The 55,268-nt window shown below is 61.9% G+C and carries 57 protein-coding genes and 2 tRNA genes (2 of these 59 running past the window's edge); 29 read left to right on the forward strand and 30 right to left on the reverse strand.

Going from position 1 to position 55,268, the window contains the following annotated elements:
- Positions 1–369 carry the beginning of a diguanylate cyclase domain-containing protein gene (locus ACR9Y2_RS10085; RefSeq protein WP_435041044.1) on the reverse strand. The gene continues 621 nt to the left of window position 1, outside the view, so only the first 369 of its 990 coding nucleotides appear in the window; it begins with the start codon at positions 367–369; the stop codon falls past the left edge of the window.
- 197 nt (positions 370–566) lie between these two features.
- Here ACR9Y2_RS10085 and infA point away from each other — a divergent pair, with 197 nt between their 5' ends.
- The 5 genes from infA to ACR9Y2_RS10110 all read left to right on the forward strand — a co-directional run bounded on the left by infA (position 567) and on the right by ACR9Y2_RS10110 (position 4,813).
- Complete coding sequence (gene infA / locus ACR9Y2_RS10090) at positions 567–785, forward strand: translation initiation factor IF-1 (protein ID WP_194447005.1); 219 nt, start codon at positions 567–569, stop codon at positions 783–785.
- A 95-nt stretch (positions 786–880) separates the two neighbouring features.
- Positions 881–2,005 carry a non-hydrolyzing UDP-N-acetylglucosamine 2-epimerase gene (wecB, locus tag ACR9Y2_RS10095; protein WP_435041045.1) on the forward strand — a complete coding sequence of 375 codons (1,125 nt, stop codon included), beginning with the start codon at positions 881–883 and terminating at the stop codon, positions 2,003–2,005.
- Between the two features lie 104 nt (positions 2,006–2,109).
- Positions 2,110–3,156, forward strand: coding sequence for an AAA family ATPase (locus tag ACR9Y2_RS10100; protein ID WP_435041047.1), 1,047 nt, complete (start codon positions 2,110–2,112; stop codon positions 3,154–3,156).
- Between the two features lie 171 nt (positions 3,157–3,327).
- Positions 3,328–3,395, forward strand: a tRNA-Asp gene (locus tag ACR9Y2_RS10105).
- A 302-nt stretch (positions 3,396–3,697) separates the two neighbouring features.
- Complete coding sequence (locus tag ACR9Y2_RS10110) at positions 3,698–4,813, forward strand: slipin family protein (RefSeq protein WP_435041048.1); 1,116 nt, start codon at positions 3,698–3,700, stop codon at positions 4,811–4,813.
- Positions 4,814–4,840: 27 nt separating this feature from the next.
- Here the strand turns inward: ACR9Y2_RS10110 and ACR9Y2_RS10115 are convergent, their stop codons facing one another.
- The 11 genes from ACR9Y2_RS10115 to ACR9Y2_RS10165 all read right to left on the reverse strand — a co-directional run bounded on the left by ACR9Y2_RS10115 (position 4,841) and on the right by ACR9Y2_RS10165 (position 15,711).
- Positions 4,841–8,701 (reverse strand): response regulator, encoded by a 3,861-nt coding sequence (locus ACR9Y2_RS10115; protein ID WP_435041049.1) that lies wholly within the window; start codon positions 8,699–8,701, stop codon positions 4,841–4,843.
- A 255-nt stretch (positions 8,702–8,956) separates the two neighbouring features.
- Positions 8,957–9,295 (reverse strand): hypothetical protein, encoded by a 339-nt coding sequence (locus tag ACR9Y2_RS10120; RefSeq protein WP_435041050.1) that lies wholly within the window; start codon positions 9,293–9,295, stop codon positions 8,957–8,959.
- Positions 9,292–9,906, reverse strand: a complete 615-nt coding sequence (locus ACR9Y2_RS10125) for a ribonuclease HII (RefSeq protein WP_435041051.1) — start codon at positions 9,904–9,906, stop codon at positions 9,292–9,294. The genes ACR9Y2_RS10120 and ACR9Y2_RS10125 overlap by 4 nt, the downstream gene beginning before the upstream one ends.
- 17 nt (positions 9,907–9,923) lie before the next feature.
- Positions 9,924–10,280, reverse strand: a complete 357-nt coding sequence (gene rplS / locus ACR9Y2_RS10130; RefSeq protein ID WP_435044846.1) for a 50S ribosomal protein L19 — start codon at positions 10,278–10,280, stop codon at positions 9,924–9,926.
- A 16-nt stretch (positions 10,281–10,296) separates the two neighbouring features.
- Positions 10,297–11,043 carry a tRNA (guanosine(37)-N1)-methyltransferase TrmD gene (gene trmD, locus ACR9Y2_RS10135; RefSeq protein WP_435041052.1) on the reverse strand — a complete coding sequence of 249 codons (747 nt, stop codon included), beginning with the start codon at positions 11,041–11,043 and terminating at the stop codon, positions 10,297–10,299.
- The gene (gene rimM / locus ACR9Y2_RS10140; RefSeq protein WP_435041053.1) at positions 11,040–11,636 is read right to left on the reverse strand and encodes a ribosome maturation factor RimM; all 597 of its coding nucleotides are present in this window, start codon (positions 11,634–11,636) and stop codon (positions 11,040–11,042) included. Before rimM ends, trmD begins: the two co-directional genes overlap by 4 nt.
- Before the next feature lie 11 nt (positions 11,637–11,647).
- The gene (locus tag ACR9Y2_RS10145; protein ID WP_194447000.1) at positions 11,648–11,878 is read right to left on the reverse strand and encodes a KH domain-containing protein; all 231 of its coding nucleotides are present in this window, start codon (positions 11,876–11,878) and stop codon (positions 11,648–11,650) included.
- A gap of 97 nt (positions 11,879–11,975) precedes the next feature.
- On the reverse strand, positions 11,976–12,233 hold the full coding sequence (gene rpsP / locus ACR9Y2_RS10150) for a 30S ribosomal protein S16 (protein WP_228486242.1): 258 nt from the start codon (positions 12,231–12,233) through the stop codon (positions 11,976–11,978).
- A 42-nt stretch (positions 12,234–12,275) separates the two neighbouring features.
- Positions 12,276–13,628 (reverse strand): signal recognition particle protein, encoded by a 1,353-nt coding sequence (ffh, locus tag ACR9Y2_RS10155; RefSeq protein WP_435044847.1) that lies wholly within the window; start codon positions 13,626–13,628, stop codon positions 12,276–12,278.
- Between the two features lie 161 nt (positions 13,629–13,789).
- Entirely contained in the window at positions 13,790–14,674 is an 885-nt protein-coding gene (gene galU / locus ACR9Y2_RS10160) for a UTP--glucose-1-phosphate uridylyltransferase GalU (RefSeq protein ID WP_435041054.1), read from the reverse strand.
- Positions 14,671–15,711, reverse strand: a complete 1,041-nt coding sequence (locus ACR9Y2_RS10165) for a mevalonate kinase family protein (RefSeq protein WP_435041055.1) — start codon at positions 15,709–15,711, stop codon at positions 14,671–14,673. The genes galU and ACR9Y2_RS10165 overlap by 4 nt, the downstream gene beginning before the upstream one ends.
- A gap of 177 nt (positions 15,712–15,888) precedes the next feature.
- Here ACR9Y2_RS10165 and ACR9Y2_RS10170 point away from each other — a divergent pair, with 177 nt between their 5' ends.
- From ACR9Y2_RS10170 to ACR9Y2_RS10185, 4 genes are read left to right on the forward strand one after another with little or no spacing between them, the layout of a single operon-like run.
- Positions 15,889–16,353, forward strand: coding sequence for a hypothetical protein (locus tag ACR9Y2_RS10170; protein ID WP_435041056.1), 465 nt, complete (start codon positions 15,889–15,891; stop codon positions 16,351–16,353).
- A gap of 18 nt (positions 16,354–16,371) precedes the next feature.
- Positions 16,372–16,962 (forward strand): RNA polymerase sigma factor, encoded by a 591-nt coding sequence (locus ACR9Y2_RS10175; protein ID WP_435041057.1) that lies wholly within the window; start codon positions 16,372–16,374, stop codon positions 16,960–16,962.
- A complete protein-coding gene (locus tag ACR9Y2_RS10180; protein ID WP_435041058.1) occupies positions 16,959–17,357 on the forward strand; it encodes a hypothetical protein in 399 nt (132 codons plus the stop codon). Before ACR9Y2_RS10175 ends, ACR9Y2_RS10180 begins: the two co-directional genes overlap by 4 nt.
- 36 nt (positions 17,358–17,393) lie before the next feature.
- Complete coding sequence (locus ACR9Y2_RS10185; RefSeq protein WP_435041060.1) at positions 17,394–18,557, forward strand: iron-containing alcohol dehydrogenase; 1,164 nt, start codon at positions 17,394–17,396, stop codon at positions 18,555–18,557.
- On the opposite strand, the gene ACR9Y2_RS10190 is transcribed toward ACR9Y2_RS10185, so the two are convergent.
- Positions 18,554–18,970 (reverse strand): YybH family protein, encoded by a 417-nt coding sequence (locus ACR9Y2_RS10190; protein ID WP_435041061.1) that lies wholly within the window; start codon positions 18,968–18,970, stop codon positions 18,554–18,556. The genes ACR9Y2_RS10185 and ACR9Y2_RS10190 overlap by 4 nt on opposite strands.
- Positions 18,971–18,976: 6 nt before the next feature.
- The gene (queA, locus tag ACR9Y2_RS10195) at positions 18,977–19,996 is read right to left on the reverse strand and encodes a tRNA preQ1(34) S-adenosylmethionine ribosyltransferase-isomerase QueA (RefSeq protein WP_435041062.1); all 1,020 of its coding nucleotides are present in this window, start codon (positions 19,994–19,996) and stop codon (positions 18,977–18,979) included.
- Positions 19,997–20,054: 58 nt separating this feature from the next.
- Between queA and tsaD the strand changes: the two genes are divergently transcribed.
- From tsaD to ACR9Y2_RS10245, 10 genes are all read left to right on the forward strand, one after another.
- Positions 20,055–21,137: a tRNA (adenosine(37)-N6)-threonylcarbamoyltransferase complex transferase subunit TsaD gene (gene tsaD / locus ACR9Y2_RS10200; RefSeq protein ID WP_435044848.1), complete on the forward strand. Its 1,083-nt coding sequence runs from the start codon at positions 20,055–20,057 to the stop codon at positions 21,135–21,137.
- A gap of 48 nt (positions 21,138–21,185) precedes the next feature.
- Positions 21,186–23,120, forward strand: coding sequence for an alpha/beta hydrolase domain-containing protein (locus ACR9Y2_RS10205; protein WP_435041063.1), 1,935 nt, complete (start codon positions 21,186–21,188; stop codon positions 23,118–23,120).
- 29 nt (positions 23,121–23,149) lie between these two features.
- Positions 23,150–23,977, forward strand: a complete 828-nt coding sequence (locus ACR9Y2_RS10210) for an Mrp/NBP35 family ATP-binding protein (protein WP_435041064.1) — start codon at positions 23,150–23,152, stop codon at positions 23,975–23,977.
- Between the two features lie 127 nt (positions 23,978–24,104).
- Positions 24,105–24,941, forward strand: a complete 837-nt coding sequence (locus tag ACR9Y2_RS10215; protein WP_435041065.1) for a creatininase family protein — start codon at positions 24,105–24,107, stop codon at positions 24,939–24,941.
- Positions 24,884–25,981, forward strand: a complete 1,098-nt coding sequence (locus ACR9Y2_RS10220) for a pyridoxal phosphate-dependent aminotransferase (protein ID WP_435041066.1) — start codon at positions 24,884–24,886, stop codon at positions 25,979–25,981. Before ACR9Y2_RS10215 ends, ACR9Y2_RS10220 begins: the two co-directional genes overlap by 58 nt.
- Positions 25,982–26,113: 132 nt before the next feature.
- Positions 26,114–26,461: a hypothetical protein gene (locus ACR9Y2_RS10225; RefSeq protein ID WP_435041067.1), complete on the forward strand. Its 348-nt coding sequence runs from the start codon at positions 26,114–26,116 to the stop codon at positions 26,459–26,461.
- Between the two features lie 139 nt (positions 26,462–26,600).
- Positions 26,601–27,020 carry a hypothetical protein gene (locus ACR9Y2_RS10230; protein WP_435041068.1) on the forward strand — a complete coding sequence of 140 codons (420 nt, stop codon included), beginning with the start codon at positions 26,601–26,603 and terminating at the stop codon, positions 27,018–27,020.
- 196 nt (positions 27,021–27,216) lie between these two features.
- Positions 27,217–27,903 (forward strand): succinate dehydrogenase cytochrome b subunit, encoded by a 687-nt coding sequence (locus ACR9Y2_RS10235; protein WP_435041069.1) that lies wholly within the window; start codon positions 27,217–27,219, stop codon positions 27,901–27,903.
- Positions 27,904–27,924: 21 nt separating this feature from the next.
- On the forward strand, positions 27,925–29,838 hold the full coding sequence (locus ACR9Y2_RS10240) for a fumarate reductase/succinate dehydrogenase flavoprotein subunit (RefSeq protein WP_435044849.1): 1,914 nt from the start codon (positions 27,925–27,927) through the stop codon (positions 29,836–29,838).
- Positions 29,839–29,850: 12 nt separating this feature from the next.
- Positions 29,851–30,624, forward strand: coding sequence for a succinate dehydrogenase/fumarate reductase iron-sulfur subunit (locus tag ACR9Y2_RS10245; RefSeq protein ID WP_435041070.1), 774 nt, complete (start codon positions 29,851–29,853; stop codon positions 30,622–30,624).
- On the opposite strand, the gene ACR9Y2_RS10250 is transcribed toward ACR9Y2_RS10245, so the two are convergent.
- On the reverse strand, positions 30,621–31,262 hold the full coding sequence (locus tag ACR9Y2_RS10250; RefSeq protein WP_435041071.1) for a class I SAM-dependent methyltransferase: 642 nt from the start codon (positions 31,260–31,262) through the stop codon (positions 30,621–30,623). The genes ACR9Y2_RS10245 and ACR9Y2_RS10250 overlap by 4 nt on opposite strands.
- 21 nt (positions 31,263–31,283) lie before the next feature.
- Here ACR9Y2_RS10250 and ACR9Y2_RS10255 point away from each other — a divergent pair, with 21 nt between their 5' ends.
- Positions 31,284–32,174 carry a COX15/CtaA family protein gene (locus ACR9Y2_RS10255; RefSeq protein ID WP_435041072.1) on the forward strand — a complete coding sequence of 297 codons (891 nt, stop codon included), beginning with the start codon at positions 31,284–31,286 and terminating at the stop codon, positions 32,172–32,174.
- On the opposite strand, the gene ACR9Y2_RS10260 is transcribed toward ACR9Y2_RS10255, so the two are convergent.
- The 13 genes from ACR9Y2_RS10260 to lpdA form a co-directional block, all read right to left on the reverse strand.
- On the reverse strand, positions 32,171–32,866 hold the full coding sequence (locus ACR9Y2_RS10260; protein ID WP_435041073.1) for a LytR/AlgR family response regulator transcription factor: 696 nt from the start codon (positions 32,864–32,866) through the stop codon (positions 32,171–32,173). The two genes, ACR9Y2_RS10255 and ACR9Y2_RS10260, sit on opposite strands and share 4 nt — an antisense overlap.
- The gene (locus ACR9Y2_RS10265) at positions 32,863–34,470 is read right to left on the reverse strand and encodes a sensor histidine kinase (RefSeq protein ID WP_435041074.1); all 1,608 of its coding nucleotides are present in this window, start codon (positions 34,468–34,470) and stop codon (positions 32,863–32,865) included. Before ACR9Y2_RS10265 ends, ACR9Y2_RS10260 begins: the two co-directional genes overlap by 4 nt.
- Positions 34,471–34,492: 22 nt before the next feature.
- Positions 34,493–34,837: a hypothetical protein gene (locus ACR9Y2_RS10270; protein WP_435041075.1), complete on the reverse strand. Its 345-nt coding sequence runs from the start codon at positions 34,835–34,837 to the stop codon at positions 34,493–34,495.
- Positions 34,838–34,847: 10 nt separating this feature from the next.
- Positions 34,848–35,402 carry a hypothetical protein gene (locus ACR9Y2_RS10275; protein ID WP_435041077.1) on the reverse strand — a complete coding sequence of 185 codons (555 nt, stop codon included), beginning with the start codon at positions 35,400–35,402 and terminating at the stop codon, positions 34,848–34,850.
- A gap of 96 nt (positions 35,403–35,498) precedes the next feature.
- Positions 35,499–36,002, reverse strand: a complete 504-nt coding sequence (locus tag ACR9Y2_RS10280) for a GNAT family N-acetyltransferase (protein WP_435041078.1) — start codon at positions 36,000–36,002, stop codon at positions 35,499–35,501.
- The gene (locus ACR9Y2_RS10285) at positions 35,999–36,490 is read right to left on the reverse strand and encodes a DUF1572 family protein (protein ID WP_435041080.1); all 492 of its coding nucleotides are present in this window, start codon (positions 36,488–36,490) and stop codon (positions 35,999–36,001) included. Before ACR9Y2_RS10285 ends, ACR9Y2_RS10280 begins: the two co-directional genes overlap by 4 nt.
- Positions 36,491–36,492: 2 nt before the next feature.
- Positions 36,493–37,035 (reverse strand): DinB family protein, encoded by a 543-nt coding sequence (locus tag ACR9Y2_RS10290; protein WP_435041081.1) that lies wholly within the window; start codon positions 37,033–37,035, stop codon positions 36,493–36,495.
- Positions 37,036–37,071: 36 nt separating this feature from the next.
- Positions 37,072–39,690 carry an ADOP family duplicated permease gene (locus ACR9Y2_RS10295; protein ID WP_435041083.1) on the reverse strand — a complete coding sequence of 873 codons (2,619 nt, stop codon included), beginning with the start codon at positions 39,688–39,690 and terminating at the stop codon, positions 37,072–37,074.
- Positions 39,691–39,700: 10 nt separating this feature from the next.
- Positions 39,701–40,030: a PadR family transcriptional regulator gene (locus ACR9Y2_RS10300; RefSeq protein ID WP_435041084.1), complete on the reverse strand. Its 330-nt coding sequence runs from the start codon at positions 40,028–40,030 to the stop codon at positions 39,701–39,703.
- Between the two features lie 73 nt (positions 40,031–40,103).
- Positions 40,104–41,315 carry a hypothetical protein gene (locus tag ACR9Y2_RS10305; protein ID WP_435041085.1) on the reverse strand — a complete coding sequence of 404 codons (1,212 nt, stop codon included), beginning with the start codon at positions 41,313–41,315 and terminating at the stop codon, positions 40,104–40,106.
- A gap of 78 nt (positions 41,316–41,393) precedes the next feature.
- Positions 41,394–42,737 (reverse strand): 2-oxoglutarate dehydrogenase, E2 component, dihydrolipoamide succinyltransferase, encoded by a 1,344-nt coding sequence (gene sucB / locus ACR9Y2_RS10310; RefSeq protein WP_435041086.1) that lies wholly within the window; start codon positions 42,735–42,737, stop codon positions 41,394–41,396.
- Between the two features lie 25 nt (positions 42,738–42,762).
- Positions 42,763–43,413, reverse strand: coding sequence for a lipoyl(octanoyl) transferase LipB (gene lipB, locus ACR9Y2_RS10315; protein WP_435041087.1), 651 nt, complete (start codon positions 43,411–43,413; stop codon positions 42,763–42,765).
- A 5-nt stretch (positions 43,414–43,418) separates the two neighbouring features.
- Positions 43,419–44,813 (reverse strand): dihydrolipoyl dehydrogenase, encoded by a 1,395-nt coding sequence (lpdA, locus tag ACR9Y2_RS10320; protein WP_435041088.1) that lies wholly within the window; start codon positions 44,811–44,813, stop codon positions 43,419–43,421.
- 43 nt (positions 44,814–44,856) lie between these two features.
- Here lpdA and ACR9Y2_RS10325 point away from each other — a divergent pair, with 43 nt between their 5' ends.
- Both ACR9Y2_RS10325 and ACR9Y2_RS10330 read left to right on the forward strand, forming a co-directional pair.
- Entirely contained in the window at positions 44,857–46,200 is a 1,344-nt protein-coding gene (locus tag ACR9Y2_RS10325; protein WP_435041089.1) for a POTRA domain-containing protein, read from the forward strand.
- Positions 46,201–46,345: 145 nt separating this feature from the next.
- Positions 46,346–47,905 (forward strand): hypothetical protein, encoded by a 1,560-nt coding sequence (locus tag ACR9Y2_RS10330; RefSeq protein ID WP_435041090.1) that lies wholly within the window; start codon positions 46,346–46,348, stop codon positions 47,903–47,905.
- A 72-nt stretch (positions 47,906–47,977) separates the two neighbouring features.
- On the opposite strand, the gene ACR9Y2_RS10335 is transcribed toward ACR9Y2_RS10330, so the two are convergent.
- Positions 47,978–48,055: transfer RNA gene (locus tag ACR9Y2_RS10335), tRNA-Glu, on the reverse strand.
- A 239-nt stretch (positions 48,056–48,294) separates the two neighbouring features.
- Between ACR9Y2_RS10335 and ACR9Y2_RS10340 the strand changes: the two genes are divergently transcribed.
- Entirely contained in the window at positions 48,295–49,530 is a 1,236-nt protein-coding gene (locus ACR9Y2_RS10340) for an EAL and HDOD domain-containing protein (RefSeq protein ID WP_435041091.1), read from the forward strand.
- A gap of 5 nt (positions 49,531–49,535) precedes the next feature.
- Here the strand turns inward: ACR9Y2_RS10340 and ACR9Y2_RS10345 are convergent, their stop codons facing one another.
- Positions 49,536–49,862, reverse strand: coding sequence for a c-type cytochrome (locus tag ACR9Y2_RS10345; RefSeq protein ID WP_435041092.1), 327 nt, complete (start codon positions 49,860–49,862; stop codon positions 49,536–49,538).
- 365 nt (positions 49,863–50,227) lie between these two features.
- On the opposite strand from ACR9Y2_RS10345, the gene ACR9Y2_RS10350 reads away from it, so the two are divergent.
- The 6 genes in view from ACR9Y2_RS10350 to nuoL are tightly spaced (at most 48 nt apart) and all read left to right on the forward strand, a layout consistent with a single transcriptional unit that may run on beyond the window.
- The gene (locus ACR9Y2_RS10350) at positions 50,228–50,935 is read left to right on the forward strand and encodes an NADH-quinone oxidoreductase subunit C (RefSeq protein ID WP_435041093.1); all 708 of its coding nucleotides are present in this window, start codon (positions 50,228–50,230) and stop codon (positions 50,933–50,935) included.
- A gap of 2 nt (positions 50,936–50,937) precedes the next feature.
- Positions 50,938–52,047, forward strand: coding sequence for an NADH-quinone oxidoreductase subunit D (locus ACR9Y2_RS10355; RefSeq protein ID WP_435041094.1), 1,110 nt, complete (start codon positions 50,938–50,940; stop codon positions 52,045–52,047).
- 22 nt (positions 52,048–52,069) lie between these two features.
- On the forward strand, positions 52,070–52,525 hold the full coding sequence (locus ACR9Y2_RS10360; RefSeq protein ID WP_435041095.1) for a NuoI/complex I 23 kDa subunit family protein: 456 nt from the start codon (positions 52,070–52,072) through the stop codon (positions 52,523–52,525).
- A 48-nt stretch (positions 52,526–52,573) separates the two neighbouring features.
- Positions 52,574–53,080 carry an NADH-quinone oxidoreductase subunit J family protein gene (locus ACR9Y2_RS10365; RefSeq protein ID WP_435041096.1) on the forward strand — a complete coding sequence of 169 codons (507 nt, stop codon included), beginning with the start codon at positions 52,574–52,576 and terminating at the stop codon, positions 53,078–53,080.
- Between the two features lie 4 nt (positions 53,081–53,084).
- Positions 53,085–53,396: an NADH-quinone oxidoreductase subunit NuoK gene (gene nuoK, locus ACR9Y2_RS10370; RefSeq protein WP_435041097.1), complete on the forward strand. Its 312-nt coding sequence runs from the start codon at positions 53,085–53,087 to the stop codon at positions 53,394–53,396.
- A gap of 14 nt (positions 53,397–53,410) precedes the next feature.
- A protein-coding gene (nuoL, locus tag ACR9Y2_RS10375; RefSeq protein WP_435041099.1) for an NADH-quinone oxidoreductase subunit L crosses the window boundary here: on the forward strand, positions 53,411–55,268 show its 5' portion. It continues 173 nt past the right edge of the window; only the first 1,858 of its 2,031 coding nucleotides appear in the window; the start codon lies at positions 53,411–53,413; the stop codon falls past the right edge of the window.

Here is a 55,268-nt window from a genome sequence, read left to right on the forward strand (position 1 = left end):
TGCCTCATCCAGGCCGGACGCAACTTTGCGCAATTGACCCTGGCTCTCCTCCTGACGTCCGCAGAGCGACAGCCGGGTGGAGGTCAGCATGGACAACACTTCGTTCAGATCGACGACGCCCGCCAGATGGCTGCGGATCCTGGTGGATGCCGCCGCGAGCTGGGTTTCCAGCCTGGCCCTGGCGTTCTCAAAGGCCTGTTCGTCCGGCTGGGCTCTCAGGGCGCCGGCCTCGGCATCCAAGCTGAGCGGCGCACCGCCCGATTTGCCGGCCAGGGGTGTAAATACATGCTGTTGCACGCCTTGCAAGGCGGAAAGGTAGCAACACAGCGCCTGCCGGAATTGTGCATTTAGGCCATCCAGGGAATCCATGCTTCTGCGTATACTTAACAGCGGCTTGCCCATTTGCCTGGCTCCGTCTCCACAGTTCGTATCGGCCTGGCCGGCCGCTCCTTGACGCATTCCGAGGGCTGCCATTTGGGATGGCCCGGTCGCGTTCTGGGCTATACTTGTGAATGCACGGTCCCCGTGAAGGGGGAAGTGTGCGCATTTCGCATGTTTGGAGGAAGATGAGCAAAGAAGATTGCATTGAAGTGACTGGCACGGTGGTGGAAAAGTTTCCCAGCGGCCTGTTTAGCGTTCAGCTGGATGCAGAGCGTCTCGTGCTGGCCCATCTGGCGGGCAAGCTGCGTCGTAACCGGATTCGTGTCCTGGCCGGCGATCGCGTCACCTTGGAGATGTCCCCCTACGACCTCACCAAGGGCCGCATTACCTACCGCCACAAATAGTCCTCAGTCCGTCCCCCATTTCCATTTCAGCCGCGCCGCCTGATCGCCGGTTCAGGCGCCGGAGTAGTGTTGCGTCGCAATCACAAGGAGTTGACATGCACTCTCCCAAGGTACTTGTTGTCTTCGGCACAAGGCCTGAGGCCATTAAGTTGTGCCCGCTTGTGCTGCACCTGCAGAGCCGTCCGGCGGAATTCCAAACCAAAGTCTGTATCACCGCACAACATCGGGCCATGCTCGACGCCATGCTGGAGCGTTTCGGGGTCCGTCCCGACCATGACCTGAACGTCATGCGGCCCAACCAGACGCTTTCCGGGTTGACCGCCCGAATCCTGGAGGGGCTGGAACCGGTACTGCAGTCGGAAGCCCCCGATCTGCTGATTACGCAAGGCGATACGACCACCACATTCGCCGCGTCGCTGGCTGCTTTCTATCACCGGGTGGCCGTTGGGCATGTGGAGGCGGGTCTGAGAACAGGTGACCTGGGCCAGCCGTTTCCAGAAGAGCTGAACCGCGTCCTGACCGGGCGGATTTCGGACCTGCATTTCGCTCCGACGCAGCGTGCGGCCGGCAATCTGTTGCGCGAGGGCGTGCCGGCGGAACGGGTTTTCACAACGGGCAATACCGGCATCGACGCGCTGCTCTATACGCGGGACAAGTTGCTTTCCGGGGCATGGCCGGGTTACAGCGGTCCGCTGCCCGATCCGGGCAGGCATTTCGTGCTCGTCACCGCCCACCGCCGCGAGAGCTTCGGTGAAGGCTTTGAAGGCATCTGCGAGGCGCTGGCCCGCCTCTCCGCGCGGGGCGACACGGAGATCGTCTATCCAGTCCATCCGAACCCCAACGTGCGTGGTGTGGTAGAGCGCAAGCTGAGCGGGTTGCCGGGCATCCGGCTGATCGAACCTCTGGATTATGTTCCGTTTATCGACCTGATGAGGCGGGCGGACATCCTGCTCACCGATTCGGGCGGCGTCCAGGAGGAAGGGCCGTCGTTGGGCAAGCCGGTGCTGGTGATGCGCGACAAGACGGAACGGCAGGAGGCGGTGGAATCGGGGACCGCCCTGCTGGTGGGTACGGACCCGGACAGGATTGAGTCCGAAGTGGCCCGCCTGCTCGATTCGGCAGAAGCCCGGAAGGCGTTCACACGATTTCAAAATCCCTTCGGAGACGGCCATGCATGCGGCCGGATTGCAGACGCAATCTCTTCATTCTTCAAGTCTTAGGCTGATCGATTAAATCTCGTAAATGTAGGTGCAGGGAGCCCTGCCTACGGCCTGGGATTTGGAGTGCTGCGCCTAGAATGCGCCAGGAGAAAGAAGAAATTCTCATGCGTACTTCGATTGAGGCGATCCGGCCCCGCGGGATGAACGCGGCGGGCTTGAGTGAATTAGCCGCGGGCTTACGGCGGCGGGTAGTGGGACAGGGCGAGGCGATTGCGGCGATTGTGCCGTACGTCGAACTCTTCGAATCGGGGCTGTCTCCGGCGGGGCGGCCGGCCGGGGTATTCCTGCTGTTGGGCCCCACGGGCACCGGCAAGACACGCACGGTGGAGGCGCTGGCCGAGACGCTGCACGGCAGTGAGCGTAACGTGTTGCGGATCGACTGTGGCGAGTTTCAACTGGAGCACGAGGTGGCGAAACTGATCGGTGCGCCGCCCGGCTACCTGGGCCACCGCGAGACGCAGCCCATGATCAGCCAGCAGAAGCTAAACGCCGTCGCGAGCGAACGCAGCGGCCTGTCGATCGTGCTGCTGGACGAGATCGAAAAGGCGGCCCCGTCGATGCGCCGCCTGCTGCTGGGCGTGCTGGACAAGGCGGCGCTGAAACTGGGCGACAACACCACGGTGAACTTCGAGCGCAGCCTGATCTTCATGACCTCCAACCTGGGGGCGCGCGAGATGATGGTGGAACTGCACGACCGTTTCGGCCTGGCGTCGGCTTTGCCATCAAGGGCCGATGCGAGAACACTCTGCCGGATCAGCACCGGCGCGGTGCGGAGGCGGTTTTCGCCGGAGTTTGTGAACCGGGTGGATGTGATGCTGACCTATCAGCCGCTCGACCGGGCGGCGACGGAGCAGATTCTGGACCTGCAGATCGAAGCGCTGGAGCGGCACATCGAGCAGCGGTTGGGTGCCGCGGCGTTCCGGCTGGAAGTGACACGGCCGGCGCGGGATTTCCTGATTGAGAGCGGCACCAGCGCGGAGTACGGCGCGCGGGAACTGAAACGCGCCATCCACAGGCACCTGATCCAACCAATGGCCAAGCTAGTCCTGGACCAAGCCATAGAAGCAGGCGAGGTCCTCTCCATAGCCGTAGGCGAGGACGGAAGCACGCTCCGCTTTGAATCGAAATGCCGGGGTGTGCGAGCAGCATAAATCGAAATTATTCACGCTGGGTTGTTGACTTATGTCGGCGGGTCTTTTATCATTGCAAAGGATAGAGGCGAATGCCTATGACGAATCATTGCCACAAGCCGAGGTTCACAACTCCTCGCTGGTGCGGCTTCTCTGAAGTACCGCATACCGGCATGGTCCGTCTATCCTCCACGATATAGCTCAAGGGTAGAGCAACGGACAGTCACTCCGTGGGTTACGGGTTCGAATCCCGTTATCACACCAAAGGGCTCCAAAAGGGCCCGCCAAGCACACAACACTGACCCCAGGCGCTGGTTCCAGCCGGAACCGTTCCCATTCCTCCCTCGGGCGGGCATGGATGCGGTGAAGGCAACGGCCGCTTCGCTTAGCGCGAAGGCAATGGCCGCCTGACCAGGCCGTCTGAGCCGGCCGGCAAGGAAAGCGGAGGTTCTGAATTTCCGCTCGAATTCCGGTCGAATTATACGGACAATCAGGCGCTGGATTTTCGCCCGCGAAGCGATCGTGGAGCCGCGCCCGGGGCTTGTTTTATCAGGAGGTAAGTATGTTCTGGAAGCGCATTACCGTCGGCGACCGCGAGCGGATCCTGGTGATCCGCGACGGCCGCTTCGACACGATCCTCGGCCCCGGCGAGCACAACCTGTTCGTCTCCCCGCTGACGCGGCTGGAGACGGTGGTTTGCCGCACGGACGGCCTGGTTTTCGACAGTGAGTGGAACCGGTTTCTGCTGAAGCAGCGACTGGACCTGATTGACGCCTTCTTCGTCCTGGTGGAGACCAGCGACGTGGAAGTGGCGATGGTTTCGGCCGACGGACGGCTGTTCCACGTATTGCCGCCCGCACGACGGGCTCTCTACTGGAAGGGCGAGGTCGAGGTGACGGCCGAGATCGTTGTGGTGATCGACACGCCCGAGGTTCCGGCGGCCAAACTGCCGGCTCTCGAGCGCCTGGGCTCCGCCGCACCCGTGACAGTTTCACGGGTGGCGGAGGGCCAGGCCGGCCTGCTCTATCTCGACAACAAGTTCACTCGCACTCTGGAAGCCGGCAAGTACGCTTTCTGGAATGCCTCGGGCGCACGCATCGAAACGATCGACCTGCGGCGCCAGACCATGGAAATTGCCGGCCAGGAGATCCTCACGCGCGACAAGGTTTCGCTGCGTGTGAACATCTCGGCCGAGTATCAGGTAGCCGATCCGGTGGTGGCGGCCCGCACCGCCAAGGATCCGGCCGCACTGCTCTACCGCGCCCTGCAACTGGCGGTGCGCCGCACGTTGGGCCACCGGACCCTCGACGAAGTTCTGGCCGACAAGACCGACGTCGATGAGCTTGTGGCGCAGGAGGTGCGCGAAGAGCTGGCCGCTTACGGCCTGCGCGTGGGCGCCATTGCGCTGAAGGATGTCATCCTGCCCGGAGAGGTGCGTGACATCCTCAACCAGGTGGTCACCGCCGAGAAGCAGGCGCAGGCCAACATCATCCGGCGCCGGGAGGAGACGGCGGCCACACGGTCGCTGTTGAACACCGCCCGGCTGATGGAGGAGAACCCGCTGCTGGTCCGGCTCAAGGAGTTGGAGACGCTGGAGCGGGTGGTGGAGAAGGTGGACCGCATCACCGTTTCCGACGGCCTGGCCGGCCTGCTGACCAACCTGGTGACAATCAAGTGAGCGCGACAAGTGAGCGGTCCGGGCCGCTCACTTTGTTTCAGTGACGAACGGCGCAGTGGAGTTCTCCACCGGAACACCGTGCGCGAATGACGCGACGACCGCCTGAAACTCCGCCAGCCGGATGGGTTTCGCGATATAACCATCCATGCCTGCATTGAGGCAGCGTTCGCGATCACCTTCCATGGCGCTGGCGGTCATGGCCACAATCGGGATATGGCCGCCGTTTTCGCGCTCCCACTGCCGGATCACCGCGGTGGCCTGCAGACCGTCCATCTCCGGCATTTCCGCGTCCATGAGGATGAGCGAGAACTGCTCTTTCCGCATCGCTTCCACCGCGATCTTCCCGTTGCCGGCCACTGTCACCTGGCAGCCACGCTTCTCCAGGAACTGTACGGCGAGCCGCTGGTTGATGGCATTGTCTTCGGCCAACAGGATCCTGAGGCCGGCCAACGATTGCGAGAATCGCTGGGGATCTCCGCCGTTCGCGGCGACGCTGGCCGGAATCTGAGCAGACACGGGCAGGACCGACCGTACCGCCAGGCGGGACGAGAGGACGCGTCCGAGCACGGCGCGCAGTTCCGAGCGGCGCACAGGTTTCGTCAGGTAAGAAGACAATTCCAATTCCCGGCAGCGGACGGCATCGCCCACTTTGCCTGCCGAGGTCAGCAGGACGATGGAAGTTTCCTGCAGCCGCTCATCCTGGCGGACGCAGCCGGCCAGGGTGAAGCCATCCATGTGGGGCATGTGCCCGTCGGTAAGTAGTAGCGGATAGGGCTCCCCGCACTGGTTGGCACGGCGTAGTTCGGCCAGGGCCGATTCGGCGTCGGACATCAGCGTGGGACTCATATTCCAGCTGGTGAGCGTGAGGTCCAGGATCCGCCGGTTGGTTGAGTTGTCATCCACCACCAGCACGCGTACCCCGGCGAGAGGATACGAGGACTCGGGTTCCGGGATCGCGGAAGTGGTGGATTTCTGCACCACCGCGGTGAAATGGAAGGTGCTGCCTTCCTCGGGGATACTTTCCACCCATAGCCGGCCGCCCATCATATTCACGAGCCGCGCCGAGATTGCCAAGCCCAATCCTGTGCCGCCGAACATGCGGGTGGTTGAGTTGTCGGCCTGCGCAAAGGCTTCGAAAATGACTTTCTGTTTGTCCTGGGGGATGCCGATGCCCGTATCCCGTACGGCAAAGTGGAGAACGCACTCGCCGGCCGCATCATCCTGTGAATCCACCATTGCCTTCAACTCGACCTCGCCAGAGGCCGTAAACTTGAGGGCGTTGCCCAGCAGATTCACCAAAACCTGGCGCAGGCGCGCCGCATCACCGATCACGACCTCGGGCAACCCCGACTCGAAGTCGCTGATCAGTTCGAGGTCCTTGGCGTGGGCGCGCAACGCAAAGGTGCGCAGGACGGTGTGAATGCTCTCGTGGAGGTCGAACTCCACACGATCGATCTCAATCTTGCCGGCCTCGATCTTGGAGAAGTCCAGAATGTCGTTGATGACCGTCAACAGGCCATCGGCTGAATCCTTCACCAGTTCGAGGTATTCGCGCTGTTCCTTGGCGAGATTCGTGTCGAGCACGAGCTCAGTCATGCCCAGCACACCATTCATGGGCGTGCGGATTTCGTGGCTCATACTGGCCAGGAACTCGCTTTTTGCCCGGCTGGCCGCTTCGGCGGCGTTCTTCAAGGTCTCTTCCTGGGTGAGTTTGACCTGGATAATCTCGGTCTGTTGCCGCACGCGCCGGCGTAGGATGAACACCCAGGAGAGCGCCAGCAGCGCCACCAGGCCAATCAACCCGAGGCCTTCGAACGTGCGTCGCACTGTCCACCACGGAGCGGTCCGCAGCACGTGGACATCCCCTGCGTCGCCCAGCAACAGAGAGAATGACTCGGGCCTGAGATCGTCGCTGCCGTCGGCGTGGATGGAGCAGATGCCGCGGAGCCGCAGCAGGCTGCCACGCTCCAGCGGAGGCAGGCGCGTCCCGAGATCCAATTTGGCCGGAAACAGCACGCGGCCCGATTGCATGACCAGCGTCTGGTCTACCTGGGTGACCACGCGGTCGACCAGCACCGCGTCCACTTGGACCAGTTGCAGGTCGTGAGCGTCTTCCAGGGCCTGGTCCGCCGTAACGTGCAGCGGCACGGGCGGCTGGCTGGAGCGGATGAGACGCAGTTCGGCATAGCTCATCAGCGGGCTGAACTCGCCCGGACGCGGCACGCCCGCCACGTCAACCACGTCTCCGGCATGCAGTTCCGTTTTCGGATGCTTCTCCACCAGCAGCCCCGCTGAGCCGTCGCTGAGGTAAGTTGGACCTTCCAGCTTCGACATCACCACCTTGCCGTAGACCCGGATGCGGTGCTCCGAACTGCCGTCCGGTGAGTAGCTCATCAGGTCTGAGAATGGCCGCGCGGGCTGTAGGAATGGATCCGCAGAGGGCTTTTCTACCGTGATGAAAGCAAGGGATGGAACCAGCAAGGAGATGCCTACCAACTGGCGCCGGAAGTTGAACCGTGAGCCGCACACCCCGCGCAGGCGGATAGTGGCGTCCAGCAGGCCGTGCGAGGGATTGAGCAGCCCGGGAATGCGCGCCTCGAAGCGGTGCGAGCCCCAGTTCAGTTCCAAAGTAGTGTCCGTGCCCGACACGCGTATGGCCTGCACGACGCCCCGGGCTTCCACCCAGTTGCTGTCCTCCTGGCCCGACAGCAGGTCGTCGATCTCGCGCCGGTGCGGCTGAGGCAGCGGCGCTTTCCCCAGCACCCGTACCTTGGGCGCCGCAATAATGGGTGCGAACTCGCCAGGACCAGTGATGCCTTCCACGGCGATGAGGTCCCCGGTTTGGAGAACCCGGCCGTCCAGGGAGTGGCCCGCGACGTAGATTCCGCCTGTCGAGTCCTGCACAAAGAGCGAGTAGCGCGAGACCTCGTGGGCAGTGACTACGGCATTCAGGCGGACGGGATAGCCCAGGGCGGCCTCCGCCGGTTGCATGCGGTGGATCTCCTCCACGTTCGTCAGTGTACGAAGGTGTGTCTGCGTGCCCGGATTGGCGGGATTGGCGACCGCACTGATGGGAATCAGCCGGGCGTCGGTCAGCACCAGGCGTCCCTCTTCCACCCCCAGGAAGCCGTGTGCTTCCGCCACGTCCGTGGGGCCGGATGGCGCGGCAAAGCCGGCGCGCAAGCGTAGACGGCCTGTCGCGTCGGAGAACTGGTCCCCTTCGATCCTGCCGCGCAATCGGACGCGATGAGCTGGCAGGTGATCCAAACCCTTGGAGAGGATGGACGCGATGGACTGCACCGGAGCGGAAGCGATGGGCACCGGAGGGCTCACCGTCTTGATGTCAGAGAGCCGGGAGACGCGCAACTTGGCGCGGCTGGGTTCGCCGCCAGGGTCGAAGCTGAGGCTGAGAACGCCACGAATCGCAACATCGGTGTCCACCAGTTCGGTATAGTCAGTGCCGCCGTGATTGACCACATAGGCGCTCACCTGCCGGTCTCCCGCCTGTAGTACGGCCTTGATGCGGCCCGTACCTTCGAGGCCAATGGACCGGATGACGCCACGCATCTCCACCAGGCGGTATTCCAGCTCCGGCCGGATGCGCTGTCCGGGCCCGATTTCAATTGCTTTGACCTCGGCGGTGTCGTCCAGGATGCGGACGCTGGGTTGAATGACCAACGGGCTGGGGCCGCCCGCGCCGGCCATGCCGGTGACTTCTACTCGCTGCCTGGGGTGCAAGCCGAGCGGCAGTTCCGCATTCTCGACGCGGACTCCGCCCGTTTCGTCCTGCAGGAACAGGGTCTTCCACGGCAGGTCGACGAAAGTGACGGTCCCCTGCAGCTTCACATGGACCTGACCTTGCAGCGCGGCCTGATCAAGATTCCGCAACTCGGAGATGCTCTTTACGGTGGTGCCTGTGCCCAGTCGGAAGGAGGAGCAATTCCACAGGAGGGAGCACAAGCATGCCAGTGCCACGCGGCACACCAGGCGACCGGCGCGGGTCTCAGTGCATACCACCACGCTTAGATATCGGACTAGTCAGTGGGGTACATGAGCCAATTTCGTACTGCGTACAAAACCTGGCCATCGGATAGGTATATTTTGCGGCGAGGCGCTGAGTCTTCGCTAAATCTTCACGAAGAATTATGGGCGGGCGAACCGGGAGAGACGCATTACTTCCAGGAAACCTAAGAAAATATTGAGGATCCCTAATCCGCTGACGGCTCCACGGAATTGCTGGCTGAGGAGGGTAGGCTGCCAGTCCGGGCGCAGTTGGAGGAGCCAATTCCTGCTCCAGTAGTTGTCGAGCCAGGGGTAGACCAGCAGGAATAAGCCGAGCTCAATGCAGAATACGCAGAACAGAACGGCGGCCGTTTTCTCCATCCAGGTGGCGCGGCGCGGGGTGGAGTGCCCCATCTCGTCCCGTTCGGGCGAGGCGCCGGTGGGGGAGGAATCTTCGGGATTGGGCAGGTCTGGGTTCATAGCGTACGTTGGAGTGCATGGAGCACGGGGGCATAGGAGCGGCGGTGCAGTTCGGTGGGGCCGAGCCGCATGAGCGCTTCCTTATGCTCTGCCGTGGGGTAGCCCTTGTGGCGGGCCAAACCATATCCGGGGTACTGCTCGTCCAGCATGCCGATGCACTCGTCACGGCCGACCTTGGCCAGGATGGAGGCGGCGGCAATTGCGCGCACCCGTGCGTCGCCCTTGATCAGAGCCTGTTGGGGGACCGGCCAGTCGACGGTAGTGGCGTCCACGAGAAGATAGTCGCAGGGCGGATTCAATGCTTCCACTGCACGGCGCATTGCCAGCCGGGAGGCCTGGAGGATATTGATCCGGTCGATCTCGGCGGCCGTGGCGGAGGCGACTGCCCAAGCCAGAGCCCGATCCCGAATCAGCACCGCCAGTTCCGTACGGCGTTCGCACACCAGCGTCTTGCTATCGGCAAGACCACGCAGAGGCTTGCCAGGATCCAGAATCACGGCCGCAGCAAAGACAGGCCCGAACAGGCAGCCCCGTCCGGCCTCGTCGACACCCGCAATCCTGACATAGCCCGTGCGCCGCACCTCGTCTTCCAACTGGTTGGTGCAACGCACGGGACGTGTATCCTGAACTAACCCTTGTGCTGGTCGCGCTCTTTAAGGCGGGCGGCCTTGCCGCGCAGGGCGCGCAGGTAATAGAGCTTGGAGCGGCGCACCTTACCGGAACGCATCACTTCGATATGGTCGATGACAGGCGCGTGGATGGGGAAGATGCGCTCGACGCCCTGGCCGAAGCTGATCTTGCGGACCGTGATGGTCTCGCCCAGACCGCTGTTCTTGCGCGCGATCAGCACACCCTCGAACACCTGCAGCCGCTCTTTGTCACCTTCCTTGATCTTCACGTGGACTTTGATGGTGTCGCCGATGTGAAGTACGGGGATATCGGTGCGCTTGTTCTTATTGAGGATCTTGTTCACGTAGGGGCTGATCATGGTCTTCTTCCTTCTAACCTTTCTTCACTACTCCATCCGGGTCCAGGACCGCCGCCCCCGAGGACAGCAGATCCGGCCGGAGCCGTTTCGTTTTCTCCAATGCCGCCTGCCGGCGCCACTTGCGGATTTCGGCATGATTTCCGCCCAGCAGAACTTCCGGCACGCTCCAGCCACGGAATGTTGCCGGCCGCGTATAGTGCGGACAGTCGAGGATGCCAGATTCCTCCCCGTCTTCCAGAGCCGAAAACGACTCCTGCCGGGAAGATTCCTCGTTGCCCAGTACACCCGGGATCAACCGGGCGACTGCGTCCACTACCACCGCGGCGGCTAACTCTCCGCCGCTCAACACAAAATCACCGATCGAGATTTCCTCGTCGGCCAAATGCTCACTGACCCGTTCGTCGACGCCTTCATAGCGTCCGCAGATCAGCAAAAGCTCGTCCAATTCCACAAAGCGCCGGGCGGTTCCCTGATGGAACACGGGACCCTGCGCCGAAAGCAGCGCCACCTTCTGCTTTTCCGGATTCCGGTTGGGCAGAATCGCCTCCACCGCCTCAAACAGCGGCTGAGGCTTCAGCACCATGCCTTCGCCGCCGCCGAAAGGACGGTCGTCCACGGTCCGGTGAAAGTCGTAGGTCCACGTCCGCAGATCGTGAATCTTGATCTGCAACAGGCCGGACTTATCCGCCCGAGCCACTACCCCATGCCCAAACGGTCCCTGGAAAAACTCCGGGAAGATGCTGAGCACATGGAAGATCATCGGACGTCACCGGGCACTTTCGGCACGGTTTTGTTCAACTCCAGCAAGCCGTCGGGCAGATCCACGCCCAGCCGCCGCTCCGCGGGATTGATTTCCACGCAGATGGAACGGGCGAAGGGGATCGAAAAGCTAGCCCCGGGTTCTCCGGGCTTTGCTCCCTCGGCCAAAACTTCCAGCAACTCCGGCCCGCCGAACTCCTGCCAGCCGGTGACCGTGCCGAGCTTGCGCCCGGTGGAACGGTCGAAAACCTCACAGCCGACCAGGTCGGCCATGTAAAACTCACCCTCATTAAGGGGCGGGCGATCCGACTTTCGAATCACCATCTCGCACCCTTGCAGAGGCTCGACGTCCTCCACGAAAGGCAATCCCGCAAAGGCTACCAGCAGGCCGCCCTTGTGGGGACGAATGCTCTCCACCTGCAGCGGTTCGCCACCCCGGACCCAGGCGCCCGACTGGTTTCTCAACCAGACCAGCGGCAGAGCCTGATAGCGCTCCACATCGTTCCAGCCCTCGGCGAGAATCTCGCCTTTCAGGCCGTGCGTGCGGGTCAACTGCCCAATCATCACCCCGTCATCCGGTGGTGAATCCGGCATGGAACTCCCCATTATTCAAGGATTTCCAGCGTGAAGCGGCGATTGACCTTCATTCCGGCGGCGCCCAGCAGGGTACGGACGGAACGCGCGGTGCGCCCCTGTTTGCCGATCACCTTGCCGAGGTCGCTGGCCGCAACACGCAGTTCGAGCACGGTAACCTGCTCGCCCTGCACTTCACGCACCTGGACTTCGTCGGGCGTGTCCACGAGCGCCTTCGCAATTTCCTCAACGAGATCTTTCATTCCAGACATTGCGAGGACCTCCCGTCCTGCCTCCGATCCTAACATGCTGAGGACACGTAGCAAACACGGCCCGTGCCGGGCGGAAAGCGGCAGCCTATTAGGCTGCGGGCTGTTCCACCGGAGCCGGGTTAGCCTTGACCAGGCGGGCGACGGTGTCGGACAACTGCGCGCCGCTCTTGGTCCAGTGCTCGATGCGGGCATGATCCAACTGGACCACAGCCGGGTCGGCGACGGGGTTGTAATGACCCAAAACCTCAATGGCCTTGGAGTCGCGGGCGCGATCCTTTTCGATCACAACCACGCGGTAAGTGGGCTTCTTCTTGGCGCCGAAACGCGCCAACCGAATCATCAACATGCGTTCTACTCTCCTAGCAAATCTGGCGTGAGCGGCCGGGCCTCACCCGAAGGGGTTTGGAAACGGCAGCTTCAGTTTTCCCATCTTCTTGCCCAGCAGGCCGCCGGATACGGATTTCATCATCTTGCGTGCCTGCCCATACTGTTTCAAAAGGTTATTAACGTCCTGGACACTGGTGCCGCTCCCCTTGGCGATGCGGCGGCGGCGGGAACCATTGATCAGCATGTGGTTATCCCGCTCTTTTGGCGTCATGGAGTCGATGATGGCCACCACGCGGGTGAACTCCTTCTCATCGACCTTCACGTTCTTCAATTCCTTCAGCATGCCGACCTGCGGCATCATGCCCAGCAGCGATTCCAGCGACCCGAGCTTACGCAGTTGCTTCAGCTGGTCGCGGAAATCCTCCAGGGTAAAATCGTCCTCGAGCAGCTTGCGCTGCATCTGCTCGGCCTTCTTCTGGTCGACAGCCGACTCCACCTTTTCGATGAAGCTGAGCACGTCGCCCATGCCCAGGATGCGCGAGGCGGCGCGATCGGGATGGAAGGCTTCCAGGGCGTCCGATTTTTCGCCCGTACCAACAAACTTGAGGGGTTGCCCGGTGATGTGGCGGATGGAGAGGGCTGCGCCGCCACGGGCGTCGCCGTCCATCTTGGTGAGCACTACACCAGTGATTCCAAGGCGCTTATGGAACTCCTCGGCGCTCTTGACGGCATCCTGGCCGGTCATGGCGTCGGCCACGAAGAGGATCTCGGTCGGGTTCAGGGCCTCTTTGAGCTGCGAAAGCTCGGACATCAGGTCTTCGTCGATGTGCAGGCGTCCGGCCGTGTCGACCAGAACCATGTCGCGGCCGCTGATCTCGGCCTGGCGCCGGGCAGAGCGGGCCAGATCGACCGGTTTGGTCTCTTCGGGCGTGCCTTCGTAGATCGGGATATCGAGGTCTTTGGCGAGAACTGCGAGTTGCTGGCGGGCGGCGGGGCGGTAGACGTCGACGGAAACGAGCAGCGGGCGGTGACCGTTCTTGGAGAGATAGCGGGCTAACTTGCCACTGGAGGTAGTTTTACCGGAGCCCTGGAGCCCGACGACCATGACGACGGTCGGCGGTTGGTTGGCGGTGCGGAGGCGGGCGGTGTGAGTACCCAGGACGGTAATGAGCTCGTCCCGGACAATCTTGATCACCTGCTGGGCGGGGGAGAAGGACGACAGGACTTCCTGGCCGAGCGCCTTGGTGCGCACGCCTTCCATGAAGGCTTTTACGACCTTGAAATGGACGTCCGCCTCGAGGAGAGCCACGCGGATCTCCTTCAGGGCCACTTCCATGTTCTCGGCCGTCAGCTTGCCTTCGCCGCGGATATTCTTGAATACCCGCTGTAGCTTGTCGCTTAACGAATCGAACATCTTCTCGATCGCCCGCACGCGCGCGGACGGTTTCCTTTACGCCATCACCAGACTGTTTGGGGTGCGACCTACCGGTAGGGTTCGGCACACTGCCGTCCCACTGGACACGCGTAGTGACACACGACTGCCCAAGGCAGCACCATCCAGTATAGCAACGCTGCTCACTCCTCGGCGAGCAGTTGTGCCAAGTGGGCGCGGATGGCCGGTCCGGTATCTTCTCGTTTCAGCGCAAGCTCAAGAAAACACTTGGCGTATTCGACACGGTTGCCGATGTCGAAGCGTTTGGCCTGCCAAGCCAGAGCGTACACGGGCTGAAGCTGGGCCAGCAAATTCATGGCGTCCGTGAGCTGAATCTCCCCGCCTACCCCGCGCTGGGTGGCATCGATGCAGTCGAAGATGTCGGCGCTGAAGACATAACGGCCGGCGATGGCCAGATCGCTGGGCGCCAGATTCACGGCTGGCTTTTCCACGAGTTTGCGAAGACGCAGCAGATCCGGGTTCTCGCCTTCGGGTTCCCCGTCGACGATGCCGTAGCGGGTGACCCACTCCTTCGGCACGTGGTGGACCGCCACGACGCTGGCGGCGGTCTCCTCGAAAGAATCCAGAAGCTGGCGGAGGCCGGGTTTCTGTCCGGGAGGGGGCTCAATGATGGTGTCGCCCAGCAGGACGGCAAAGGGTTCGCGGCCGACGTGGGCGCGGGCCAGGCGGATGGCGTCGCCAAGACCCAACTGTTCCTTCTGCCGGATGTAGTGGATCTGGACGCGGTCACCGATATCCCGTACCTGATCGACCAGATTCTGTTTGCCGGCTCCGCGCAGGAAGATTTCGAGGTCCGGGTTGAAGTCGAAGTGGTTCTCGATGGCCTGTTTGCCGCGGCCGGTGATGATGAGGACATCCTCGATACCGCTCTGCGCCGCCTCTTCGATGACAAACTGGAGCACCGGTTTGTCGACGATGGGGAGCATCTCCTTGGGCATGCTCTTGGTGGCGGGCAGGAACCGGGTGCCCATGCCGGCGGCGGGGATGACTGCTTTACGTACCTTCATAGACGGATGGCTCCAACTGCTTCGCCGTTTGTTTTGGACACGGCCTGGATCTGCGGCACGATCAATTCGGCGCCCATCTCGGCGTAGGAGATGCGTAGGCGGCGCAATCGCGCGGGATCGCCGTCATAGCAACCGATAATGGCGCCGCCGGAGCCGCAGAACTGGGTGAACGCCCCTTGTTCGCGGCCGCGGCGGACGAGCTCCATGTTGCCGGGGCTGATGCGGATCAGGCTGGCGCGCAGGTCGAACGCTTCGTTCATCAGCGGACCGATCGCCATGCCTTTGCCGTCCTGAAGGAGGATTCTCGATTGTTCGGCCAGGTCAGCCCAATGCTGGATGGCATCGAGGACGTCCTGTTCGCCGCGATTGAAGCGGCTGCGAAGGTCGTAGTGGGTGAGTTCGGTGCCTTCGGCCAGATTGTCGTGATAGGCGACGAACAGCGGCGGCAGCAGGGTGGGGTCGAGCGGTTCGTACAGGCCGTAGCCATCGCGTTCCATGCGGGCCTTCTCGAAATCCATGAAGACCGCATTTTCATAGACCTGGATGACGCGATCCTGCAGTCCGGCGCCGATGCCGAGTTCTTCGAGTTCCACGCTGAGGATGAGGCCGGGCAGTACCGGTTTGGGGATTTCGACGTGGAAAAAGGCCATTAATGCACGGATGGTGGCCGTAACGATGGCGCTGGAGCCGGCCAGGCCGACGCGCACGGGCACATTCGTGTCGTATTCGATAGCGAAGGTGCGGTCCAGCCGGATGTCTTTGGCGGCGCACCAGTCGTTGAATTTCTTAATGGCTGCTTTGATCAGCCGGACGCCGCCATAGTACCCATTTAGGTGGACGTCGTCCAGAAACTCCGAATAACTGGAGAATTCCAGGCGGTCGCGATGGCCTCCGCGGATGATGATGCGGGGGGCCTCGTACATCGTGACGCGCGCCTGGTAGTTTCTGACGATGACTGCGATGGTCTTGCCGAAGTAGCCGTCCGACGGGTTCCCGATCAGGCCGGCTCGCGCGTAAGCGCAGCGTTCGATCATCATATGCTCCTGTCAGTATACTGGTTTGCCCATGTCGGACATGTTCTCTCTGGTCATACAAATAGCGCTGAAAACTGCACGCTTGGAAATAGTTTGGAGGGCAGTTAACAAGCCCCAGGGGCCACGCGTTGGAATGACTGAAGGAAGCGCAAAGGCGCAGCGGAAAGAAGGAGTACAGCGATGGGTACGGAAGCAATTGCGATCATCATGGTCTTCGGGACGGTGGCGTTGGCGGTGGTGATCATTACGCGGGCCCTGTTCGACCACCTGCGGCGGACGAAGGCGGAGCGGGCCCAGGCGGAAATCTTCAACAAGCTGATGGACAAGCTTGGGAATGGGACGGAAGTGCTTGCATATCTGCAATCGGAAGCGGGGCAGAGCCTGATGAGGGGCGCGCCGCCGGAGAAACCGGCTACTTTTGGACGGATTCTGAACTCGGTGCAATACGGGGTGGTCTGCACGGTGATCGGTATTGGCGTGCTGTTCCTCCAGAACATTGTCGACAAGTATGCGCAGCGGGATGTGGCGGTGGTAGGCACGCTGATCCTGACATTGGGGATCGGATTGTTGGCGGCGGCGGGCGCAAGCTACCTGCTGTCGAAAACGCTGGGCCTGCTCAATGGGAAGACGAACGAGCAGAACTAGAACGGCAAGGCTGCTGCTGTGATAGAACCTGAGATGACTCCGGCGATTCCACTCGCGAACATGGTCGCGGCCAGCGGCACGCCGGTGGAGGCGCTACGCATGACCGAGGCGGGCTTCCGCGACCTGCACGCGCTGCATGCGCGGCCGCTGAAGTCGTACCTCTCCCGGCTGACGGGCAATGCGGCGCTGGCCGAGGACCTGATGCAGGAAGCGTTCTACCGCCTGATGCGGTCGGAGTTGCCGGCGATGGACGAGGCGCAACGCAAGAGCTACCTGTACCGGACGGCGACGAATCTGGCGCGGGATCACTTCCGGAGCAAGAAGTTCGAACCGGCGCCCCTGGATGAACGGATTGCGACCCGCGCGCAGGAAGGCCAGAGCGGGGCGGACATTCAGTTGTCGGCGGATATCCAGAAAGTGCTGAATGGCATCAAGCCGAATGAACGGGCGCTCATGTGGATGGCGTATGTGGAGGGAGCGAGCCACCGGGAGATTGCGGCCGCGACGGGGCTGAAAGAAGCCAGCGTGCGGCCGCTGCTGTTCCGGGTGAAGCAGAAACTGGCTAGCCTCTTGCGTGAACGGGGCTTCCGGCAGGAGACTGGACGATGAAGACGATGTGTTCCCACGAACAGGACGTTTTGGCAGCGCAGCGCAATGATGCGTGGACCGAGGAATTGCGCGAGCACCTGGCCGAATGCAGCGACTGCGCGGAGACCCTGATGGTCGCCGGATTCCTGCAGGAGGCGGCGGCGACGGCCGAGGCTCCGGTGCAGGAAGCCGGGCTGGTCTGGTGGAAGCTGCAATTGCGGGCGCGGCGGGATGACGCGGCACGGGCGGCGCGTCCTGTGGTGATGGCCGAGCGGGCGGCGATGGCGGTGGCCGGGCTGGGCCTGCTGGGCGGAATCGCCTGGATGAGCGCGGAAGCCGCGGTGGCGGCCATCGGGCTGATCGTACTAAGCGCGACGGCCGGGTCGGTCGTCTGGTTCGCCTGGTCCCGGCATTAGGCGCGGGTCGCCTAAGATAGTGGGAGCGAGCCTCCCATGTTTAATTTCGCCTTTTACAACCCCACTAAGATACTGTTCGGCAAGGGTCAGATTGCTGCCATTTCGAAGGAGATTCCGGCCTCGGCCAAGGTGTTGATCACCTACGGAGGCGGCAGTATTCACAAGAACGGCGTGTATGAGCAAGTGATGCAAGCCCTGGAAGGGCGCGCGGTGCTCGAATTCGGCGGCATTGAGCCAAATCCGGAGTACGACACGCTGATGGGCGCTGTGGAACTGGCGCGGCGGGAGAAGGTCGACCTGCTGCTGGCCGTGGGCGGCGGATCTGTGCTGGACGGGACGAAGTTCATTGCGGCCGCGGTGCCATTTGTTGGCGAACCCTGGGACATTCTGACGAAGGGCGCGGCGGTCGAGTCGGCCGTACCACTGGCGTCGGTGCTGACGTTGCCGGCGACGGGTTCGGAATCGAACACATTCGCCGTCATCAGCCGGCGGTCGACCGGCCAGAAACTCGCCTTTGGGTCGGTGCATTGCTATCCGAAATTCGCGGTACTGGATCCGGAAACGACGTTTTCCCTGCCGCAGCGGCAGGTGGCGAACGGAGTTGTTGACGCTTTTGTCCACACGCTGGAGCAGTACATGACCTTCCCGGTGCATGCGGAATTGAACGACCGGTTTGCGGAATCGATCCTGCAGACGCTGATCGAGGTCGGACCCAAGACGCTGGCGGAACCGGAGAATTACGACCTGCGGGCGACGTTCGTGTGGTCGGCCACGATGGCTTTGAACGGGCTCATCGGCAGCGGGGTGCCGCAGGATTGGGCGACGCACATGATCGGCCATGAGTTGACGGCTCTATATGGAATCGATCACGCGCGAACCTTGGCTACCGTCGTGCCGCACCTGTTCCGGGTGCAGGCGAACGGAAAGCGCGAGAAGCTCCTGCAGTTTGCCGATCGGGTTTGGGGGATTCGGAATGGGACGGACGAAGAACGATGTGAAGCGGCGATCCGGAAAACCGAGGAGTTTTTCGAGTCAATGGGCTTACCCACGAGGTTGTCGCAATATCCGGAGGTAAAGCCCGAGACGCCGGCACTGGTGGCGAAGCAGTTGGAGAGCAACGGGGCGACCAAATTGGGCGAACGGCAGGACATTACGCCCGAGACGGTGGAAGAGATTCTGTCGCGCAGCCTGGCCGCTTAACTCGTGTGATCGTGGATGATTTTCCAGCCGGCGGCGGTTTTGCGCAGCACGAGCGTGAAATGGCCGGATGCGTTACCGCCGCCGGCCTGGGTACGGGTGAGATCGAAGCGGCCGAGGACCAGGGCGGCGTCCGGGCCGAGTAAGCGCACTTCCAATTCGCTGTAGCGGAGCGTACCCATGGCTTCGGGCGTGCCGTAGTTCTTGCGGTAACGCTCGAGGACGGGTTTATAGCCGCGGGTGACGCCGGCGCGGCCGGTGAAGGTGATGTCGGGGGAATCCATGTAAGTTGTCATGAATTCCTCGAGATTGGCGCGATTCCACGCTTCAGCCTGTTTCTGGAGGGCGGCGGCGACGTCGTCCTGGGCAAAGAGCAGGGAAGAAGCAGCCAACAGACAGACAACAAGGATCCGCATGGCTATCTAGAGTATCAGCATGCAGTCGCCATAGGAGAAGAAGCGGTAGCGCTGCTCGACGGCATGGCGATAGGCGGCGAGCATCAGGTCCTTGCCGCCGAACGCGGCCACCAGCAGGATGAGGCTCGATTTGGGCAGGTGGAAATTGGTAATCATGGCGTCCACGCCCTGGAATGCGCAGCCGGGGTAGAGAAAGATACTCGTTTCACCGGACTGAGGGTGGAAGCCGCCGTTGCGGCTGGCGGTTTCGATGGTGCGGACGGCGGTGGTGCCGACAGCGATCCGGCGAGCGGCCCGGGCGAGAATTTCGGCGTTCGGCGCGGTGATTTCGTAGCGCTCCGAGTGGAGGTGGTTCTTCTCCACTTCATCGGAAGACAGGGGCTGGAAGGTGCCCAGCCCTACGTGGAGGGTTACTTTCGCGATCTCCGCACCGGCGGCGCGGCACGCATCCAGGATCTCCGGAGTGAAATGCAGGCCGGCCGTGGGAGCGGCGACAGAGCCGGGTTTTTCGGCGAAGACGGTCTGATAGCGTTCACGATCGGTGGGCTGATCGGGCCGGTGAATATAGGGCGGCAGGGGGACATGGCCATTGGCCTCGAGTTCAGCGTCGAGATTGCCGTTACACGTGAATTTCAGCAGGCGCTCGCCACGATCGCGGGTCTCGAGGATTTCCGCGAACAGGCGCGGGGTGATGTAGACGCGGGTGCCGATGTGGAGATGACGGCCGGGCCGGGCGAGAGCAGACCAGGTGAGCCGGTCGGCCGACTCGGGCCGGAGCAGGAAGAGTTCCACCTGACGGTCGTAGCCGATCTTCTTGCCGAAGATGCGGGATGGGAAAACGCGGGTATCATTGAGAATTAGGCAGTCGCCTGTGCCCAGGTGGGCGGGCAGGTCGCGAAACGAAGAGTCGTGAAAGGTTCCGGCTTGCCGGTTGACGACGAGCATCCTGGCGGCGGAGCGATCGGCGAGCGGCTCCTGTGCCACCAGTTCGTCGGGCAATTGATAGTCGAATTCTGATAACTGCATAAAAAGGCGAGCGAAAAAAATAAACCTCGCTGCGAATAATATACCCATTTGTGGAGCCATTGTGCGAATCCTGGGAATCGAAAGTTCGTGTGACGAGACGGCGGCGGCCATCGTGACGTCGGAGGGAGAGCTGACGGCGAGCGTCGTTGCATCGCAAATCGACACGCATGGCAAGTACGGCGGAGTGGTGCCGGAACTGGCTTCCCGCGAGCATTTACGGGCGATTGGGCCGGTGGTGCGCGGTGCGCTGGAGCAGGCGCGGCTGGGCTGGCAGGACATCGATGCGATCGCTGTGACGGCGGGACCCGGACTCGTGGGTTCGCTGCTGGTGGGGCTGACTTACGCGAAGGCCGTGTGCCTGGTGCGCGGGCTGCCGTTGATTGGGGTGAACCACATTGAGGGCCACATCCACGCGGTGCTGCTCGAAGCACGGCAGTGCGGCGCGGAGATCGAGCTGCCGGCATTGGCGCTGGTGGCCAGCGGCGGCCATACTCATTTGTTCGAAGTCAGCGAAGCGATGACGTACCGCCTGCTGGGCAAGACGCGGGACGATGCGGCGGGCGAGGCGTATGACAAGGTCGCGAAGCTACTTGGATTCGGGTATCCGGGCGGACCTGTACTGGATAGATTGGCTCCATATGGTGATGCCGACGGGCTGGCGCTGCCGATTTCGAAAATGAAGGGCAATGCGTTGGACTTCAGCTTCAGCGGCTTGAAGACAGCAATGCTGCGGTGGGTGCAGGCGCACGAAATGGAAGGCGAGATTGTGGCGCGGCGGGCAATGATGAAGCTGCATCCGCATCCGACCGTGGAGCAGTGGCTGACCGTGACTCCGCAGACGACGTTGGACGCCGTGGCGGCATTTCAGCGTGTGGTGGTGGAGGAACTGCTGCGGCGGGTGGGACGCGCGGTGGAGGAGACGGCGGCGCGATCCGTGATCATTTCGGGCGGGGTGGCCTGCAACGCGGGCCTGCGGGCGTCGGCGCAGTCGGGGCGCCTGATGTGTCCGGTATATTTCCCGGCGCCGCATCTGTCGACGGACAATGCGGCGATGATTGCGGCGGCGGCGGTGCCGCGGTTCCTGCGGGGTGAATTCGACGACCTCACATTGAAAGCGCAGGCCAATCTCACCCTGGCCTGAGTGCGGGCGGCGAGGGTCGGATAGAATCGAGGGCTGAGGAGCCCACACTTGCGACTATCCGGAATTGCTCTGTTTTGCGTGCTGCCGCTGTGCGCTGGCGTAACGAGCGTCAGCGTTATTGAAAGAAGCGACGTTCTTGGCGGGCAATCCACGGGGCCGGCTGGGCCATATGAGCGGATCATCGCCAAAGTTCAGTTCGCGCTTGATCCCAAGCTGCCGCAGAACAAGGCGGTGCATGATCTGGCACTGGCTCCACGGAATGAGCAGGGGCTGGTCGAGTTCACAGCGGATCTTTACATCCTGAAGCCGCGCGATCCCGCAAAGGGCAACGGCACAGTGCTGTTCGAGGTGTCGAACCGGGGTGGCAAGGGAATGCTGTCGCGCTTCAACTATGCACGGGGCTCGTCGGATCCGCGCACGGAAGAGGAGTTCGGCGACAGGAACCTGCTGGAGCAGGGCTACACACTGCTGTGGGTGGGCTGGCAGTGGGATACGCCGCCCGGCGACAAACTGCTGCGGCTGGATAGCCCGATCGCGTTGGAGAACGGGCAGGTGATCCGCGGCCTGGTGCGGTCTGAATTCATTCCCGATTCGCGCACGAACATGATGCCGCTGGGGGATCGCAAGCATACGACGTACTCGGCTGTGAGCCCTGCAGTGACGCTCACAGTGCGGCCGACGGTGCTGGGCGCGCGGCGGACGATCGTCAGCTCGGAGTGGAAGTTCAACGAGGACCGGACGGCCATCGAGATGGAGTCCGGATTCCAACCTGGCCAGATCTACGAGATGGTATACGAGGCGGAGAATCCGCGGATTGAAGGACTGGGGCTGGCGGCCGTCCGGGATGCGATTTCGTTCCTGAAGTATGGTGGGCCGGAGACGGTGCTGGCCGACCAGCGACGGTTCATCAAGCGGTCGATTGGATTCGGAATCTCGCAGAGCGGGCGCTTTCTGCGGAGCTTTCTATACTTCGGCTTCAATGAGGACGAAAAGGGACGGAAGGTGTTCGATGGGGTCTGGGCGGACGTGGGCGGGGCAGGCCGTGGCAGCTTCAATTTCCGGTTCGGGCAGGCGTCGAGGGATGGCTACGCGCATTTCAATACGTTGTTCCCGACGGATGTATTTCCGTTTACGGACGTGCCGCAGATCGATCCGGCTACGAACAAGCCGAACGGGTTACTGATGGGTGTGAGTGCGGCGACGATGCCGAAGATTTTCTACACGAACGGCTCGTGGGAGTACTGGAATCGGTGCGCGGCCCTGATTCATGTGAGTGTGGACGGGAAGATGGACGCGCCGATGGCGCCGGAGACGCGGCTGTATGTGGTGTCGGGGTCGCAGCACGGGCCAGGGCGGCTGCCTACTGCGGCCGCGGGCGCGCAGTATCCGTTGAATCCGAACGATCACAGGCCGTTGCAGCGGGCGTTGCTGGACGCGATGCAGGCGTGGATCAAAGACGGCACGCCACCGCCGGCCTCGCGATATCCGCTGATCACGGAAGGGCAATTGGTCAGGCCGGAGAAAGTGAACTGGCCAAAGTCGATGAAGGCGGCGCTGCCCGAGCATCCGAAGGCGGCGTATAACGTCTCATATGGTCCGAACTGGGAGACGACCGGCGTAATTACGATGGAGCCGCCGAAGGTGGGCAAGGCGTTCCCGGTGCTGGTGCCGCAGGTGGATGCGGACGGGAATGAACTGGGCGGGATCCGGATGCCGGAGGTGGCTGTGCCGTTGGGCACGTTTACGGGCTGGAATATGCGCACCGCGGCGACAGGGGCGGCGAAGGAGATGGCTCCGACGCTGGGTTCGTTTTTTGCGTTCGACAAGGCGTCGGTTGGGCAAAGGTACGGGAGCAGGGACGAATACCTGAAGAAGGTCGGGCTGGAGGCGGACAAACTGGTGCGGTCGCGCCTGCTGCTGGGGCGGGACCGCCAGCGGGTGGTGGACCATGCGGCCGCGCTGTGGGAGTTCATCCAAAAGTAGCCGGGACGGTACACTAAGAGCTTATGGGTATGCCTCCGCAGAACGAACCCCCGAAGATGCCGATTGACGGCGTCCGGAATCTGATCACGATCGGCTCGGGCAAAGGGGGCGTGGGCAAGACCACGGTTTCGGTGAACCTGGCGATTGCGCTGGCGCGGCTGGGCCAGAAGGTCGGGCTGTTGGATGCCGACGTTTATGGTCCCAACGTGCCGCTGATGATGGGGATCCACGACACGCCCTATGCTGTGGAGAACCGGATCCAGCCGCTGGAGCAGCACGGCGTGAAGCTGATGTCGATGGGGTTCCTGAATCCTGGCGACAAGCCGCTGATCTGGCGCGGGCCGATGCTGCACAGCGTGATGCAGCAGTTCATGCGCCAGGTGGACTGGGGCGAGCTGGATTTCCTGCTGATCGATCTGCCGCCGGGCACGGGCGATGTGGCGTTGAGCCTGATCCAGACCGCGCCGATTACGGGCGCGATTGTCGTGAGTACTCCCTCTGAAGTGGCGCTGGAGGATGGCCGGAAGGCTGTGCTGATGTTCCGCCAGGTGAAGGTGGAACTGCTGGGCTTGGTGGAGAACATGAGCTACCTGATTGTGCCCGGGACCGGGCAGAAGGTGGACATCTTCGGCGAGGGCGGCGGCCGGCGGACCGCGGAAGCGATGGATATTCCGTTTCTGGGGGAGTTGCCGCTGAATCCGCAGGTACGTATTGGCGGAGATACGGGGCGGCCTATCGCGCTGATGGGTGAGCAGGAACCGCAGGCGGAAGGGTTCTACTCGATTGCGAAGCAGGTGATCGCGCGGTGTAGCGCCGGGCCGCTGCGGAAGGCGCCTTCGTTCTCGATTGAGGATTGACGGGGCGGCTGGGGAACTCGCTTGATTGGTTGATTGCGGTCTTTCTGCGGGCTATCCGCTTACCTGCGTGCGCGGCGCCGTTGGCGGATTGTGGATGCGTGGGCGTGTACGATGGAGGGCAATCGCCATGGTACACAGACTCGCTGCATCGATCTTTCTGGCCGCGCTGACCCTGCCGGCCCAGTCCACGCGTGAACTGAATGACCTGAACTGGATGGAGTACCGCCGGCTGGTTCCGGCACAGATCCAGACAGTGTTGCTGCCCACGGGTACGGTGGAGGCGCACGGCGTAGTGAACAACGGGGCAGATAACACGGCTCCGCTGGCGCTGGCGCGGGCCATGGCTCCGAAGTTGAACGCGCTGGTGGCTCCGCCGTTGAACTATGGCGTGACGGGCAGCTTGGATGGGTATGCGGGCACGTTCCAGATCTCCGAGGCGGCCTACCGCGCGTTCGTCACCGACATTCTTACGGGGCTGGCTCGCAATGGGTTTCGGAACATCATCGTCATCAACGGGCATGGCGGGCCGCAGACGGCGATCCTGAACGACGTCGCGGAAAAGGTGGGCCGCGAGCAGCGGGTGCGGATGCTGGTGACGAACTGGTGGGCCATCTGCAGCGACGTCACATTGAAAGTGTTTGGGGAAGACGGCGGACACGCTGGTTGGAACGAGACGGCGTTTATCCAGGCGATTGACGAGAAGCTCGTGCATCCGGAGCTGTACTCGAAAGAGCTGGAAACACCTCGTCCGGCGGCAGGCACGTGGGCGGCGTATCCATTTCCGACACCGGTGATCCTGTATCAGCCAGGGCAGGGCTCAGTCCGGTTCGATAAGGCCAAGGCTTCCGTTTATTTCCAGGCGGTGGTAGAACGGATGGCAGACTTGGTCAAAGGGATTATCGAAAAATGGGACAAAGCTGGGCTCTATCAAGACGTGCGTTCGGGGGCGTTGCCTCCGCGCTGACCATCCTTTCCGAATCCGCGCTGGCGCAGTTGAGCTTCGTGGGGGAACCCGCGGCCGACGCGGTGATGTTGAATGCGAATGAGAATCCGCTGGGGCCGTGTCCCGAAGCGCTGGAGGCCATGAATGGCGTCCTGAAGCGCGGCGGGCGATATCTGTTCGGAGAGACGATGAAGCTGTCTCGAACGCTAGCGCAGCAGGAAGGACTGCCTGACGACTGCGCGCGGGCGTTTGCGGGTTCGAGCGATCCGCTGCATCGCACGGTGCTGGCGTTCTGCTCGCCGTCGCGGAGCTTTGTGGTGGCGAATCCGGGTTACGAGGCGGGTGAGCGGGCGGCGCAATTCATTGGGGCTCCTGTGCACCAGGTGCCTCTCACCAAGAGCTATGCGCACGATGTAAAGGCCATGCTGGCCGCGGGCGGCAACAGTGCGGGCGTGTTCTATTTGTGCAATCCGAACAATCCGACGGGCACGCTGACGGCACGCGAGGACATTGAATACCTGGTGAAGAACAAGCCGGCGGGGAGCATCGTGATGGTGGACGAGGCATACATCCACTTCAGCGACGCGAAGCCGTGCACGGACATGGTGGCGGCCGGCAAGGACGTGATTGTGCTGCGCACATTCTCGAAGATATACGGCATGGCGGGATTGCGCGCCGGCGCGGCGTTCGGACGACCGGATCTATTGGGCAAGATGCTGGGCTTTGGGACGGGCTACACGCCTACGACGGGCATGGTGGGCGCCTCCGTGAGCCTGTCCGTGAAGGATCTGGTGCCGCAGAGGAAGAAGTACACGCAGGACGTGCGGGAAGGCGTGTTCTCATGGATGACACAAAAAGGCTTTTCCTTTGTGCCTTCCGTGAGTAACAAGTTCATGGTGGATGTGAAGCGTCCGGCCCGCGAGGTGATTGCGGGGATGGCCAAGCAGAATGTGTACGTGGGACGTGCCTGGCCCATCTGGCCATCGCACGTGCGGGTGACCGTGGGCACCAGGGAAGAGATGGAGAAATTCAAAACGGCGTTCGCACGGGTCATGGCGTAAGGAGTTTTACACTTCGAACACCTTTCGAGCGCAGCGAACTATTCGTGTGGTTGATCCGTTTAATTCATTGAAGGCGGACGCGACGCAGAAACAAGCGTCCGGCTCACACTGAACTAACTGGAGAAACAGACCATGAAATCGCTGCGCTCGATGTGTGTTTACGCGGCCACGGCTGCGATGATGATGACCTCGATGGTGGCCTCCGCGGCCGCGCCCGAGGTACGAGTGAACATCCCGTTCGACTTTGTTGCTTCGGGCCAGAAGATGCCGGCCGGGCAGTATAGCTTCGTGAACGAACCGACTGCTCCGGTGTTGACCCTGCGCTCATCGAACGGCGCGGCGACGATGGCGTTGGTGAACTACAACTCGGGCTCGATGGCGGTGGCCACGGACCAGAAGAAAGTGAACCTGGTCTTCGAGAAGAAGAACGGCATCCACTATCTGAAGCAGATCCGGGAAGGCGTGCAGCGTTCCAAGTGAAACAAATGACGCGGGTGTAAATTGCACGCCCACGAACGAACGAATTCACGGCGGATGCGTTCTTGAGACTAGAGGCGGGCCGCTGGGAAAAGCGGCCCAGCCAGAAAAAGTAACGGAAGAAGAACGGAGCAACGTGACCATGACTACTGGGAAGAAATTAACGATTTTTGGTGCGATGGCGCTGGTGCTGTGCCTAACGATGGCGATGCCGGCTTTCGGGGCGAGCGCGCGGGTGAGTATCCCGTTCGCCTTTGAGGCATCGAGTGTATCGCTGCCGGCGGGCGACTACCTGTTGGAGACGTCGGACAGCGGCGCGGTGCTGTTCCTGACCGGCAAGGAATCCGGCCGAAACGCAATCATCGTCGCCCCGGCTGGTGAAGCGAAGTCGCGGTTTGACGGGAAGCTGGTGTTTGAGCATTCGGGTTCGACCTATCGCCTGGCGCAGGCCCAGATTCTGGGAGCGACTGCGGTGATGCGCATTCCGGCGACTCACGCCCAGTTGCTGATGGCGAAAGAGAGCCCGTCCGAGCGGGTTGTCCTGGCTCTTAACCGCAAGTAAACACTATTTGAACTGAACGGAAGACCACTTCTCCTCCTCCTCTGAGCGGGCCCGCTATCCGAGCGGGCCCGCTTTGTCAACGTACCCCGCACTCCGAAATTTCGCATACAATAGTGGGTTCCGGGCATCCCAGGTAACGAGATGGGGTGGCCCCTCACACCCCACACCATACCTACGGGGAAAACGGAGTGCCTCGATGAGCTCAATCGCTGTTAACAGCGGCCTAAACAGAACAACAACCTTCTACCAATCAGTCGTCGGCAAGAAAGTGGTCATGGCGGTGACGGGCTTCGTGCTAAGCGGCTTCGTCCTCGGCCACATGTTCGGCAACCTGCAGTTGTTTCAAGGGCGGGAGAAGCTGAACCACTACGCGGAGATGCTGCAAAGCCTGGGCGGGCTGCTGTGGTTTGTCCGCTTCGTGCTGTTGTCGGCCGCCGTGCTTCATGTGACGGCTGCATTTCAGTTGTGGCGCCTGAAGAACGAGGCGCGGCCGCAAGCTTACGTCAAGAAAGCCCACATCGCCACCAGTTACGCTGCCCGGACCATGATCTGGAGCGGGCCGATCGTGGGGGCGTTCCTGATTTACCACATCCTTCACTTCACCACCGGCCAGGCCCTGGGCGATCAGTTCATCAAGGGCGACGTCTATCACAACGTCATTGTCGGCTTCCAAAACCCCGCAGCGTCCTTCTTCTACATCATTGCCAACATCCTGCTGGCGATCCACCTCTACCACGGAGTCTGGAGCATGTTCCAGAGTTTGGGCGTGAACCACCCGAAGTACACACCGAAGCTGAAGACGATGGCGAAGGTCTATGGCTGGGTGGTTGGGATCGGGAATGTATCCATGCCCCTGGCCGTGTTGGTCGGGCTCGTGAAGTAAGGAGGGCATACACACATGGCACTGAATCTGGATTCGAAGATCCCTTCCGGACCGATTGAGCAGAAGTGGCAGAAGGCCAAGTTCGAGATGAAGTTGGTCAATCCGGCCAACAAGCGGAAGTACAACGTGATTGTCGTCGGCAGCGGCCTGGCAGGCGGAGCGGCGGCGGCGAGCCTGGGCGAACTGGGCTACAACGTGAAGTGCTTCTGCTTTCAGGATTCTCCCCGGCGCGCACACTCGATTGCGGCCCAGGGCGGCATCAACGCCGCGAAGAATTACCAAAACGACGGCGATAGCGTTTACCGGCTGTTCTACGACACGGTGAAGGGCGGCGACTTCCGTGCCCGCGAGGCGAATGTTTACAGGCTGGCCGAAGTCAGCGTAGACATCATCGACCAATGCGTGGCACAGGGTGTGCCGTTCGCGCGTGAATACGGCGGCGTGCTGTCGAACCGCAGCTTCGGCGGTGCGCAGGTCTCGAGAACTTTCTACGCACGAGGGCAGACGGGGCAGCAGTTGCTGCTCGGTTGTTACCAGGCGCTGGAACGCCAGGTGGACTCCGGCCGTGTGAAGATGCTGTACCGCTACGAGATGCTGGAACTGGTCGTGATCGACGGCCGGGCCCGGGGCATCATTACGCGGAACATGGTGACGGGCGAGATCGAGAGCCATGTAGCGGATGCGGTCGTTCTAGGCACGGGCGGCTATGGCAACGTCTTCTACCTGTCGACGAACGCCAAGGGCTCGAATGCGACGGCGATCTGGCGTGCGTATAAGAAGGGCGCGGGTTTCGCGAATCCCTGCTACACGCAGATCCACCCGACGTGCATCCCGCAGAGCGGCGATTATCAGTCGAAGCTGACGCTGATGAGCGAGTCGTTGCGCAACGACGGGCGCATCTGGGTGCCGGCGAAGAAGGCCGACACGCGCGACGCGAACACGATTCCCGAGACGGAGCGCGATTACTACCTGGAACGGCGTTACCCGGCGTTTGGCAACCTCTGCCCGCGCGATATCGCTTCGCGTGCTGCCAAAATTGCCTGCGACGAAGGTTACGGTGTGGGGCCCGGCGGCCGCGGCGTCTATCTGGACTTCAGCGAGTCGATCAACCGGCTGGGCCAGAACGTCATTGCCGAACGCTATGGCAACCTGTTCGAGATCTACGAGCGCATCACGGGCGACGATCCTTACAAGAAGCCGATGCGGATTTATCCGGCGGTCCATTACACGATGGGCGGGCTGTGGGTGGACTATCAACTGCAGTCGACCATCCCGGGCCTGTTTGTGCTGGGTGAAGCGAACTTCTCCGACCACGGGGCCAATCGACTGGGCGCCAGCGCGCTGATGCAAGGGTTGGCCGACGGATACTTCGTGATTCCGTACACCATGGGCAACTACCTGGCCGGCGTGAAGCCGGGCGGTGTGGATGCGACGCACCAGGAGTTCAAGGCCGCCCGGGAAACGGTGGATGCACGGACGAAGAAGTTCCTGTCAATCAAGGGTAAGAAGACGGTGGACGACTTCCACCGCGAACTGGGCAAGGTGATGTGGGAGGACTGCGGCATGGCTCGCAACGCCGCTGGGCTCGACCACGCGATTGCCCGCATCCCTGAGCTGCGCGCCGAGTTCTGGGAGAACGTGAATGTCCCGGGCAGCGGCGCCGAACTCAACCAGAGTCTGGAGCGCGCCGGCCGTGTGGCGGACTTCCTGGAGCTGGGTGAATTGCTGTGCCGCGACGCACGCATCCGTGAGGAGAGCTGCGGCGGTCACTTCCGTGAGGAGTACCAGACGGAGGACGGCGAGGCGAAGCGCGATGACGTGAACTTCTGCCACGCGGCCGTTTGGGAGTATCAGGGCGACGACAAGATTCCGGCGCGCAATACCGAACCGCTGGAGTTCGAACACGTCCACCTGGCTCAGCGGAACTACAAATAGAGGCATCCGAAGATGAAGATCATTCTGAACATCTGGCGTCAACAGAACGCCACATCCGCGGGCAGGATGGTGCGCTACGAGGTGCCCAACGCCAACGAGCACATGTCGTTTCTCGAAATGCTCGACGTCCTGAACGAAGAACTCACCCGCAAGGGCGAGGATCCCGTGACGTTCGAGCACGACTGTCGGGAAGGCATCTGCGGTTGCTGCGGTTTCATGATCGACGGCGTGCCGCACGGGCCGCAACGCGGCACGACGGTGTGCCAGTTGCACATGCGTCATTTTCAAGACGGTGATGAGCTTTGGCTGGAGCCGTTCCGGGCGAAGGCCTTCCCGGTGATCAAGGATCTGATGGTGGACCGGAGTTCGTTCGATCGCATTATCGCGTCGGGCGGGTTCATTTCGGTGAATACCGGGTCGGCTCCGGATGGCAACGCGCTGCCGATCATCAAACGGTGCGCGGATATGGCGATGGACGCTGCGGCATGTATCGGCTGTGGCGCGTGCGTTGCCTCGTGTCCGAATGCGTCGGCATCCTTGTTCGTCTCGGCGAAGATTTCACATCTGGGCCAACTGCCGCAGGGGCAGGCGGAACGCGACCGACGTGCGACCCGCATGGTCCTGAAGATGACGGAAGAAGGGTTCGGCTACTGCACGAATACCGGCGAGTGCGAGGCGGTGTGTCCGAAGGGCATCACGATTGAGAACATCGCGCGGATGCACAGGGACTACATCAAGGCGTCGGCGACTTTCCGGGAAGAGGCATCGGGCGGCGGCGCGGGCTAAGGCACGCGTTCGAACAGCAGCCCCAGCATCACTTTCGAGTCGGGTACATTTCGCGGCCACTCTTCGATCAGCGCATAGCCAAGGCGCTGAAGATGGGTGGCCGCTTCGTTCTTGTCGACAAGTTCGGGGTGCTGGCCGCCGAGGTTCTGCATGCTCGCGGGCAGGACGCGGGTGGGGCTGACGGCCGTTGTCATGCCTTCAGGGTTGCGCTGCAGGACGAGGAAGAGATAGCGGGGATCCAGGGCGGCCAGGGTGTCGAGGCCCTTCCGCCATTGGATGTGCTCCAGGACCAGCACTACCGCGGCGGCGTGGAACGGGCCTGTCAGCGCCGAAGCTTCCAGATCGTCGGCGACGCAAAGCGCACCGGGGTTGCGCCGGCGCAGCCTGGCCAGGAAGCGTGGATTGATGTCGGCGAAGACTCCGCGATGAGAATCGAAGGCTCCGGGCGGAAGGTAGTCGAACATCTGACCGGTGCCGGCTCCAGCGATCAGGATGCGGGCGCCGGGCTCGCCTACCCGTGCCAGGAATTCCGCCATGTGGGCGGCGTTGGCCTGAGCCTGCCCGATCGCCGCCATGTGGGCTTCGTAGTCCTCGACTTGTACTCTTGAGGTCCACGCATCCCGTAAAGTGGAAGGCATACGGTTTTATTGTAGAAAGTCATGAACAATCGAGTGCAGGCGTTCGTCCGGCTGGCGTGGGCCATGCTGGGGTGGAATGTGTTCGTGGTGTTGTGGGGCGCGTTTGTGCGGGCCTCGGGCTCCGGGGCAGGCTGCGGCAGCCACTGGCCGCTGTGCAACGGCGCCGTGATGCCGCCGTCGCCGACGATGAGCACGATCATCGAATTCACGCACCGGCTGACCAGCGGTATTGCCCTGATTGGCGTGGCCGCGCTGGTAGTTTGGAGCCGCATCCTATTCGCCAAGGGGCACCTGGCACGCAAAGCAGCCTGGGCGTCACTGATCTTCATCATTGTCGAGGCGCTGCTGGGTGCGGGGCTGGTGTTGCTGGCGTATGTCGAGAAGAACGCTTCGGCCGGGCGGGCTCTCTATCTATGCGCCCACCTGACGAATACGTTGCTGCTGCTGGCAACCATCGGGTCCTGTGGATGGTTCGCGCGTCACCACCGCTGGGTGAAGAGCCGAGTGCCTACACTGGTCTGGGCAGCGATGGGTGTGGCGTTGTGCGCCAGCATTACCGGCGTTGTGGCGGCGCTGGGGGATACGATCTGGCCCGCGGTCTCGCTGCAGGAGGGCATGCGGCAGGAGTTCTCCAAGGAAGCTCCGCTGCTGTTGCAACTGAGGTTAGTCCACCCAGTGATTGCCTCCGCGTCGGGTGTATTCCTGATCCTGGCCGCCCTGCTGCGTTTCCGCGGCCGGATGAAGGCCTGGCTGCTTGGGTTGACCGTGGTGCAACTGGCGGCGGGGGGATTGAACGTCGTGCTGTTGGCTCCGGTGTGGATGCAGATTCTGCACCTGGCGCTGGCGGTGAGCGTGTGGATCGTACTGGCTTTCGGTGCGATGGCGTACGGGAGTGAGACGGAGACCGTCTAGGTCGCCAGCCGATCGAGCAGCTCGCGAAAGCGGCGGCGCGAGACCTCTTCCCGGCGGCCACTCTTGAGCGTGACCTGCCCTGAGCCTCCCGGGAGCGGAGCTACTTCTTTGATCTCGTCCAAGCGCACCAAAGCAGCGCGTGAGATGCGGAAGAAGTGCGCGGTGTCGAGCCGGGTCTCCAGGTCGTTCAGCGTCGGATCCATCCAGTATTCACGGTCGCGGGTGCAGAGCTTGGTTAGGCCCGATTCCGAGAGAAACGCGATGATATCGGCCACGGGGATGACGACGTAGCGTTCCCCAGCGCGGGCCAGAAATCGCTGCGGCGGGGGGAGCTTTGGCGCGGCTTCCCGTGTCTTGGCGAGCGCCTGCTCCAGGCGGGAGCGAGTGACGGGTTTGAGCAGGTAATCGACTGCACGGAGCTCGAACGCTTCGACTGCGTAGTTGTCGTAGGCAGTGCAGAAGATGATGTGCGGTCGGGGCTCGGGTAGAGAGGCGGCCACTTCGGTGCCGCGGCAACCGGGCATCTCAATGTCCAGCAGGACGACATCAGGGCGCAGTTCGCGGATCTGCTCGATGGCGGCCACGCCGTCGCCGGCCTCGCCGCAGACACAAACCCCCTCCAGGCCGCCGAGCAGCCGCTGGAGCCGCTCGCGCGCAGGCAATTCGTCATCGACGATGAGGACCCTGGTCATACAGGCAACTCGATTGTAGCCGTCGTGATGTGACGGGTGTGGTCGCGGCTGAGGGTGAGGCGGCCCCGTTCGCCGTAGTAGCCCGACAGGCGTTCCCGGACATTCTTCAGGCCATGGCCGGTGTCGGATGCCGGTTCCTTCGGGCCCGGGCCGGTGTCGGTGACGGTGAGGACCAGTGTGTCGCCCCGGAGGTAGGCGCGGATGGTGACCAGGCAGGGTTGGCTGGTGACCGCCACGCCATGTTTGAGGGCGTTCTCGACGAGGGGCTGGAGCGTCATGGCGGGCACGCGAGCGGCTAGGGTGTCGCTTTCGGCTTCGATCTCCACGCGCAATCGCTGGCCGAAGCGGGCTTGCTGGACATCGAGCCAGGCGCGGATGAAGTCGAGTTCCTGGGAAAGCGGCTCCATCTCCGCTTCGGAGCGTTGAAGGGTGTAGCGGAAGACTTCGGCCAGTTTCTCGACCGTCTCTTCCGCGAGCTCGGGATTACTGGGAATGAGTCCGGCGACAGTGTTCAACGCGTTGAAGAGGAAGTGGGGATTGATCTGGGCGCGCAGGGCTTTCAGTTCCGAGCGGCTGGCGTCGAGGAGCAGGGCCCGACGTTTGGCTTCCAGGCGCCGGTTCTCGAGCAGGAAGTGGAGCATCTCGGAGAGTGTCTTCACCAGGGCCAGATCCTCACTGAAGAGTGGGCGCCCGTCAGGACGGTCCTCCAGGCTGATGACACCGTCCGGGGTAACAGAGGCACGCGTATGGAAGATGTGCTCGGCCAAGGTGTGAGCTTCGCGCAGCAGTACGGCTTCGTCCTCGCTGCCTTGCAGCTTTTCCAGGAAGACCCGCTGGGCTTCGGCAGGCGAGTAAGGGCGGCCCAGGACGCGGCGGTCCAGCAGCTCGCCCAGCGAGCGGCAGAGGCGGAAGACGCCCCATAGGACCGGCAGCATCAACAGCGCGGAATAGATGGGATCCAAGCCTGCGGGCAGCAGGCTGAACCAGACGGTGAGTGCAATGAGTGCGACCGCGAAGTTCGAGCCCCATTTGGCGAAGAGGTCGAGAAATAGAAAGCGACGGCGGGAGTAGCTGTGGACCATCAGCACCGGCAGGGGGAGCGAGCGCATCAACAGGCTCAGCCAGTCGCCGAAGGTAAACATGGCCACAGGGATCAGCACCATGATGACGATCAGCAGAATCACGCTGGTACGGCCGCTGCCGGGAGCGCGCGCCGCGGTGGCGCAGGTCCAGGCGAAGACGGCACAGTAAGCGATGCTGAGGTCGCGCTGAGCGTGCGTCAGGGTGATGATGTTGACGGTGTGAAGCAACGAAAGAGCGGCAATGACGGCGCTGGCCAGTGCGACAAACGGAATGCCGCGTGAGCCGAAGAGCTTGCCCAGCAAGGCCGGAAAGACGCAAGCGCCTGCGAGCAGAACGAAGTAGTGGCTGGGTACCAGGATGTTCAGGCCGAACCAGGCGGAGGACGTGATGAAGATGGCGGGATACAGCCAGCTGCGCAGTTCCGTGCGGCCCAGGCGCAGTTGGCGGGTCCAGAGCGCGAACAGCCCGATGAAGGCAGCAAGCCCGAAAGTGTAGATCAGGACTGAGATCGTGCGGTACACGTCAATGAGAATGGTACGACCGCTACCTGCTTGCGGCAATCGCCACGATGCCGAATGTGAGAGCGACCAGGCAGTAGACGCCAACGGTTGTGAGGACGACCCTACCGGCGGACATGCGGCCGGCGCGGCGTTCGAGATGGCGGATTTCTGCGTAACGGTAGCTCTGTTCCTTAAGGGCGCCGCTCTCGAGCACAAGGACCGAGATGCCCTCATCCGTCACAGAATGGAGCCTGGCCTTTTCGATGATGCCGGATGGGATTCGCAGCCGTACAGTGGTCCCAATGGGCAGTTGCAGGGCCTTGGAGCGGATGTCACGGGCCGGCACGAGCATGGCGAAACAAAGCAGCAGGGCGACCAGGCGGCACATGGATAACTCCTCAGTTCCCCAGAATGATGGCAGGGATGTACATGATGGCGGCGAGCGTTAGGGCAACGACGACTCCGGGGTGCAGTCCATTGCGTGGATACTTCAGCGACTTCATCTCTTCAAAGGCGATGGTGCGTTGAGTGACCGGTTGGCCGGCGGACAGTTCCACTGTGATGCCCTGCTCTGAGACGGCGCGCAGCAGGCCGGAGATCTTTTCCCGGGAATTCATCTGGACCTCGACCTTTGCACCGTTCGGAATATCCAGCGCCTTGGCCCGCAGGTCCGCGGCAGACAGTCCACAGACCGTCGCCAGCAGCAGGGCCAGCAATCTGTGGACGACACCGAAGCCGTGGCGGTCCAGCCGTCGCACGGACCGGACCTCCTCGAACATCCAGACCGTTTCCCCGTTGCTGGTGTTGATATGTACGGTGTCGTCGGTCGCATATCCAAGTCTGCCCTGGACCTTCCGGCGCGCAGAAGTGGTGAGTTCCAGCGGCACCCCGGGCGGGAGCGAGCCGAGTTTCTCGATAAGGATCGATTGGCGTTCGAGATCGCGTGGCAGCATGGCGTTCCAAACCTCCTGATTCAGACTAGGGCGGAACGCTTGCAAGTCCTATTGAAGGAAGGTGAGCGGCGGTTTGCGGGGGATCAGCGGCGTCAGCTAGAGACCAAAGGCGCGGGCGTAACGAAGCTTGCTGCCACAGCCCTCGATGGAGCCGGGGGAGAGCTCGAGGGCCATGAAGTGATCACCGGGCGGGAACGGTGAATGCAGGGTGGCGGCCAGTTCCGGGGAGAATCCGAAGCGGGTGTAGTAGGCAGCATCGCCGAGCACGATCACGGCGTCCACTCCGGTATGAGCCAGCATGGGCAAGCTCATGTGGATGAGCGCTCCGCCGATGCCGCGGCGCTGGAATTCCGGATCGACCGCCAGCGGCGCCAGGGCGGCCAGTTGGACCGATTCCCAGACCGGCTCCAGCGACAGGACGGAGTAGAGGATGTGGCCGGCCACCTGCTGGCCCGCCTCAGCGACGAGCTCAAGGATCACGGCGCCTTCCGCTCGAAGGGATTCCACCAGGTCTGCCTCGTCGGGCTGGCCGAACGCGCGAATGAGCAACCGCCGCGTAGCGTGCTGGTCACCGGGCCCCCACTCGCGCAGGGAGATCATTTCGTAGCAAACCGCGGCAGGTTCAAATCTTCGCCGGTGAAAGCCTTGGTGAGGAAGATGACCTGGCCGGTATGGAGTGCGAAATGCTGCACCACTTGATAGATGGCGTCGAGCGTGAGCATGGTGCGCCCCATGGGGGCCACGGTCTCCAGGAGACGCTCCGGTGCAAGCTTCTCCATTACGGCGCAGGCTTCCTCCACGCAGGCCGAGAGCTTCGAGAGGAGCTCCTGTTTTGTGAGGCCGCCGCGCGCACCGAACTCAGCGTCGCGCACGCGCACATCGGGTTGACCGCCGATGGAGTGGATGACGAATTGCCGGACATTGCCCTCCAGGTGGAGGCAGAGATTGCCGGCCGAGTTTGCGTTGTCGCCCGTACGGCCCCACACCTGCGATTCCTCCAGTTTTCCCACGCAAGTCTCGACTTGGCCCATCAGCATTCGAAGCTTGGAGGTTGAGAATACGAGGAACGCCTGCTCGACGGTTGCCATGATTAAGGAGTCTCCTGTCCCGCCGGCGGCGGCGGTGGTTGAACGGTTCCGGTAAGGTGCCGGTAGAAGCCTAGATCCTCGCCTGTGAAGGCCTTGGTGGAGAACAGGATCTGGCCGGTATGCTGCGCGAAGTGTTCGACGACGTGATAAACGGCTTCGAGGACGGTGACGTCGTAGTTCTGTGGCCGGACGATGGCCGAGAGACGTTCGGCGGGAATCTGCTCGATGACGGAGCATGCCTCCTGAACGGTCCCATTCAGGCGCTGCCAGAGATCTTCTTTGGAGATGCCTCCGCGCGCCGCGAACTCCGCGTCCCGCTGGCGGTAATCCTCCTGGCCGGCGATGCCGTGCAGGATCCATTGACGCACGTTCCCCGCCAGATGGAGGCAGAGATTGCCGGTGGAATTGGAGGCATCACCAGTGCGAATCCAGATCTGGTCGTCGTTCAGCTTCTCCAGGCAGACATGGATGCGGCTGAGGAACTGGCGCAGCTTCTTGGCTGAAAACTCGATGAAGAGCTGATCACTGGCAGACACGTACAGCATTCCCCCTGCTTCGATTTTATCTCGAAGATCGAGGGGCTACTCGACCTGGAGAGCATGCATCGGTTCGACTCGAGCGCCGCGGCGTGCCGGCAGATAGCAGGCGAGCAGGGCTACCGTGCTCCAGAGCAGGCAGGCGCAGGCGTACGTGAGGAGGTCCGTGGTGGGCACCTCGACCACTAACGTGCCGAGCACCCGGTTCAGGGCCAGGGCGGCGCCGAGTCCGACGAACTCACCCAAGGCGATCAAAGCCAGGGTCTGGCGAGTGATGAGCGTCAACACATCGCTCTCCCTGGCGCCCAATGCCATCCTGATGCCTATTTCGTGTGTGCGGCGATTCGCGTTATAGGCGACCACTCCATAGATGCCGATGCAGCCGAGGAGCAGCGCGAGCAGCGCGAAAACCCCCAGCAGCAACATGCTTGCCCGCCTGCTGGCGATCCACCGGTCGCGCAGATCATCCAGGCTCATCACATCGCTGGGCGGCTGATTGCGATCGATCCCGGCGAGTTGTGCCCGCACGGCCGCAGCCATAGCCATCGGCTTGCCGGCTGTTCTAATAACCAGCGTCATTGCGGGCGCCTCACCCTGAAGATAGGGGACGAAAAGCACCGGCTCTACCGGACGTTCCATCGAGGCGCGCGTATCGCCGGCGACGCCAACAATGGTCATCCATTGCGTCGAATCCTTCCAGTGCTCCACACGGCGGCCCAGGCAGCGCCCTTCGGGGCAGAAACGCCGAGCGAAGGCCTCATTCACGATGGCGACCAACGGCGCGCCAGCCCGATCCTGTGCCGTGAAATCGCGCCCCGCCTTCCAGGGGATCTGCATTGTGCCGAAGTAGCCAGTGCTGATCACTTCCAGATCAGCGGAATCCACCGGCTGCGGCCGGCCCTCCAGTTTGAACTTACTGACGCTCCAACGCATATTGCCGAGAGGAAGGCAGTAGTTGGCGGCGGCCGATTCTACTCCGCCCAGACCCTGGATGTTTTGCAGTGCGCGCTGAAAGAAGTGGATCTGACGGGCGGCGTCCGGGTAGTCAGCGGGCGTGAGATCCACCGACATTGTGAGGACCCGGCCGGAATGGAAGCCCATGTCCAATCCGCGCAGCCGCAGAAAACTCTTCACGAGAAGGCCCGCACCGATGGTCAGCGTGATAGCAGTCGCAACCTGGGTAACGATCAGGATGTTCCGGAAGCCATGGTGTGCGCGGCTCTCACTGGCGCCACGGGCCGATTCCCGCAGACCGTCCCGGTCGCGCATCCTAGCCGTTTGCAGCGCCGGCGCCAGCCCGAAGAAGAGACCGGTGAGGACGGCCAGGCCGAGGGTGAAGGCAAGGACGCGGTAGTCGAGCTGGACCGGATCCATCGCCGGCAGGTTCTTCGAGAGGAAGTTGACGAGCAAGTCCTTGGCCCAATACGCGAAGACAAGACCTACGGCCGCGCCTGAGAAGGCCATGATGAGGCTCTCCGTAAGCAACTGCCGGACAATTCGGGATCGCGGTGCCCCCAGTGCCAGGCGGACTGCCACTTCGCGCTCGCGCGCAGCTGCCCGGGAAAGCAGCAGGATGGCGACATTCACACAGGCGATCAGCAGGAGGAAGCCCACTGCGCCCAGGAAGACCAGCAACGAGGTACGAACGCCGCCGGCGATCTCCTGCTGCCAAGGGACCAGCAGGGCATTGACCTTGCGCGGCCGCCGCAAGGTAGTCTGCAGGATGGAATCCAACTCTGCCTGGGCGGCCGAGATGGTGACGCCGGGCGCCAGCCTGCCCACGGCGCGCAGCATGTAGGGTGGCGCGCCTTCGGGCTGTATGCTGGCGGAGAAGGGCAGCCAGAGATCGTACTCGAAGCCGTATCGATCGGGGACCCGGAAGGAAGCCGGCAAGATCCCGGCGATGGTGTACTTCTTGCCGTCCGCGGTGACCGTACGGCCTACCGCGGCGGGATCTCCGCCAAACCGGCCGCGCCACAGTGCATAACTCAACAAAGCCACTGGCGCACCACCGGGCTGATCCTCCTCCGGCAGAAAGAGCCGTCCGGCTTCCGGACGGGTGCCTAGTAGTTGGAAAAATGATGCGGTACCGATGCCGCAGTTCATACGCTGCGCTTCGCCAGCGCCGACTACGTTGACGCGTGTGTCGATGTAAGCGGCGATCTGGCTGAGGCTATGATTGCCGTAGCGCCAAGCGTTGAACTCCTTGGGGAAGGAGAACGGCATCGGGCCGTAGCCGCCCAGATTCTGCTCGATGTAGACCAGGCTCTCGGGGTGGCTGTACGGCAATGGCCGCAGCAGTGTGGCGTGCACCACGCTGAAGATCGAAGTGGTGGCGCCGATACCCAGGCCGAGCGTAAGCACCACGATAGCGGCGAAGCCCGGATTGCGCAGCAACAGGCGCAAACCGTAGCGCAGATCCTGGTGCAGCACGTCCAACCAGTGCAGCGTGCGGCTGTCGCGGCACTTTTCTTTCAATTGGTCGAGGCCACCCGCCTCCAGCAGCGCGGTGCGCCGCGCTTCCTGCTGATCCATCCCGGCCCGTTGCTTCTCTTCTGCGAGCAGGTCCACGAAGGCGGTCAACTCGTCGTCGAGAGTTTGTTCCATCTCGCTCTTATGGAAGAGGTTCCGTTTCCAGGCGGACAGCCGGCTTCGCAACGACATCAGGGGTACCTCAGGAGGTGGCTAGCGCCTGCGCCATGGCGAGCGAGATTCGCTGCCACTCCTCCGTCTCGGCCTGAAGATGGCGGCGGCCCGAGGCGGTCATCTGGTAGTAGCGGGCGCGCCGTTTTGACTCCGACTCGCCCCACGACGACTTCAGCCAGCCGGCCTCCTCCATGCGATGCAGCGCAGGGAACAAAGAACCTGGCTTCACCTGGAACGTGCCGCCGGTCATCTGCTCGATGCGCCGGGAAATACCTAGGCCATGCAGTTCAGCGGAGAGCAGCGAACGTAGGATGAGCAGGTCGAGAGTGCCTTGCAGAAGGTTGGTGGTGGGCGGCATGGGTTCCTATAGACTGGCTATATGGCCATCATGCGCGCGCTTCTATAGTTTGTCAATATGAGAGCTGAATATCTCAGAAGAACGAGAATCTCTTCTTCTCGATACCCAGGCTCTGCTGCAGGTCCAGAATGAGCAGCCGTGCCTCCAGCGATTTGTGGCGCAGGCCCAGGTCCTCCGGCTGAATCTTGTTTTCACGCAGGTACTCCGCGAAATCGTTGATCACCTCGCCGGGGCTGGAGTCTCCCTCAAAGGTCACGCAGGCGGCGGTCTCGCAGTTGTAGAACTTCTCAAACGACTCGGCCAGCATCTGCGCGGCTACGGCAGCTTTGGCCCGATCACCGTAATCGTACAGTCGTCGCGCGAGCATCGACTGGCTGACCAGGCGTTCGTCGCCGGCCTTGATCTTCGGCGTCACTTCGAGGGCTTCATAGGCGATGGCGATCCTCTGCGGCATTGAGAGTTCCTTCTCGCCGTCCATCACCTCCAGCAACATCTCCACCTCCATCGAGGGAGCTTGTTTGCGAGCCAGCGCGATCCGTTCCGGGGTCGCCAGGCCCTCAATGGGCGGCTTCTCCTCACCCAGTACCTGTTTCTTTTCAAGATCCTCTTCAGTGCCTGCCCCGGCGGCTTTTGCTTTGCTCTCCGCCAGTTTCCGGGCTCTTGCCGCCAATTCCGGCTCGCGTTTCCGGATGAGATTGGCCATGTCGAGCAGGTGCCTGCGCTCCTGGGGCGAGGCATCGGACGAGGGGAAACCTTCCACGATCACTGCGAACTCGGCGGCGCACTCCTCCGGGTGCTCCTTGATGGAGCGCTCCAGGTGGCCGCGGATCTCTGGCGATAGAAACGCTCCGGCGGACAAGGCCCGCCGCGTCAGCGCCTTTTCTCCTTCCCAGGACCGTTTGGTGGAGAACAGGCTGTGGTAACACTTGGCCAGGGGGTCCTCTTTGGCGCCTGACGCACGGCGCGGCAGTAGGCTGCAGATCTGCTCCGCGGCTTCGGCGTCCAGGTGCCGGTACTGGTCGACAATCGCGATCAGGAACTCACCGCGTGTATGCAGGTCCACCAGGGGCAGCGCACGTGAGGTAGCGGCCTGCAGCCAGCGCTCGGCCAGATCCGGATCCTTGGACGCAAGCGTGGCCGCCGTCCGGATCTGCGTGTCGATACCCAGGACCGGGGGCTCCGAGACGGCGATGGCCTCGATGCGCTCCAGCAGGCGATCCTTCGCCGTGGGCTGCGCTGAAACGGTGAGCCCCGCCAAAGCCGCGAGTCCAATGAGTATCTTCACGGCATCGAGTGTGCCACAAAGGAAAACGCCGCCCACCGGTGTTCCGATGAGCGGCGTGTTTTCGCCAATGAACGGGGTTTACAGGACCTGGTCGTTCCAGTTCTCGAGAACCGACTTCACTTTCTGGCAGAACTGATCGGCCAGGGCGCCATCAATGAGCCGGTGGTCAAACGTCAGGGCCAGATATGCCATTGAGCGGATGGCAATGGCGTCATCAATCACCACGGGCACCTTCTCCACGGCACCCACGCCCAGGATGGCCACCTGCGGCTGGTTGATGACCGGCGTGGCGAACAGCGAGCCGAAACTGCCGAAGTTGGTGATGGAGAACGTGCCGCCCTGGACTTCGGCCGGCTTCAACTGCTTGGAGCGGGCGCGTGCGGCCAGGTCGACGATCGAGCGCTGCAGGCCAACGATGTTCTTCTCGTCCGCCTGGTGGACGACGGGCACGATGAGCCCGTTGTCCAGGGCCACCGCGACGCCGATATTGATCTCGTTCTGGTAGAGGATATTGGTGCCCTCAATCGACGAGTTGAAGAGGGGGAACACGCGCAAAGCCTCGGCAGTGGCTCGCATGATGAAGGGCAGGAACGTCAGGCCGAAGCCGTAGCGCTGTTGGAACTCGTCCTTCGATTTCGCACGGACCTTGGCGATCTTCGTCATGTCGACGCGGTGCACTGTGGTGACATGGGCTGAAGTCCGCTTGGATATCACCATGTGTTCGGCGATCTTCTGCCGCATGGTGGACATGGGTTCGACACGCACCTTGGCCGGTTCGACGCGCGGCAGTGGCGTAGTGGCAGCGGGCGCCGCCACCGGCGCGGGAGCCGCCGGGGCAGCCCAGGCAGGAGGAGCGGCTGGAGCGGCGGGTGCGGCAGCCACCGGAGGCGGAGCCTGACGGCTGGCCAGGTAGTTCTCCACGTCCTGTTTGGTGACTCGGCCGCCTGTACCGCTGCCCTTCAGGGCCTTCAGATCAATATTGTTCTCGCGCGCCATGCGGCGCACCAGCGGGCTGATTGGACCGCCCAGGTCTTCTTCATCGGCTGACACCGGCACAGCTTCCACCACCGGCACCGGGGCGGGCGCAGGAACTGGTGCGGGCGCCGGAGCCTCGGCCACAGGGGCCGGAGCTGGTTTGGGTGCCTCGACCGCCGGAGCAGGAGCGGGCGCCGCGGCAGGAGCTGCGGCACCGTCGCCCACACGGGCGACGACGGTATTGATAGCCACCACGGCGCCTTCCTGCACCAGGATCTCGGTGAGGGTGCCGGCCGTCGGCGACGGAATCTCGGTGTCCACTTTATCCGTGGAGATCTCGAAGAGTGGCTCGTCGCGCTCTACGCGATCGCCCACCTTTTTGAGCCACTTGGTTAGTGTGCCTTCGACAATGCTCTCGCCCATCTGGGGCATGACGACATCGGACATTTCGACTTTCTCCCGTCTGTCAGGCTCAGGCGCTCACAAGCGCCGGTTCGTATTCGTACACCTGCGCGAACTCGTCCAGAATCGTCTGGTGCAGTTCCGCGCGATCCACTCTGACTCCCAGTTGTTCCATCGACGTCACCGGCTTTGTCAGCCCGCAGGGCACGATGTACTGGAAATAGTTCAAATCCGTAGTCCAATTCAAGGCGAAGCCATGCGTTGTGACCCAGCGGCTGATGTGCACGCCAACTGCGCAGACCTTCGCTCCGTTTACCCAGACGCCAGCGGCTCCCGGGTCGCGCACTCCCTCAATTCCATAACGCCGCAACGTGCGGATGATCACTTCTTCCAGAGCCCGGATATAGGCGACGACATCCCGTTTCCATTCTCTCAGATCAAGAATCGGGTATCCGACGATCTGTCCCGGTCCGTGATAGGTGATGTCGCCCCCGCGATTGATCTCAAAGTATTCGATGCCGAGCGCGGCCAACCGGTCGCGGCTTAAGAGGATATTCTCTTCATGACCGTTCCGTCCCAGGGTGAGCACATGAGGATGCTCTACCAGAAGGAACTGATCTGGGATGAGGCCCTGCTTGCGCTGCTCGGCCAGGGATTTCTGCAAATCCCATGCCTCGCCATAGGCTAGGCGGCCGAGCTCGCGCACCTGCAGTTTTCGCATCGGGATCAGGCGTTGATCGCCAGGCCGTAGACGCTGTTGAACGCTTCGCCGACCGCTTCGTAGAGCGTCGGGTGGGCGTGGATCGTCGACATCATGGTCTCCACGGTCGCTTCCGCTTCCATGGCCGTCACCGCTTCCGCGATCAGCTCATAGGCATGCGGTCCAATGATGTGGACGCCCAGGATCTCGCCGTATTTGGCATCGGCCACCACTTTGACGAAGCCGCCGTGGTTGCCGAGGATGGAGGCTTTCGAGTTTCCGGCGAAGGGGAACTTGCCCACCTTCACGTCGTAACCCTTCTCGCGCGCTTGCTTTTCCGTGAGGCCGACGCTGCCAATGCCGGGCTCAGTGTACGTGCAGCCCGGAATGCGGGTCTTGTTGATGGGCGTGGCGGTCTTGCCGGCCATATGGGCGACAGCCACCATGCCTTCCATGGTCGCGACATGCGCGAGTTGGGGTGTGCCGGCTACCACATCGCCGATGGCATAGACGCCCGGTTCGGCGGTCTGCTGATACTGGTTGACCTTGACGAAGCCGCGGTCGAGTTCGACCCGGGTGTTCTCCAGGCCACAGTTTTCCGTGAGCGGCTTGCGGCCCACGGCCACCAGTAGCATTTCTCCGTCGAACTGCTGGACTTTGCCGCTGGCGAGCTGCACCTGCAAACTGACGCCCTCGGCCGTGCGCTGTACTTCCAGCACCTTGGCGCCCGTTTCCAGGTTGATCCCCTGCTTCTTGAACTGCCGTTCCAGCTCCTTGCTGACGTCTTCGTCTTCCACCGGCACGAGGCGCGGCAGCATTTCGAAGACGGTCACCTGGCTGCCGAAGCGCTTGAAGATGGAGGCAAACTCGACGCCAACGGCGCCGGCGCCAATCACCAGCAGGCTCTTGGGTACCTGAGGGCGGCTCAGGATCTCAATATTCGTGACGATTGTTTTCTCGTCGGCGGTCAGGCCAGGGATCATCCGCGCCTCGGAGCCTGTGGCGATGATGATGTTCTTGGCTTCCAGCGTCTGAGTGCCGCCGTCGGTGAGCACTTCCACCTGGCCGCGGCCCTTCAGCCGGCCGTAGCCGCGAATGACTTCGACTTTCTGCTTCTTCATCAGAAACTCGATGCCTTTGGCATGGCTGGTGACAATCTTGTTCTTCCGTTCCAGAACTTTGAGATAGTCGAGCCTGGGGTCCTGGCACGAAATCCCTTGTGGTCCGGGGTTCAGGAAGTAGTCCCACACCTCCGCGGTGTGGAGCAGGGCTTTTGTGGGAACGCAGCCAACGTGTAGACACGTCCCACCGAGGAGAGGGCTTTTTTCAATGAGCGCAGTCTTGAGGCCGTACTGGCCTGCGCGAATCGCAGCGGAGTACCCCCCAGGTCCGCTCCCGATCACGATCAGATCGTAGGACATCACTTTTAGTCTAGCATTGGCAATTTTTCACATAATGGATGCAATGAGACTCGCCGTCATCGTCCTCGTCGCCGCCTGCTTGGGGTGGGGACAGGCGCCTGCCCGCCGCCCTGTACCGGCGCGGAATCCTGCTGCCGCGCAGTCCGCACCCAACGAAATCTGGCCCATCCGCGAGTTCCGCGTGACCGGCAACAAATTCTTCACGGCCGAGCAGGTGATCGCTACCTCGGGCCTCCGGTTGGGCGATCTCGCCACAAAACAGAACTTCGAACGGGCGCGCGATCGCGTGCTCGCCGCCGGATTCTTCGAAAGTTTCGGTTGGAAGTACGAAGGACTGCCGGATGTGAAGGGCGTCCTGGCCACGCTGGAAGTGACTGAGCCCACCACTTTCATGGAGTGGTCGCTCGACCGTCTACCTTTGGAGCGCGCGGCCGTCGAAGAGCGGGTGCATCGCACCCTCCCCCTGTTCGGCCGGAAGATTCCGCCCTCAGACACTCTCATCGATAAGGTCGCCGCCATTCTGCAGGCGATGCTCAGCGAGAAGGGGATCAAAGAAACTGTCCAGGGCCGAGTCCTGTTGTTGGGCCAGGACCAGGTAACCATCCTGTTTGGCCCGAATTCAGCGCCGCCCAATGTCACTGAGGTCGCGTTCACCGGGGCGCGGGTTCTCGATTCGCGCTACCTGGTGAAGGCGCTTTCGCAGGTGGCCGTCGGCATGCCCTTTGTTGACACGAACTTCCGACTCTTCCTGGAAAACCAGATTCGGCCCATGTACGAAGCGGTGGGGCACCTCAAAGCGTCCTTCCCGAAGTTCACCGCGGAGCCTTCAAAGACAGCGAAAGGCGTTGTCGTTACGGTGCAGGTTGACGAGGGCCCGGTCTATAAACTCGACAAGATCGAGGTGCGCGGGGTGCCTATGTCTCCCGACGAAGTGCAGAATCTGGCGCAGTTCAAAACCGGCGAGACCGTCAGTTACTCCGCAATAGGTGCCGGGATGCTGCGCGTCCTGGATGAGGTGAAGCAGACCGGCTATATGCGAGCCACTTACAAGGCGGATCGCGCGCTGAACGAAGAAAAGAAGACGGTGGACATTTTCATCAATGTCGATCCCGGACCGGAGTACAAGTTCGGCCGACTGACTATCAAGGGGCTGGACATCGAGACGGAGCCGGTATTGCGCAAGTTGTGGATCCTCAAGCCTGGCGATCCGTTCCGCAGCAAGTATCCGGACGCTTTCCTGGAACGAGTGCGGGAGCGCGGCATCTTCGACAACCTCGGCGACACCAAAGCGGAGACCAGCATTGACGACAAGAACCAGTTGGTGGATGTCCTCCTGACCTTCAAAGGAGCGCCGCCAAAAGTCGAGAAGAAGCCCGAACCCTGGTAACCGCGGTTTTCACTGCGCCACCCGCCGATCCATAGCTAGGAAATGCTTAGGCGAGTCGGTCTGGGAGTTGATTCTTCCGAATCCGCACGGAGCAAATCCACTTAGCCGCGCTTCCAGTTCCGACCCGTCGCGTACCATAGCATTGATGCCCGATGGGATTAGTTCGCCCGCCAAGGCCAAGGGTTCCGGGAGCACGCTTGCGCGCATCGCGGCTTCTCCGCGGCTTGCGCCGGCGATTCTCGCAATACTCGTGGCCTGGGAGTTGCTCATTCTGCCGCTGGCGGCCGGTCGGACCTTCTTCTGGTACGACGAACTGTTTACCGTTCATGTCTCCACGCTGAAGCCGTTCTCCCTCATCTGGAAAGCGCTCTACGAAGGCGCCGATGGGATGACCCCGCCATTTCATGCCATTCTTCAGGTGGTTCGAGTTCTACCGCTCGACCCGATGGTGACGCTGCGGATTCCGTCCATCCTTGGCTATCTGCTCACGCTCTGCGGGGTCTACTGGTTTACCCGTAAACGGCTGACGGGGTCAGCCAGCTTGGTCGCGGTCCTGTTGATCGCCCTGTCGCCGTTCCGCGGATATGCCCTGGAGGCGCGGTGCTACGCGTTGTTCGTGGGACTTCTGGCTGTGGCGGCCTGTTTTTGGCAGAGGATTGGGGAAAAGCCGCGTTTCGTGCCCCTGTTCGGAGTCGTCCTCGCCATGGCTGTCTCCTGCCACCACCTGGCGGTTGCCTCCATCTCGATTTTCGGATTTGCCGAACTCGTGTGGTCCCTGTTGAATCGCCGAGTTCGTTGGGGTGTGTGGATCGCCTGCGTGCTCGCCGGCGCGCCGTTCCTCATTAGCGTGCCCATCGCCATGCACTACCGTGAGGCCTTTGGCACCCACTTCTGGTCGCTGCCGAAATGGGGCACCTTTTTGTCGACCTACCAGCTGTATCTGGGCGGGGAAGTCAATTGGGCCCTCATCCTGAGCCTGCTGCTGGTCGGCGGGGTCCTCTTTGCACTGCCGGGCGTACTGAGAAGGCATCGTGCAAGAGAGGCCGAGGCCGGCTTCTCCCTCCCGGAACTGGCACTGATCTGCGCTTTTGCGATCTATCCCGCATGGTTGGTGCTTCTCGCCATGGCTGGGCGCTCAGGTTACGTGCCCCGCTACGGGTTGCCCGCGATGATCGGGTTGGCCTTGGGGGTGGTCTACCTGCTCCGCCCAGTGTGGCGCCACGGACACGCCGTCGTCCTGCCCGGCGCGCTGCTAATCTTCTTTCTGGTTCGGGCGGGTTTCGAAGTCAGTTGGGTGGCTGAGCACGACCCGCGAGCTTCCACCGGGTATTGGGCAAAACTGATCGAGATCAGCCGCCAGGAACCAAACATTCCCATCGTGGTCACGCCCAGCAGTCTCTACCTCGAGGCCGACGAGTATGCTCCCGCCGAACTCAAGTCCAGGCTGGTGAACGTGGTCGATTCTGAATCCTCGGTTCGATTCACCGGGACCGATACGCTCGACCGGTCAAACCAGGTGCTGGCCCGGTTCATTCCTCTCCATGTGGTCCAGTTGGGTTCATTTCAAGCCGGCAACCCGAAATTCATTCTCTTCGCGGGACCGGCCGAGTTTGACTGGCTCACGCCCTACCTCAAGCAGCATGGTGTTCCGCTGAAGCCGATCGTCTTGAACGCCGACCTGTCGTTATATATCGCCGGTCGGTGAAGCAGCTTCTATCGAGGTGGCAACCTGCACCGTTCTGTGCTGAGGAGGATGAATGGGGGGGATACAAAAGAATGGCGTCCCCAGCGGGATTCGAACCCGCGTTATCGCCGTGAAAGGGCGGTGTCCTAGGCCGGGCTAGACGATGGGGACGCACACAGCGGCTCAGGGCCGCCGACCTTTTTAGTTTAGCCGCCTCACGGCTCCGAGGTCAAATCTTCATCCGCCCGCAGGCAGGGCCGCTGCAATTGTCCGATACTGAAGGATTCGTGCCGATATGTGTTCAGACGCTGACAGATGCGCTGATATAACATAGTACGGATTCGAGGCATCGGCGGAAGTGGAACTGCCGGTTGGCCTGTCGAAATCCATAGGCCAGCCAGATTAAGCGGATGTCACTTGAAGTTCATGTAGCCCGACAGGCTATCTTTGACCGCGCGAATACCGTGGTTGCTTATGAGTTGCTGTTTCGTGCCCTTCCGGACGCCACATCCACCACCCGCAATGATGAGTTGGCGAGCTGGCAGGTGCTCTCCGCCAGCTTCCTGGACATCGGCCTGGATTCGCTTCTGAAAGGCCGCCGTGCACTGATTAACGTGCCTCGCAGCATGTTGCTGGACGATCGCATCCGCTCGCTGCCACCAGACCTCGTCGGCCTGGAAATCCTGGAGAATGTGAAGCCCGATGCGGAAGTCCTGAGCGCCTGCAGGGAGCTGCGCAAGCTCGGATATTTGCTGCTCCTGGATGATTACACAGGCCGGCCGGAGTTTGAGCCGTTGCTCGATGTCGTCGATTGGGTCAAGGTGGATTTGCGCGCCATTTCAGCCGCCGATTCGGCGAAATTGGCACGCCAACTGAGGCAGCGCAAGCTGCGGATGCTCGCCGAGAAAGTCGAAACCGTGGAAGAGCGCGATTCCGCCCTGGCCGCCGGATACGACTATTTTCAGGGGTACTTTCTACACCGGCCGCGAGTGGTCACAGGGCGGACTTTGAACGCCCGCCACAATACTAAGCTGAAGCTGCTGGCGCTGCTCGGTGCCGATCAATTCACACTTGAGAAGGTGGAAGCCGCCATCGCACCAGACGTCGGGCTCTGCTATCGGTTGATCCAATACTCCAATTCGGCGAGATTCGGGGCGCCCCGTGAGATCTCCAGCCTGCACCAGTGCCTGATGCGGCTGGGCGAAAACGAAACCCGCCGCTGGATTACGTTCGTCCTGTTGCCGACGCTTGCGGCCGGCCGCAGTAGTGAGATTGTCGATGCCGCACTGACTCGCGCCCGTATGTGCGAACTGCTGGCCGAAGAGGCTGGCCTGAAGATGGCTAAGTCCCTTGCCTTCATGGCCGGCATGTTTACGTTGATGGATGCGTTGCTGGGAGCGCCAATGAGCGAAGTCGTACAGCAGTTGGGGTTGGGAGAGGAATTGGCGGCCGCTCTGCTTGGACGAAGCCAAGGGCCCCTGGGGGCGCTGGCCCGGATTGTCGAATCCTATGAGCGCGCGTCCCCCCAGGATTTGGCTCCACACTGCCGGCAACTCCAACTGGAGCTTGGGGTTGTTGCCGACGTTTACCTTCGGGCACTACAGTGGACAGCCGAGGTGACTGAAACGGGCGTGCCCTCTAAGTAGTTGAACTAGATGGTCTTGAGATAGGCCATGAGGTCGGCCTTCTCGTCAGCGCTCAGCACTTCATCGAATGCCGGCATGGCGCCCTTGCCTTTGTTAATGATGCCCAGGATGGCGGCATCCGACGGCTTCTGCCCATTCGCCAACTTCGGCTTCTTGTACAACCCCTTCAGGCTGGGGCCCATCTTCTTTTCATCGGTCGTGGCGTTGTGGCACACACCGCATTGTTCGAACACTTCCTTGCCCTTATCCGCGTCGCCCTTCTTCTGCGCCAGCGCCAGACCGGAAACCAGATTCAAGGTAATGGCGGCAGTCGCCAGAACTCGCTTCAGCATTGTTACGGGAGCTCCTTCGGAGAACAGTGATTAACCCCATTTTACAATCTCTTGGACACGGCTGTAGCGGCGGCGGAACAACTCCACAGTCCGGGAGGTTTCCGGCCTTGTGCGCCGCCCTCTTCAGGCTCGTCCCTCAAGTTTAACTTGACGTTAATGTTCGGTCGAAACGAGGCCGCTTCGGCCATGCCCGGCATGCTTCCGGGCTGCGAACCAGTTCCGGCCTTCGGTTTTTGAGGTATTTTTGTCGCCGGAGGCCCGCGCAGCCCTCTTCTGCAAAGGGTTCACAGCACTCGGGGAACTTCGGACATTTGACACCGAATTTCCGGTTGTGATAACCCTGAATGTTCAGTTAGGATTCTTCCATGCCTGACGACCTAAAGCCGGAAGGCGCCCCCGCGCCGGAGCCTGTTCCGCCAGCTCAACCGCCTCCCGCCGCTCCACAAATTCCCGATGCCGCCCCGGTAACCCCGGCCGCGGCGCCGAAACCAGCCGCAGCAGCCGCGCCAAAGCCTCCGGCCGCCGCGAAGCCGGCGGTCCCCCCTGCGCCCAAACCTCCGGCTGTCATGGTTACCGCACCGTGGGAAGGCGAGTTGCCATCCACTCTGGCTGCTGAGTTTCCCGACCAGATCTCCGCCTTCTTGAGTTACCTGGGGCAGAACTTCCTGGTTGCGAAACCAGCGTCCGTGATTCCTATCTTGCAGTCTCTAAAGGACAATCACGGCTTCGATTACCTGGTGGACATTACCGCAGTCCACTGGCCAAAGCGTGATGAGCAATTCGACATCATCTACGTGCTCTACAGCTTCCCGAGAAACGAGCGCATACGGATCAAAGTCCTGCTCAAAGACGGGGAACGGGTTGCGACCGCCACGACGGTTCACATCACGGCGGATTGGCTCGAACGCGAAGTCTACGACATGTTCGGAATCGAGTTCGAAGGACACCCGAATATGCGGCGCATCCTGCTGCCGGATGAATGGTCGACCTTCCCCTTGCGCAAGGAGAACGGAATCCTGAACATGGATCAGAAGTGGGTCCAGGAGAACCTGGGGATCGAGAGCGGACAATAGCCATGGCGGGAACATTCCTCGATTCCACTGAACTCGTTCTGAACATGGGGCCGCAGCACCCCTCCACTCACGGCGTGCTGCGCGTGATCGTAAAACTCGACGGCGAGCGTGTGCTGGGCACCGAGTCGGTGATCGGCTACCTGCACCGCGGCGTCGAAAAGATCGCCGAAAACCGCACGTACACGATGTTCGCGCCCTATGTGGACCGAATGGACTACGTGGCAGCAATTTCCAATGGGTTGGGCTACTGCCTGGCCGTGGAAAAGCTCCTGAACGCCGAGGCCACTCCTCGCGCCCAGGCCGTCCGCGTCGTCCTCACGGAGCTCAACCGCATCGCGAGCCACCTGCTCTGGTTGGGCACCCACGCCCTCGACATCGGCGCGATCACTCCCCTGTTCTACTGCATGCGCGAGCGCGAATACGCGCTCAACATCTTCGAGAAGTACTGCGGCGCCCGTTTGACGACGCACGCCTTCCGCATCGGCGGTCTGCAGTATGAGACCTATGAGGGCTTCGAGCAGGAAACAAACGACTTCTGCGACATGATGCTGCCGAAGATCGATGAGTACGAAGAGTTGCTCACCGGCAATCGCATCTGGCGTGAACGCATGATCGGCGTCGGAATCCTGAACATCGAGGACTGCAAAGCCTACGGTGTGACTGGCCCCATGCTGCGCGCCGCCGGGTGCGCCTGGGATATCCGCAAGGCCCTTCCTTACTCCGGTTACGAGAAGTACGAGTTCGACATCCCGACCGGAGAAAACGGCGATACCTACGACCGGTACATGGTGAGAATGCAGGAGATGCGCCAGAGCGTGCGGATTGTCCGCCAAGCCGTGGCCGACATCCCGACTGGACCCATCATGGCTAAGGTGCCCAAAGTTCTGAAGCCGCCGGTGGGCGAGGCTTACGTCTCTATCGAAGCGCCCAAGGGCGAACTTGGCTATTACATCGTCAGCGACGGTTCCACGCAGCCTTACCGCTGCCGGGTGCGGCCGCCGTCCTTCGTCAATCTTCAATCGCTCGACAAGATGGCGCGCGGTTCGCTCGTAGCGGACCTGGTGGCCATCATCGGCACTATCGATATCGTGCTTGGGGAGGTGGACCGCTAACCCCCGGCGGATCTAAACGACCATGCGTAAGCTTCTGAGAACCATTTTTCTCGTCGACCTTGTGCAGGGCCTGATGGTGACCTTCCGGACTCAGCATCCGAAGAACATCGTCACCGAGCAGTATCCGGCCCAACGCCCCAAGATCGCCGAACGTTATCGCGGCGCTCCACGGTTGAATATCAACCCGGAGAACGGACAGACCCTCTGCATTGCCTGCGATCTTTGCGCCCTCGCGTGTCCCGAAAACCTGATCGTTGTCGGCTGGGAACGCAACCCGGAGACCAAGCGCAAAGATCTCATCAACTTCACCTATGACACCTCGCGCTGCATGTTCTGCGGCCTGTGCGAAGATGCCTGTCCGGTAGACGCTCTGGAACTGACGCAGGACTTTGAATTGGCGAGTTACTCGCGGGAAGGGGCGATCTTTGACCGGCAGATCCTCGAAGAGGGCATCAAGCCTACCAAATACAAGTTCTAAGAGCCCCCAGACTGACAGGGAGCGGGTTCTCATACCCGACGTGTGCCCATGCTAGAAACCGGATTTTTCTATGCGTTTGCCGCGCTGACACTCATCGGCGCGATCCTTACCGTCACTTTACGAAACGCCATCCACTGCGCCCTCGCTTTGATCGGGTCGCTGGCCGGCGTTGCTGGGCTGTACCTGCTGCAAAAGGCCGAGTTCCTGTTTGCCGTCCAGATTGTGCTCTACATCGGCGGCATCATGGTGCTCTTCCTGTTCGTCATCATGCTGGTTAATCTGGACGCTTCCGCACGCGAACGGCAGTTCCACCGCCACTGGATCGCCGCCGTGATCTGCGTCATCGGCTGCGGGGCGCTCATCACCTGGTTCCTGCGCCAGGGGGCCGGCAGCATGCATTTGGGGCAGTCGGCGCCTGAAATCCCCTCAGCGGGCAACGTTGAAGCGCTTTCTGAGGTGCTCTTCAAACAGTATCTGGTGCCCTTCGAACTGGCCTCCATCCTGCTGCTGGTGGCGGTTGTCGGCAGCGTCATCATGGCGAAAAAGAGGATTTGATCCCATGCTGCACCCCATCACCACGGAACACTATCTGGTCCTGAGCGCCGCGTTGCTGCTCATCGGCACCGTGGGAATCCTGCTGCGCCGCAATGCTGTGGTCGTCATGATGTCCCTCGAGTTGATACTGAACGCGGTCAACATCAATCTGGTCGCCTTCAGCAAGCATCTGCAGCAGTTGAACGGCCAGGTGTTCGCCATCTTTATCATCACCGTTGCCGTGGCGGAAGCCGCGGTTGGCCTTGGAATCCTGATCGCCGTCTTCCGTAACAAGGAAACGGTGCTGGTCGACGAAATCGACCTGCTGAAGTGGTAGGAGGAGCCGGCACGATGAACTTCCTCGATCTCATCTGGCTGATCCCCATCCTGCCGCTCTGCGGCGCGGCGATCATGCTGTTCTTTGGCCGCAGTTTACCGAAGGCCGCCATCCGCATCATCAGTCCCGGAGCTGTCCTGCTGTCGTTCCTGCTTTCGCTGGGCGCCGTTCTCGAACTCGCTTCGCTGCCCGTGAAAGTGCACCAGGTCATCCTGTTCCAGTGGCTCCCATTGCTCCACGCCGACATGGGCTACATGCTGGATCCTCTGTCCAGTGTCATGATCCTGGTCGTCACCGGCATCGGGTTCCTGATCCACGTGTACGCCACCGGTTATATGGCCCACGAGCACGGTCCCCGGCACGGCGGCTTCTATCGCTTTTTCGGATACCTCAATCTGTTCGTCTTCTTCATGCTGACGCTGGTTCTGGCCAACAACTACCCCCTGCTGTTCGTGGGCTGGGAAGGTGTGGGCCTGTGCAGCTACCTGCTCATCGGCTTCTACTTCAATAAGAAAAGCGCCGGCGATGCGGGCAAGAAAGCCTTTATCGTCAATCGGATCGGTGATGCGGGCTTCATTCTGGGCATGTTCTTCCTGTTCCAGCTCACCGGGTCGCTTACTTTCGTCGACGTGAACGAAGCGCTGCGATCGGCGCGGTTCGCTCCCGAGGTTGGATTCTTCGGCGTCCTGAGCCTGACGGCCCTACTACTGTTCGTGGGCGCCACGGGTAAGAGTGCGCAAATCCCGCTGTATGTGTGGCTTCCGGACGCCATGGAAGGCCCCACCCCGGTCAGTGCCCTGATCCATGCCGCCACCATGGTGACCGCTGGCGTCTACATGTGCGCCCGGTCTAATGCGCTGTTTGCCCTGACTCCCGAGACCTCGCACATCGTGGCCGCGGTTGGCGCCGCGACAGCCATCTTCGCGGCTTCCATCGGGCTGGTTCAAAACGACATCAAGCGCGTACTGGCCTACTCCACGGTTTCCCAGCTCGGGTACATGTTCGTTGCGGTGGGCGTTGGCGCCTACTGGGTGGGCGTCTTCCACCTCTACACGCACGCCTTCTTCAAAGCCCTGCTCTTCCTCGGCGCCGGGTCGGTGATCCACGCCATGAGCGGCGAGCAGGACATGCGCAAAATGGGCGGGTTGCGGAGCAAGATTCCCATCACGTTCACGACGATGTTCATCGCCTCACTGGCCATTGCCGGCATTCCCGGACTGGCTGGATTCTTCTCGAAGGACGAGATTCTGTGGCAGACGTGGTCGTCGCCGCTCGGCTCCAAGGTACTGTGGGCTGTAGGCTTCTGTACCGCATTGATGACCGCGTTCTACATGTGGCGGCTGATGTTCATGACGTTCTACGGCGAAGGCCGCATGGACGAACACACGAAGCACCACATCCACGAGTCGCCGAAGTCGATGACCATTCCGTTGATGGTGCTGGCCGCCGGGTCCATCGGCGCCGGCTGGATCGGCATGCCGAAGGTTTTCGGGGAAAACGGCTTCTTCCAAGGGCTGGAACACTGGCTCGCACCGGTGTTCGAAACCGGCAAGGAGGTGGCGGAGCATGGAGCCGAGCACCACGATACCAGCATGGAATGGATCCTGATGGGCCTGTCGATTGGCGCGGCCCTTTCCGGCATCTTCCTGGCTCGCCACATCTACCTGAAAATGAAGGAGTCCGACCGGCCGACAGGCGGCGCACTCCATCCAATTCTTTACAACAAGTGGTATGTGGACGAGATCTACGACTTCCTGTTCGTTCGCGGGTTTTCGATGCGCGGCGGCACGCTGATGGGCGCCTTTGACCGGACCGTGGTCGATGGCGGTGTCAACGGCACGGCCTGGCTGACCAAGATGGTCTCCCGCATCT

It is taken from the genome of Paludibaculum fermentans (assembly GCF_051172195.1).
Taxonomy (GTDB): domain Bacteria; phylum Acidobacteriota; class Terriglobia; order Bryobacterales; family Bryobacteraceae; genus Paludibaculum; species Paludibaculum fermentans_A.

Excerpts from the sequence above, each read along its gene's own strand:
- infA (WP_194447005.1), top strand. The coding sequence starts at position 567 with ATGAGCAAAGAAGATTGCATTGAAGTGACTGGCACGGTGGTGGAAAAG.
- wecB (WP_435041045.1), top strand. The coding sequence starts at position 881 with ATGCACTCTCCCAAGGTACTTGTTGTCTTCGGCACAAGGCCTGAGGCC.
- ACR9Y2_RS10100 (WP_435041047.1), top strand. The coding sequence starts at position 2,110 with ATGCGTACTTCGATTGAGGCGATCCGGCCCCGCGGGATGAACGCGGCG.
- ACR9Y2_RS10110 (WP_435041048.1), top strand. The coding sequence starts at position 3,698 with ATGTTCTGGAAGCGCATTACCGTCGGCGACCGCGAGCGGATCCTGGTG.
- ACR9Y2_RS10120 (WP_435041050.1), bottom strand. The coding sequence starts at position 9,295 with ATGAACCCAGACCTGCCCAATCCCGAAGATTCCTCCCCCACCGGCGCC.
- trmD (WP_435041052.1), bottom strand. The coding sequence starts at position 11,043 with ATGATCTTCCATGTGCTCAGCATCTTCCCGGAGTTTTTCCAGGGACCG.
- rimM (WP_435041053.1), bottom strand. The coding sequence starts at position 11,636 with ATGCCGGATTCACCACCGGATGACGGGGTGATGATTGGGCAGTTGACC.
- ACR9Y2_RS10145 (WP_194447000.1), bottom strand. The coding sequence starts at position 11,878 with ATGAAAGATCTCGTTGAGGAAATTGCGAAGGCGCTCGTGGACACGCCC.
- rpsP (WP_228486242.1), bottom strand. The coding sequence starts at position 12,233 with ATGTTGATGATTCGGTTGGCGCGTTTCGGCGCCAAGAAGAAGCCCACT.
- ffh (WP_435044847.1), bottom strand. The coding sequence starts at position 13,628 with ATGTTCGATTCGTTAAGCGACAAGCTACAGCGGGTATTCAAGAATATC.
- galU (WP_435041054.1), bottom strand. The coding sequence starts at position 14,674 with ATGAAGGTACGTAAAGCAGTCATCCCCGCCGCCGGCATGGGCACCCGG.
- ACR9Y2_RS10165 (WP_435041055.1), bottom strand. The coding sequence starts at position 15,711 with ATGATGATCGAACGCTGCGCTTACGCGCGAGCCGGCCTGATCGGGAAC.
- ACR9Y2_RS10170 (WP_435041056.1), top strand. The coding sequence starts at position 15,889 with ATGGGTACGGAAGCAATTGCGATCATCATGGTCTTCGGGACGGTGGCG.
- ACR9Y2_RS10180 (WP_435041058.1), top strand. The coding sequence starts at position 16,959 with ATGAAGACGATGTGTTCCCACGAACAGGACGTTTTGGCAGCGCAGCGC.
- ACR9Y2_RS10185 (WP_435041060.1), top strand. The coding sequence starts at position 17,394 with ATGTTTAATTTCGCCTTTTACAACCCCACTAAGATACTGTTCGGCAAG.
- ACR9Y2_RS10190 (WP_435041061.1), bottom strand. The coding sequence starts at position 18,970 with ATGCGGATCCTTGTTGTCTGTCTGTTGGCTGCTTCTTCCCTGCTCTTT.
- queA (WP_435041062.1), bottom strand. The coding sequence starts at position 19,996 with ATGCAGTTATCAGAATTCGACTATCAATTGCCCGACGAACTGGTGGCA.
- ACR9Y2_RS10210 (WP_435041064.1), top strand. The coding sequence starts at position 23,150 with ATGCCTCCGCAGAACGAACCCCCGAAGATGCCGATTGACGGCGTCCGG.
- ACR9Y2_RS10215 (WP_435041065.1), top strand. The coding sequence starts at position 24,105 with ATGGTACACAGACTCGCTGCATCGATCTTTCTGGCCGCGCTGACCCTG.
- ACR9Y2_RS10220 (WP_435041066.1), top strand. The coding sequence starts at position 24,884 with ATGGGACAAAGCTGGGCTCTATCAAGACGTGCGTTCGGGGGCGTTGCC.
- ACR9Y2_RS10225 (WP_435041067.1), top strand. The coding sequence starts at position 26,114 with ATGAAATCGCTGCGCTCGATGTGTGTTTACGCGGCCACGGCTGCGATG.
- ACR9Y2_RS10230 (WP_435041068.1), top strand. The coding sequence starts at position 26,601 with ATGACTACTGGGAAGAAATTAACGATTTTTGGTGCGATGGCGCTGGTG.
- ACR9Y2_RS10235 (WP_435041069.1), top strand. The coding sequence starts at position 27,217 with ATGAGCTCAATCGCTGTTAACAGCGGCCTAAACAGAACAACAACCTTC.
- ACR9Y2_RS10245 (WP_435041070.1), top strand. The coding sequence starts at position 29,851 with ATGAAGATCATTCTGAACATCTGGCGTCAACAGAACGCCACATCCGCG.
- ACR9Y2_RS10250 (WP_435041071.1), bottom strand. The coding sequence starts at position 31,262 with ATGCCTTCCACTTTACGGGATGCGTGGACCTCAAGAGTACAAGTCGAG.
- ACR9Y2_RS10255 (WP_435041072.1), top strand. The coding sequence starts at position 31,284 with ATGAACAATCGAGTGCAGGCGTTCGTCCGGCTGGCGTGGGCCATGCTG.
- ACR9Y2_RS10260 (WP_435041073.1), bottom strand. The coding sequence starts at position 32,866 with ATGACCAGGGTCCTCATCGTCGATGACGAATTGCCTGCGCGCGAGCGG.
- ACR9Y2_RS10270 (WP_435041075.1), bottom strand. The coding sequence starts at position 34,837 with ATGTGCCGCCTGGTCGCCCTGCTGCTTTGTTTCGCCATGCTCGTGCCG.
- ACR9Y2_RS10275 (WP_435041077.1), bottom strand. The coding sequence starts at position 35,402 with ATGCTGCCACGCGATCTCGAACGCCAATCGATCCTTATCGAGAAACTC.
- ACR9Y2_RS10280 (WP_435041078.1), bottom strand. The coding sequence starts at position 36,002 with ATGATCTCCCTGCGCGAGTGGGGGCCCGGTGACCAGCACGCTACGCGG.
- ACR9Y2_RS10285 (WP_435041080.1), bottom strand. The coding sequence starts at position 36,490 with ATGGCAACCGTCGAGCAGGCGTTCCTCGTATTCTCAACCTCCAAGCTT.
- ACR9Y2_RS10290 (WP_435041081.1), bottom strand. The coding sequence starts at position 37,035 with ATGCTGTACGTGTCTGCCAGTGATCAGCTCTTCATCGAGTTTTCAGCC.
- ACR9Y2_RS10295 (WP_435041083.1), bottom strand. The coding sequence starts at position 39,690 with ATGTCGTTGCGAAGCCGGCTGTCCGCCTGGAAACGGAACCTCTTCCAT.
- ACR9Y2_RS10300 (WP_435041084.1), bottom strand. The coding sequence starts at position 40,030 with ATGCCGCCCACCACCAACCTTCTGCAAGGCACTCTCGACCTGCTCATC.
- sucB (WP_435041086.1), bottom strand. The coding sequence starts at position 42,737 with ATGTCCGATGTCGTCATGCCCCAGATGGGCGAGAGCATTGTCGAAGGC.
- lipB (WP_435041087.1), bottom strand. The coding sequence starts at position 43,413 with ATGCGAAAACTGCAGGTGCGCGAGCTCGGCCGCCTAGCCTATGGCGAG.
- lpdA (WP_435041088.1), bottom strand. The coding sequence starts at position 44,813 with ATGTCCTACGATCTGATCGTGATCGGGAGCGGACCTGGGGGGTACTCC.
- ACR9Y2_RS10325 (WP_435041089.1), top strand. The coding sequence starts at position 44,857 with ATGAGACTCGCCGTCATCGTCCTCGTCGCCGCCTGCTTGGGGTGGGGA.
- ACR9Y2_RS10330 (WP_435041090.1), top strand. The coding sequence starts at position 46,346 with ATGCCCGATGGGATTAGTTCGCCCGCCAAGGCCAAGGGTTCCGGGAGC.
- ACR9Y2_RS10340 (WP_435041091.1), top strand. The coding sequence starts at position 48,295 with ATGTCACTTGAAGTTCATGTAGCCCGACAGGCTATCTTTGACCGCGCG.
- ACR9Y2_RS10345 (WP_435041092.1), bottom strand. The coding sequence starts at position 49,862 with ATGCTGAAGCGAGTTCTGGCGACTGCCGCCATTACCTTGAATCTGGTT.
- ACR9Y2_RS10350 (WP_435041093.1), top strand. The coding sequence starts at position 50,228 with ATGCCTGACGACCTAAAGCCGGAAGGCGCCCCCGCGCCGGAGCCTGTT.
- ACR9Y2_RS10355 (WP_435041094.1), top strand. The coding sequence starts at position 50,938 with ATGGCGGGAACATTCCTCGATTCCACTGAACTCGTTCTGAACATGGGG.
- ACR9Y2_RS10360 (WP_435041095.1), top strand. The coding sequence starts at position 52,070 with ATGCGTAAGCTTCTGAGAACCATTTTTCTCGTCGACCTTGTGCAGGGC.
- ACR9Y2_RS10365 (WP_435041096.1), top strand. The coding sequence starts at position 52,574 with ATGCTAGAAACCGGATTTTTCTATGCGTTTGCCGCGCTGACACTCATC.
- nuoK (WP_435041097.1), top strand. The coding sequence starts at position 53,085 with ATGCTGCACCCCATCACCACGGAACACTATCTGGTCCTGAGCGCCGCG.